Annotated in this window: 46 protein-coding genes and 5 pseudogenes; 19 read left to right on the top strand and 32 right to left on the bottom strand. The window is 70.6% G+C overall.

The window, feature by feature from the left end; genetic code table 11:
* The first annotated feature begins 307 nt into the window (after positions 1–307).
* Genes ACFWW8_RS26255 through ACFWW8_RS26245 form a run of 3 tightly spaced genes read left to right on the top strand, consistent with a single transcriptional unit; the run spans position 308 to position 3,620 of the window.
* Positions 308–1,414: a Mu transposase C-terminal domain-containing protein gene (locus ACFWW8_RS26255; protein WP_386531862.1), complete on the top strand. Its 1,107-nt coding sequence runs from the start codon at positions 308–310 to the stop codon at positions 1,412–1,414.
* On the top strand, positions 1,411–2,493 hold the full coding sequence (locus ACFWW8_RS26250; protein WP_386531860.1) for a TniB family NTP-binding protein: 1,083 nt from the start codon (positions 1,411–1,413) through the stop codon (positions 2,491–2,493). The genes ACFWW8_RS26255 and ACFWW8_RS26250 overlap by 4 nt, the downstream gene beginning before the upstream one ends.
* A complete protein-coding gene (locus tag ACFWW8_RS26245) occupies positions 2,493–3,620 on the top strand; it encodes a hypothetical protein (protein WP_386531858.1) in 1,128 nt (375 codons plus the stop codon). The genes ACFWW8_RS26250 and ACFWW8_RS26245 overlap by 1 nt, the downstream gene beginning before the upstream one ends.
* A gap of 72 nt (positions 3,621–3,692) precedes the next feature.
* Here ACFWW8_RS26245 and ACFWW8_RS26240 read toward each other — a convergent pair whose 3' ends face one another.
* The 4 genes from ACFWW8_RS26240 to ACFWW8_RS26225 all read right to left on the bottom strand — a co-directional run bounded on the left by ACFWW8_RS26240 (position 3,693) and on the right by ACFWW8_RS26225 (position 8,906).
* Entirely contained in the window at positions 3,693–4,340 is a 648-nt protein-coding gene (locus tag ACFWW8_RS26240) for a response regulator (RefSeq protein ID WP_386531856.1), read from the bottom strand.
* Positions 4,328–5,566 (bottom strand): sensor histidine kinase, encoded by a 1,239-nt coding sequence (locus tag ACFWW8_RS26235; protein ID WP_386531855.1) that lies wholly within the window; start codon positions 5,564–5,566, stop codon positions 4,328–4,330. The genes ACFWW8_RS26240 and ACFWW8_RS26235 overlap by 13 nt, the downstream gene beginning before the upstream one ends.
* A gap of 71 nt (positions 5,567–5,637) precedes the next feature.
* Positions 5,638–8,163, bottom strand: coding sequence for an FtsX-like permease family protein (locus ACFWW8_RS26230; protein WP_386531853.1), 2,526 nt, complete (start codon positions 8,161–8,163; stop codon positions 5,638–5,640).
* On the bottom strand, positions 8,160–8,906 hold the full coding sequence (locus ACFWW8_RS26225) for an ABC transporter ATP-binding protein (protein ID WP_386531851.1): 747 nt from the start codon (positions 8,904–8,906) through the stop codon (positions 8,160–8,162). The genes ACFWW8_RS26230 and ACFWW8_RS26225 overlap by 4 nt, the downstream gene beginning before the upstream one ends.
* A 239-nt stretch (positions 8,907–9,145) precedes the next feature.
* Here ACFWW8_RS26225 and ACFWW8_RS26220 point away from each other — a divergent pair, with 239 nt between their 5' ends.
* A complete protein-coding gene (locus ACFWW8_RS26220) occupies positions 9,146–9,304 on the top strand; it encodes a hypothetical protein (RefSeq protein WP_386531849.1) in 159 nt (52 codons plus the stop codon).
* An 88-nt stretch (positions 9,305–9,392) separates the two neighbouring features.
* Here ACFWW8_RS26220 and ACFWW8_RS26215 read toward each other — a convergent pair whose 3' ends face one another.
* From ACFWW8_RS26215 to ACFWW8_RS26185, 7 genes are all read right to left on the bottom strand, one after another.
* Positions 9,393–9,695 (bottom strand): hypothetical protein, encoded by a 303-nt coding sequence (locus ACFWW8_RS26215; protein WP_386531847.1) that lies wholly within the window; start codon positions 9,693–9,695, stop codon positions 9,393–9,395.
* Positions 9,692–10,066, bottom strand: coding sequence for a hypothetical protein (locus tag ACFWW8_RS26210; RefSeq protein ID WP_386531846.1), 375 nt, complete (start codon positions 10,064–10,066; stop codon positions 9,692–9,694). The genes ACFWW8_RS26215 and ACFWW8_RS26210 overlap by 4 nt, the downstream gene beginning before the upstream one ends.
* Before the next feature lie 15 nt (positions 10,067–10,081).
* Positions 10,082–10,306 (bottom strand): hypothetical protein, encoded by a 225-nt coding sequence (locus ACFWW8_RS26205; protein WP_386531844.1) that lies wholly within the window; start codon positions 10,304–10,306, stop codon positions 10,082–10,084.
* A 31-nt stretch (positions 10,307–10,337) separates the two neighbouring features.
* Positions 10,338–11,237, bottom strand: a complete 900-nt coding sequence (locus ACFWW8_RS26200) for a hypothetical protein (RefSeq protein WP_386531842.1) — start codon at positions 11,235–11,237, stop codon at positions 10,338–10,340.
* 110 nt (positions 11,238–11,347) lie between these two features.
* On the bottom strand, positions 11,348–12,220 hold the full coding sequence (locus ACFWW8_RS26195) for a hypothetical protein (RefSeq protein ID WP_386531840.1): 873 nt from the start codon (positions 12,218–12,220) through the stop codon (positions 11,348–11,350).
* A 35-nt stretch (positions 12,221–12,255) separates the two neighbouring features.
* Positions 12,256–12,513, bottom strand: a complete 258-nt coding sequence (locus ACFWW8_RS26190; protein ID WP_386531838.1) for a hypothetical protein — start codon at positions 12,511–12,513, stop codon at positions 12,256–12,258.
* Positions 12,435–13,097 (bottom strand): hypothetical protein, encoded by a 663-nt coding sequence (locus ACFWW8_RS26185; RefSeq protein ID WP_386531837.1) that lies wholly within the window; start codon positions 13,095–13,097, stop codon positions 12,435–12,437. Before ACFWW8_RS26185 ends, ACFWW8_RS26190 begins: the two co-directional genes overlap by 79 nt.
* A 394-nt stretch (positions 13,098–13,491) precedes the next feature.
* Here ACFWW8_RS26185 and ACFWW8_RS26180 point away from each other — a divergent pair, with 394 nt between their 5' ends.
* Genes ACFWW8_RS26180 through ACFWW8_RS26170 form a run of 3 tightly spaced genes read left to right on the top strand, consistent with a single transcriptional unit; the run spans position 13,492 to position 17,241 of the window.
* On the top strand, positions 13,492–16,443 hold the full coding sequence (locus ACFWW8_RS26180; RefSeq protein ID WP_386531835.1) for an RHS repeat domain-containing protein: 2,952 nt from the start codon (positions 13,492–13,494) through the stop codon (positions 16,441–16,443).
* Positions 16,422–16,913, top strand: coding sequence for a nucleotidyltransferase domain-containing protein (locus ACFWW8_RS26175; protein ID WP_386531834.1), 492 nt, complete (start codon positions 16,422–16,424; stop codon positions 16,911–16,913). Before ACFWW8_RS26180 ends, ACFWW8_RS26175 begins: the two co-directional genes overlap by 22 nt.
* Complete coding sequence (locus ACFWW8_RS26170; protein ID WP_386531832.1) at positions 16,903–17,241, top strand: hypothetical protein; 339 nt, start codon at positions 16,903–16,905, stop codon at positions 17,239–17,241. Before ACFWW8_RS26175 ends, ACFWW8_RS26170 begins: the two co-directional genes overlap by 11 nt.
* A gap of 155 nt (positions 17,242–17,396) precedes the next feature.
* Here the strand turns inward: ACFWW8_RS26170 and ACFWW8_RS26165 are convergent, their stop codons facing one another.
* Positions 17,397–22,097, bottom strand: a complete 4,701-nt coding sequence (locus ACFWW8_RS26165; RefSeq protein ID WP_386531830.1) for a sacsin N-terminal ATP-binding-like domain-containing protein — start codon at positions 22,095–22,097, stop codon at positions 17,397–17,399.
* 557 nt (positions 22,098–22,654) lie between these two features.
* On the opposite strand from ACFWW8_RS26165, the pseudogene ACFWW8_RS26160 reads away from it, so the two are divergent.
* The 3 genes and pseudogenes from ACFWW8_RS26160 to ACFWW8_RS26150 all read left to right on the top strand — a co-directional run.
* A pseudogene (locus tag ACFWW8_RS26160) lies at positions 22,655–23,476 on the top strand (IS3 family transposase); the annotation flags it as partial.
* Between the two features lie 149 nt (positions 23,477–23,625).
* Entirely contained in the window at positions 23,626–23,784 is a 159-nt protein-coding gene (locus ACFWW8_RS26155) for a hypothetical protein (RefSeq protein WP_386531828.1), read from the top strand.
* Positions 23,785–24,959: 1,175 nt separating this feature from the next.
* A complete protein-coding gene (locus tag ACFWW8_RS26150; protein WP_386531826.1) occupies positions 24,960–25,202 on the top strand; it encodes a DUF6411 family protein in 243 nt (80 codons plus the stop codon).
* Positions 25,203–25,746: 544 nt separating this feature from the next.
* Here the strand turns inward: ACFWW8_RS26150 and ACFWW8_RS26145 are convergent.
* The 3 genes from ACFWW8_RS26145 to ACFWW8_RS26135 all read right to left on the bottom strand — a co-directional run bounded on the left by ACFWW8_RS26145 (position 25,747) and on the right by ACFWW8_RS26135 (position 27,593).
* A complete protein-coding gene (locus ACFWW8_RS26145) occupies positions 25,747–26,160 on the bottom strand; it encodes a hypothetical protein (RefSeq protein ID WP_386531825.1) in 414 nt (137 codons plus the stop codon).
* Between the two features lie 104 nt (positions 26,161–26,264).
* Positions 26,265–26,417, bottom strand: a complete 153-nt coding sequence (locus ACFWW8_RS26140) for a hypothetical protein (protein WP_386531823.1) — start codon at positions 26,415–26,417, stop codon at positions 26,265–26,267.
* A 672-nt stretch (positions 26,418–27,089) separates the two neighbouring features.
* Positions 27,090–27,593, bottom strand: a complete 504-nt coding sequence (locus ACFWW8_RS26135) for a hypothetical protein (RefSeq protein ID WP_386531821.1) — start codon at positions 27,591–27,593, stop codon at positions 27,090–27,092.
* A gap of 972 nt (positions 27,594–28,565) precedes the next feature.
* Between ACFWW8_RS26135 and ACFWW8_RS26130 the strand changes: the two are divergent.
* Together ACFWW8_RS26130 and ACFWW8_RS26125 are read left to right on the top strand one after the other, a co-directional pair.
* Positions 28,566–29,340: pseudogene (locus tag ACFWW8_RS26130) on the top strand (transposase); the annotation flags it as partial.
* Between the two features lie 54 nt (positions 29,341–29,394).
* Complete coding sequence (locus ACFWW8_RS26125) at positions 29,395–29,832, top strand: DUF4259 domain-containing protein (RefSeq protein ID WP_386531819.1); 438 nt, start codon at positions 29,395–29,397, stop codon at positions 29,830–29,832.
* A 187-nt stretch (positions 29,833–30,019) separates the two neighbouring features.
* On the opposite strand, the gene ACFWW8_RS26120 is transcribed toward ACFWW8_RS26125, so the two are convergent.
* Together ACFWW8_RS26120 and ACFWW8_RS26115 are read right to left on the bottom strand one after the other, a co-directional pair.
* Positions 30,020–31,237: a hypothetical protein gene (locus ACFWW8_RS26120; protein ID WP_386531818.1), complete on the bottom strand. Its 1,218-nt coding sequence runs from the start codon at positions 31,235–31,237 to the stop codon at positions 30,020–30,022.
* A gap of 250 nt (positions 31,238–31,487) precedes the next feature.
* Positions 31,488–32,174 carry a hypothetical protein gene (locus ACFWW8_RS26115; protein ID WP_386531816.1) on the bottom strand — a complete coding sequence of 229 codons (687 nt, stop codon included), beginning with the start codon at positions 32,172–32,174 and terminating at the stop codon, positions 31,488–31,490.
* A 307-nt stretch (positions 32,175–32,481) separates the two neighbouring features.
* On the opposite strand from ACFWW8_RS26115, the gene ACFWW8_RS26110 reads away from it, so the two are divergent.
* Positions 32,482–33,317 (top strand): IS5 family transposase gene (locus tag ACFWW8_RS26110; RefSeq protein WP_386531814.1). Its coding sequence is split into 2 segments (ribosomal slippage): positions 32,482–32,860 and positions 32,860–33,317, totalling 837 coding nucleotides; the frame shifts between segments, so codons are not numbered across the junction.
* Here the strand turns inward: ACFWW8_RS26110 and ACFWW8_RS26105 are convergent.
* The 13 genes and pseudogenes from ACFWW8_RS26105 to ACFWW8_RS26045 form a co-directional block, all read right to left on the bottom strand.
* Positions 33,219–33,524, bottom strand: a complete 306-nt coding sequence (locus ACFWW8_RS26105) for a hypothetical protein (RefSeq protein ID WP_386531903.1) — start codon at positions 33,522–33,524, stop codon at positions 33,219–33,221. The genes ACFWW8_RS26110 and ACFWW8_RS26105 overlap by 99 nt on opposite strands.
* A gap of 849 nt (positions 33,525–34,373) precedes the next feature.
* Positions 34,374–34,928: pseudogene (locus tag ACFWW8_RS26100) on the bottom strand (sigma factor-like helix-turn-helix DNA-binding protein); the annotation flags it as partial.
* Positions 34,915–35,358, bottom strand: a pseudogene (locus ACFWW8_RS26095) (FAD-dependent oxidoreductase); the annotation flags it as partial. The pseudogenes ACFWW8_RS26100 and ACFWW8_RS26095, both read right to left, overlap by 14 nt.
* A gap of 725 nt (positions 35,359–36,083) precedes the next feature.
* The gene (locus ACFWW8_RS26090; protein ID WP_386531812.1) at positions 36,084–36,779 is read right to left on the bottom strand and encodes a DUF4328 domain-containing protein; all 696 of its coding nucleotides are present in this window, start codon (positions 36,777–36,779) and stop codon (positions 36,084–36,086) included.
* Positions 36,780–37,317: 538 nt separating this feature from the next.
* The gene (locus tag ACFWW8_RS26085) at positions 37,318–38,523 is read right to left on the bottom strand and encodes a tetratricopeptide repeat protein (protein ID WP_386531810.1); all 1,206 of its coding nucleotides are present in this window, start codon (positions 38,521–38,523) and stop codon (positions 37,318–37,320) included.
* A 28-nt stretch (positions 38,524–38,551) separates the two neighbouring features.
* Positions 38,552–42,379 (bottom strand): hypothetical protein, encoded by a 3,828-nt coding sequence (locus ACFWW8_RS26080; RefSeq protein ID WP_386531808.1) that lies wholly within the window; start codon positions 42,377–42,379, stop codon positions 38,552–38,554.
* A 2-nt stretch (positions 42,380–42,381) separates the two neighbouring features.
* The gene (locus ACFWW8_RS26075) at positions 42,382–42,855 is read right to left on the bottom strand and encodes a hypothetical protein (protein ID WP_386531806.1); all 474 of its coding nucleotides are present in this window, start codon (positions 42,853–42,855) and stop codon (positions 42,382–42,384) included.
* 396 nt (positions 42,856–43,251) lie between these two features.
* Positions 43,252–45,642 carry a UvrD-helicase domain-containing protein gene (locus tag ACFWW8_RS26070; protein ID WP_386531805.1) on the bottom strand — a complete coding sequence of 797 codons (2,391 nt, stop codon included), beginning with the start codon at positions 45,640–45,642 and terminating at the stop codon, positions 43,252–43,254.
* Between the two features lie 522 nt (positions 45,643–46,164).
* The gene (locus ACFWW8_RS26065) at positions 46,165–46,365 is read right to left on the bottom strand and encodes a hypothetical protein (protein WP_386531803.1); all 201 of its coding nucleotides are present in this window, start codon (positions 46,363–46,365) and stop codon (positions 46,165–46,167) included.
* A 109-nt stretch (positions 46,366–46,474) separates the two neighbouring features.
* Entirely contained in the window at positions 46,475–46,738 is a 264-nt protein-coding gene (locus ACFWW8_RS26060) for a hypothetical protein (RefSeq protein ID WP_386531801.1), read from the bottom strand.
* Between the two features lie 479 nt (positions 46,739–47,217).
* Positions 47,218–47,344, bottom strand: a pseudogene (locus ACFWW8_RS26055) (ClpX C4-type zinc finger protein); the annotation flags it as partial.
* 432 nt (positions 47,345–47,776) lie between these two features.
* Positions 47,777–48,283, bottom strand: a complete 507-nt coding sequence (locus ACFWW8_RS26050; protein WP_386531800.1) for a hypothetical protein — start codon at positions 48,281–48,283, stop codon at positions 47,777–47,779.
* Positions 48,284–48,691: 408 nt separating this feature from the next.
* Positions 48,692–49,255, bottom strand: a complete 564-nt coding sequence (locus ACFWW8_RS26045) for a hypothetical protein (RefSeq protein WP_386531798.1) — start codon at positions 49,253–49,255, stop codon at positions 48,692–48,694.
* A 335-nt stretch (positions 49,256–49,590) separates the two neighbouring features.
* Between ACFWW8_RS26045 and ACFWW8_RS26040 the strand changes: the two genes are divergently transcribed.
* From ACFWW8_RS26040 to ACFWW8_RS26025, 4 genes are all read left to right on the top strand, one after another.
* The gene (locus tag ACFWW8_RS26040; protein ID WP_386531797.1) at positions 49,591–51,864 is read left to right on the top strand and encodes a catalase; all 2,274 of its coding nucleotides are present in this window, start codon (positions 49,591–49,593) and stop codon (positions 51,862–51,864) included.
* Positions 51,865–52,292: 428 nt separating this feature from the next.
* Positions 52,293–52,931 (top strand): HemK2/MTQ2 family protein methyltransferase, encoded by a 639-nt coding sequence (locus ACFWW8_RS26035; protein ID WP_386531901.1) that lies wholly within the window; start codon positions 52,293–52,295, stop codon positions 52,929–52,931.
* A 248-nt stretch (positions 52,932–53,179) separates the two neighbouring features.
* Positions 53,180–53,410, top strand: coding sequence for a DUF6480 family protein (locus ACFWW8_RS26030; protein ID WP_386531795.1), 231 nt, complete (start codon positions 53,180–53,182; stop codon positions 53,408–53,410).
* 168 nt (positions 53,411–53,578) lie between these two features.
* On the top strand, positions 53,579–54,805 hold the full coding sequence (locus tag ACFWW8_RS26025; RefSeq protein WP_386531793.1) for a PP2C family protein-serine/threonine phosphatase: 1,227 nt from the start codon (positions 53,579–53,581) through the stop codon (positions 54,803–54,805).
* Positions 54,806–54,872: 67 nt separating this feature from the next.
* On the opposite strand, the gene ACFWW8_RS26020 is transcribed toward ACFWW8_RS26025, so the two are convergent.
* Positions 54,873–55,181, bottom strand: coding sequence for a hypothetical protein (locus ACFWW8_RS26020; protein WP_386531792.1), 309 nt, complete (start codon positions 55,179–55,181; stop codon positions 54,873–54,875).
* Positions 55,182–55,502: 321 nt separating this feature from the next.
* On the opposite strand from ACFWW8_RS26020, the gene ACFWW8_RS26015 reads away from it, so the two are divergent.
* Positions 55,503–55,898, top strand: a complete 396-nt coding sequence (locus ACFWW8_RS26015; RefSeq protein WP_386531791.1) for an ATP-binding protein — start codon at positions 55,503–55,505, stop codon at positions 55,896–55,898.
* A 113-nt stretch (positions 55,899–56,011) separates the two neighbouring features.
* On the opposite strand, the gene ACFWW8_RS26010 is transcribed toward ACFWW8_RS26015, so the two are convergent.
* Positions 56,012–56,449, bottom strand: a complete 438-nt coding sequence (locus tag ACFWW8_RS26010) for a hypothetical protein (RefSeq protein WP_386531789.1) — start codon at positions 56,447–56,449, stop codon at positions 56,012–56,014.
* Positions 56,450–56,707: 258 nt separating this feature from the next.
* Between ACFWW8_RS26010 and ACFWW8_RS26005 the strand changes: the two genes are divergently transcribed.
* The coding region (locus ACFWW8_RS26005; protein ID WP_386531787.1) for a cbb3-type cytochrome c oxidase subunit I at positions 56,708–57,355 on the top strand (648 nt) is incomplete at its 3' end.

Genomic DNA, 57,355 nt, shown 5'->3' with positions numbered 1-57,355 from the left:
CCGGGCGGATGCCCGGCTGGTGGCGGCGATCCGCGAAGTGCTCGACGGCGAGACGAACGTCTCGACCGGCACGCGGTCCCGGCTGATCCGCCGCGTGATCAAAACGGTGGAGGCCGCGCACGGTGAGGGGGTGGTGCCGTTGCCCAGTTCACCATCACATCCAGGGGGGTGGAGTCGATCTGCACCTGTTCCCCGGGCCGGTCGGCCTGGACTCGGGGGTGACCGCGCGGGCGGATCTGACGATCGCGGTCGATGTCGCCACCCGCACGATCTGCGCGGCGACGCTGCGGCCAGTGGGCACCATGCGGTGGACGCCTCGCTCCTCCTGGTGCGCATGCTGGTCCCCGAGCCGATGTGGCCGGGCTGGTCCGCGTCGCTGCGGATGGCGGCCTCGCGGTTGCCGCACCGGCAGATGCTCGGCATCGACGCGCGGATGGAGCAGGTCGCCGCGAAGCCAGTGATCGTGCCGGACACCGTGGTCATGGACGGCGGGAAGGTGTTCATCTCCGACACCTTCCTGCGGGCCTGCGAACGCCTCGGCATCTCCGTCCAGCGGGCGCGTCCGCGCACGCCGACGGACAAGGCGATCGTGGAGGCGACGTTCTCCGCGATCAACACCCTGTTCGCCCAGCACCTGGCCGGATACACCGGCCGGGACGTAACCCGCCGCGGCGAGAGAGTCGAGCAGGCCGCCGTCTGGACGATCCCCGAACTCCAGGACCTGCTGGAGGAATGGCTTCTGGCCGGGTGGCAGATGCGACCGCACGACGCCCTGCGCGACCCGTTCCGCCCGGGGAAGGCGATGTCGCCGAACGACAAGTACGCCTCTCTGGTCGCGGCGGCCGGCTACCTGCCGCTGGTGCTGCGCGGCCAGGACTACCTGGAGCTGCTGCCGGTGGCCTGGCGGGCGATCAACGACTACGGCATCCGCATCGGCCACCGCACCTACGACGCGCCCGAGCTGGGGCCGTGGCGGCGCCAGCACTCCGGCCACACGGCCAAGAAGGGCCTCTGGGAGGTGCACTACGACCCCTATGACCTCGCCCGCGTCTTCGTCCGCACCACCGGCGGCTGGATCACCACGCCCTGGGTCCACCTGCCGCTGGTGAATGCCCCCTTCGCGGACTTCACCTGGGACCACGCCCGGCGCCTGGCCGCCGCGGCGGGTCTGGACGACGCGAACGAGGCCGACGTCGCGCGCGTCTTGGACGCCCTGCTGACCCGGGCCGAGAACGGACCGGACATCCGCACCGCGCGAGTCATCGGCCGCACCCGCACCGCCGCAGCCCTCCCGGCACCCGCAGTGGCACCCGAGATCGAGAACACGCCCGACCCCGAGCCCGACTCCGCGCCCTCGGAGGTGGTGCCCTTCGGGGTCTTCGACGCCCACGCCGAAGCTGAAAGGTGGCTATGAGCACGCCCGCGACCGCACCGCCGCAGACGGACACCGACGAACAGGCGCCGCCGGACTCCCCGCTGACGACCAAGGAAGGCTGGCGCCGCTACGTCGAACACGAGACCATCCCGCCCAAGCTGCTGCCCGCCGCCGAGCGGGCCGCGCTGACCGGACGGGAGCGGGCCCGGGCGGAGGACCGGCGGCGGGAGTATCACGCGGACCTGCCGCTGGTGAACACCCCGACGATCCGGAAGGTGATCTCCACCGCCCGGCTGCTGATCCAGCTCAACCGCCACCAGGTCTCCGCCCGCCGCGGCGTGATCCTCTCCGGCGCCTCCGGCACGGGCAAGACGACCGCTCTCACCCAGCTGGGCCGCGCGCACGAGCTGGCCACCCGCAAGCGCCACCCGCACGACCGGTCCCGGCTGCCGGTCGTCTATGTCACCGTTCCGCCGGCGGCCACCCCGAAAATGCTCGCGATGGAGTTCGCCCGGTTCTTCGGGCTGACCTTCCCGGCCCGGGCCACCCACACCGACGTCGTCGACGCCGTCTGCGCCACCGCCGCGCACGTCCACGTCGACCTGGTCCTGGTGGACGAGCTGCACAACCTCAACCTCGGCTCCCGCTCCGGGGCGGAAGCATCCGATCAGCTGAAGTACTTCGCCGAGCGGCTGCCGGCCACGTTCGCCTACGCGGGCATCGACATCGAGAGCCAGGGCCTGTTCGCCGGCACGCGCGGCCGGCAGATCGCCGGACGGTTCGTCGTCATCCCCGCCGCCCCGTTCTCCTACGCCACCACCGGCGACAAGGACGCCTGGCGGGGCCTGATCGGCACGCTGGAATCCATGCTCCGCCTCCACCAGCACGCGCCGGGCGCGCTCAGTGCGATGAGCGACTACCTCTTCCACCGCACCGGCGGCATGATCGGCAGCCTGTCGCAGCTCATCCGCGGCGCCGCCGTGCTGGCCATCGAGGACGGCAGCGAGGCCATCACCGAGGAGCTGCTGGAGATCGTCCCGATCGACTTCGCCGCCGCGCAGTCCGAACGGCTCACCGCTCAGGCCAAGGCGACCGGGCGGCGGAGGCGCGCGGCCTGATGCTCCGCACGCTCCCCGACCCCGTCCCGCCCGCCCGGCACGAGATCCCCCCGTCCTACATCAGCCGCCTGGCCACCCTGCACGGCCTGGACATCAACGGCCTGTGGTTACAGGTCACCCAGCCCGCCTATCCCGGAGCCGGCCGCCGCGTCGTCGTCTCCGAACGGCTCGCCGCGCTGACCGGCCGCAGCGTCCACGCCCTGTCCGGGGCCATGCCGGAACTGCGCGACCCGCCGCCGAACTGGGAGATGTTCCGCCACCAGCCGCAGACCGGCTGCCACCTCTGCGACGCCCGCCACCCCGGCGGCCGGGTGGTGCGGCTCCTGCCCCACCACACCTACGTCTGCCTGCGGCACGGTACCTGGATCGGCCCACCCGACATCGACCATCCCGCCGTCGATCTCACCCGGCTCCCGAGCATCCTCGATGCACAGCGGCGCCACCTGCTCGCGCTGCGGCGCTACGGCTGGGCCGCCACCTACGACGCGGTGCTGACCGGCCTCATGCTCTGCGCACACATCTGGTCTCCGGAGGGGCGCCCGTCGCCCTTCGGCCGCTGGAACGTCTGGGACGACCGCCTCGATGTCCTGATCCCCTTCGACCGGGAGAAGCAGGACTACGTCGGCTTCAGCACCTCGCGGCTGTTCGCCGCGGTCTATCCCGAAGCCGTCGCCCTCGCACCGCTGATCGCCTCGCCCTACTGGCGTCGACTGGCCGGCGGCACCGAAGCCGAGCAGGCCCGGTTCTTCGCGGAGGTCGCGGGTCGCGTCACCTACCCCTACCTCCCGCCCGACCGCGGCGACGACGCCGTCGCGCACTGGGCCCTCGCAGACTCCTGGCGGCCGCCCAGCCGGCCCTTGACGACCTACACACCCGGCCGCGTCCGCGGCATCCCTCCCGGCGTCGCCGCGAACCGTCTTGCCCGGCATGAGAAGAGCGCGTTGTGGTTCAGCCGGCTCCGCCGGAACCAGGGCCGCACGCTTCTCTTCCACGGCCACCTCAAGCCGGTCCTCCTGCGTGAGGGCGAACCGCAGTACGTGAAGTGGGAAGGCACCGTCTGGCACAGCACGCGCACCGACGACCAGATGAAGGAACAGGTCGCGAAAATGCGCCGCGTAGCTGGGTGAGATGGGCAGAGAAGTCAGGCAGGTCGAGGCGGTGGCTTCCCTCGCAGGGGCGGCGGTGAGGGGGCAGGTGGATCAGGCGTTGAGGTAGGTGAGGACGGCCTGTACGCGTCGGTGGGTGTCGTTGGTGAGGGGGAGGTCGAGTTTGGCGAGGATGTTGGAGATGTGTTTTTCGACGGAGACGGGGGCGAGGACGAGGCGTTCGGCGATGGCGGAGTTGGACAGGCCCTGGGCCATGAGGGCGAGGACTTCGTGTTCGCGGGGAGTCAGGCGGGCGAGGCCGGTGTCCTGGCTGTTGCGGGCGAAGATCTGGGCGACGACTTCGGGATCGAGGGCGGTGCCACCGGTGGCGACGCGGTCGAGGGCGTCGAGGAAGGCGTCGATGTCGGTGACGCGGTCCTTGAGGAGGTAGCCGACGGCGCCGTGGCCGTCGGCCAGCAGTTCGGCGGCGTAGGTGCGCTCGACGTACTGCGACAGAATGATCACGGGCAGGGTGGGGGTGTGGCGGGCGCGGAGCTCGATGGCGGCGCGCAGTCCTTCGTCACGGAAGCCGGGCGGAAGGCGGACGTCGATCAGGGCGAGGTCGGGCCGGTGGGTGTCCACGGCGGTGATCAGGTCGGGCCCGGAGGCGACGGCGGCCAGGACCTCGTGGCCGGTGGCGGTGAGCAGGCGGATGAGCCCTTCGCGCAGCAGGAGCAGGTCTTCGGCGATTACAAGGCGCATGGGATCTCCGCGTGCATGGTGGTGGGACCTCCGCTGGGGCTGGTGAGGGTGAAGGTGCCGTCGAGTGCTTCGATGCGGCGGCGCAGTCCCGTCAGGCCCGAGCCGTCCGGGTCGGCTCCGCCCTGTCCGTCGTCGGTGACCGTGACGGCCAGCGTGCCGTCGGGGCGGGTGTCGACGGTGACGGTGACGGTGGTGGCGTGGGCGTGTTTGGTGATGTTGGTGAGGGCTTCGGCGATCAGGAAGTAGGCGGCGGCCTCCAGCGCGGGTGCCAGGCGGTGGGGCAGGCGGATGTCGGCGGTGACGGGCAGGGGGTGGTCGGCGAAGAGGGCGGTCAGGGCACCGTCCAGGCCGCGGTCGGTGAGGATCGGGGGGTGGATGCCTCGTACGAGGTGGCGTAGTTCGTCCAGGGCGGTGTTGACGTCGGCGCGTGCTGCGGCGAGGTCGGTGCGGGCCTGGTCGGCGGCGGGTCCTAGGGCTTTGAGGCGCCGTTCGGCCAGGGCCAGGGTCATGCCGAGGGCGACGATGCGGGCCTGGGCGCCGTCGTGGAGGTCGCGTTCGATGCGGCGCAGTTCGGCGGCCTGGGCGTCGATGGCGCGGCTGCGGGTGCGGGCCAGGTGGTCGGTGCGTTCGCTCAGTCGCTGGGTGCGGCCGGGCTTGAGCAGTCCGGCCGCCAGGCGGGCCTGGCCGGCGGCCAGGGCGCGTACGAGCCACGCAGCGGCGGGCAGCAGGATCAGCGCGGCCAGCGCCGTAACCGCCTGCCTTCCCGGAGTCGTGAGCGTCATGAATCCTGGGTCGCCGCGGCGTTCCGGCGGGAGGGCCCAGGCCCAAGCCGGCGAGGTGAGGGCCGCGAGGTCCACGGCGAGGACGACCACGGCGAGGACGGCACAGACCAGGGTCAGCGGGAAGAGGATCGTCATCCAGGCCGTGTCGCGCCAGGTGGCGGGGTGGGCGGCCCGTTGCCGGGCACGTCCGGCGACGGTGGCGGGCTCGGCGCCCGGGTAGGGAGTGGGGATTGGGGCGGGCAGGATGAGGGCGGCGCGGCGTCGTTCGAGTCCGGCGAGCCGGCGCACCGCGGTGGTCGCGGCGAGGAAGGCGGGGGCGCCCAGGTGAGTGACGACCAGGACCGCGCAGCCGGTGGCCCCGGCCACGACGGTCACCAGGGCCCCGCTACCTGCGGCCAGGCCCAGCAGCAGGTATTGCAGAGACCGGACGGTGCGCTGGAGCATGTCCCGCACTTTACGAACCCCTGGCTTCGTCCGAGCGGCATGGGGGTCGGCCGCCGTCTGGTGTGTTGGCTTCACTGCGCGCTCCGTCCGCCGTGGGCCGTCGCGGTGCGCAGGACCAGGCGGGTGGGCAGGGCTGCGGCGGCCAGACCGAGCGCGCCGGTACCGGCGAGGAGCCCGGTGTACCAGAGGGGGTCGACGATGATGCGCCAGTGGCCGTCCTGGGAGCTGCTGAACGTTCCCACGACTACTGCGGCGATCCCCGCACCGATCACGAGGCCGACGGTGGTTGTGAGTACCGCTTCGCGTGCGGCCATCGCCCGTACCTGGCGGGCGGTGGCGCCCAGCAGTCGCAGAGCGGCGTACTCGCCGCGGCGGCCGAGGGCGGCCATGGCGAAGGTGTTGAGGACGGCGACGGCGGTGAAGATGAGGGAGATACCGGTCAGCAGGCGCAGCGCTGCCTGCTGGGAGGCGGTTTCGGCGTCCTGCCGACTGGTTGCTGCCTCGTCACCGCGCGCGGACAGCTGCGGAAACTGCGCCCGCAACTCCTTCACGGCCGCCGGACTAGGGTTCTGGCCGAGGTGCACGGCCGACACAAGGGGCCGGGGGGTGTGCGCGGCGGCGAGTGAGCCGGGCAGCAGCATGTCGCCGAACCCGGCGGACCGGCCGTACAGGGCCACCACCGGCCGCGAGAGGTGGGTGCCGTCCGGCAACCACAGCCCGACCGTGTCGCCCACCCGCCAGTGCTGGCTGCCGGCCAGGTCCGTACTGACCGCCACCCCCTCGGCGAGCCCGTCCAGGGAACCGCTGGTGACCTTCAGATCCAGCACACCGCCGCCGGTGCGGTATAGGCCCTGGGCGGGGTAATGCTGCGGCTTGCCGCCCTTGCGGACCATGACCTCGCTCGGCACGGTCGCATCCACATCCCGTACCCCCGGCATCCTGGCCGCCTCTTCGTAGGCGCCCAGCGGCAGGCCGGGGCCGCCGGCCGCGGTCAAGCTCTGGCGGGCGGAGGCGACCCGGGCGTGGGCGGCCTGGTCGGTGATGTTGCTGAGCAGAGTGGAGTTGAGCAGCATGGTGGCGTTGAGAGCGAACAGCAGCGCCAGCGGCATCGCCGCCCCCGCGACTCGCAGCGGGAAGCGCCGGGTGTTGGCCGCGGCCAGACGGCCGGTCGCCCCTGGCAGGACACCGCCCAGCGCCGCACCCACCGCACGGACCAGCCATGGTCCCAGGGCGGCGGCGGCACAGACCAGCAGCGCGCAGCCGATGAAGCCCATGCCCACACCGATCCCGCCGCGCATCGGCGTGAACACCAGCACGGCCACCGCACCGGCGACCAGTACCGCACCGGTCACCACGCGCCAGATGCCGCCGCTGGCCGGAGCCGCAGCCGCCTCCCGCATCGCCTCAGTCGGAGCGATCCGCGCCACCCGCCGACCGGCGAAGTACGCCGCCAGCCGCGCCACCCCCACCCCGCAACCGGCCGCGATCAGCAGCGGCATTGCGCTGCCATGCACGTCAAGAGATGCGGGAACCGCGCCGGTGGCCACGAACCGCTCACCCATCCAGCCCGCCAGCCACGACCCGAGCGGAGTCCCCACCACGGCGGCGGCCACGCCCACCGCCCATGCCTCCAGGCCCATCAGCCGGCGCACCTGGCGCGGCGTGGCACCGAGCGTGCGCAGCAGCGCCAGCTCGCGCAGTCGCTGCCGGGCGGCGAAAGCTATGGTCCCGGCGATGACGAACAGGGCCGCGAACACGGTGATGCCGGCCATCGAGCCGAACACCCCGACCGCCCCGGTGTAGCTGACCAGCACAGCCGGTGCGTCGGCCTGTACCCGTTCGTCTCCGGTGAGCACTCGCACGTCCGGCCCGGCCGCCGACCGCACCTTGTCCAGCACTGTGCGGCTGTCGGCGTCCGGAGCAAAGCGCAGGGCGAGCGCGGTCGCATCGCCCGGCTGGGACAGCCGTTCCGCGTCCGAGGCGGAGAAGAACACCGCGCCTTGCGAGGAAAGCTGCGGCCCTCCGGGGGCGGCGACGGTGCCGGCGAGTCGGAACGAGGCGACCTTGTGCGGCAGGGCCATGTGCACGCGGCCCCCCACATGCACATCGGCATGCCGGGCCAGGCCCGCGTCGAGCACCACCTCGCCGTCCTGGGGTACGCGCCCGGCAAGAAGCCGGAAGGGGGTCAGGGAGGCGGAGGACCAGGCATGGCCCATCACCGGCGCGGTCGCGTCCGAGCCGCCACCGACCGGTTTTCCGCGGGGTGTGAGCGGCTGGGCGTAGAACGACGTGTCCTCGGTGACCTGCGTGACTCCGGGCACGGTGGCCAGGCGGCCGGCCAGGCCATCGGGGAGCGCGGGCGCACCGGACAGCGGGCGGGTCTCGGTGTCGTCCCCGTCTTGCACGGACACCTGACGCGCGGCGCTGACCACGGCGTCAGCGGCGGTGTACCTGTCGGCTCCGGCCGGGGAGGACAGAGCGGAGAACAGCAGCGTGCCGCAGGCGGCGACCAGCGCCACCGCCAGGGCTGTGCCGAGAAAGGTCCCGGCGAATGACCACCAGCGGTGGCGCACGGTGGCAAGAGCGAGACGGATCATCGGGCACTCAGCTCCGTCATCACCGCGGCCACCTGCGCGGCCGAAACGTCGCTCATGGAGGAGTGGACCTGACCGTCGGCAAGGAACAGGACCTGGTCCGCCCAGGCAGCGGCAGCCGGGTCATGCGTGACCATCACCACCGTCTGCCCCAGCTCGTCCACCGCCTCCCGCAGCAGCGCCAATACCTCATGCCCGGCAGCCAGATCCAGCGCTCCGGTCGGTTCATCGGCGAACAGCACCTGCGGGCGTCCGGCCAGCGCCCGCGCGACCGCAACCCGCTGCTGCTGGCCGCCCGAGAGCTGATCCGGGCGAGCACTCTTGCGCCCGGACAACCCCACGCGTGCCAGCACTTCATCCGCCCAGCGCCGGTCCGGCCGCACCCCGGCCAGCCGCTGCGGCAGCAGCACGTTCTGCCACACCGACAACGCCGGAACCAGGTTGAACGACTGGAACACGAAACCCGCCTGGCGACGGCGCGCCCGCGTCAGGGCCGGCTCCCGCAGCGCACCGATGTCCTCCCCGGCCAGCCGGACACGCCCGGCACTGGGCCGTTCCAGACCAGCCGCGCAGTTCAGCAGCGTGGATTTCCCGGACCCGGAAGGACCCATCACCGCCGAGAACGTGCCCGCCGCCAACCGTGCGCTCACCCCCCGCAGCGCGGGCGTCCCGCCATCGCCGGGGTAGGTCTTCGACACGTCTTCCAGCTCGACCGCAGCGGCCACCGGATCACTCGCGAGGTACATGCTTTCAAGCCTCGCGAAAACGCAGCCGCACGCCCACATGGCCCACTCGTAACCTCAAGGTAGGGATAGCCCTACCTTGCAAGCAGGGCGGCTACGGACAGCGAACAAATGACCAGATGACCGCTGACGTCCGCGCGCCCGTGTTGTCAGGCACCGACACGGGAACCGCAAGATCGAATTTCACACGCCGTCCTTACCGCCTGCACTCCCCAGTTTCGTCCCGCAGGTAGTCGCTGTGCATGCCCGTAAGGGGCGCGGACCTCCGCAGGTTCAACCAGGCCGACCTGGACGCCATCGCCCACGAGCTCAACCACCGCCCGCGCAAGATCCATGGCTACCGTACTCCGGCAGAGGTCTACGCTGACCTCCTGAACAGCGGTGATGCGCTGACCGCTTGAGCTCGCCGTTGGAAAGTGCGGGCCCGATGGCACCATTCACGCGGAAGGGGCGGCGCGCCGTACGGCACACCGCCCCTTCCGCGTGAGCTCAGATCTTGTTCCAGGTCCCGCTGTGCCAGAGCGCGCCGCCCTTGCCGGGGCCGCCGTCCGCCTTGTAGAGGACGAAGTTGCCGTCGTCCTGGAGCAGGGCGTAGGCACCGGGGTTGCCGGCGGTACCGGTGCGCCAGGCCACCTTGTCCATGTCGAACCAGTCGCGCAGGGTCATGTCGCCGTCAACGCCGACGCGCAGATCGATCGTGTGGTAATCCGTGGTGTACGTCGCGCTGTTCCAGATGGCCTTGCCGTCGCTCTTGCGGTAGATGACGACGTTGTTGTCCGGCTGGATGATCATCCACACGGCGGCGCTCTGGGCCCAGTCGCCGTCGAACCAGTAGCGGTACTGGTGCGCCGTGTCTTCCGCGCACAGCTTCGTGGTTTCTCCCGCCTCAGGGGCGACCAGTGCGTCCCCCAGCGGTCGTCCTTGCAGCCGATGACCTTGAAGTTGCCGTTCGACTCCAGCTTCGCCACGGGCTTGAGGTCGTTGTGGTCACCGTAGGACGCGGTCTGCCAGATGGCCCCGCCCGTCTGCGGGCCGCCGCCCTGCTTGTAGATGACGAAGTTGCCGTCCTCCTGCATGGTGGCGTACGCGCCCGCGTTGCCGTACGTGCCGCTGTTCCACAGCGGGAGCTTGTAGCCGCCGGGGTTGCCCAGGGCGTAGAGCACCAGGTTGCCGTCGGCCTACATGACCAGCTCGGTGTTCTCCGTCGGGCTGGTCATCTTCTCGCCCGGGGCGAGCCGCTGGCCGATGTTCAGGACCGTTTCGCGAGCGTCGTAGGGCTCGTCGCACTCGGCCATCCCGGGGCGGGTGGCCGGCGCGGCACCGGCCGTGCCCGGGACCAGGCCGGTCAGGGCCGAGGCGGCGAGCAGGGATATGAACGCACTGCGGGGCAAGCGGTCGTGCATGAGCGGTTCCCCCCGTGATTCGTTTCGTCGGTCAGATCTTGTTGTAGGTGCCGCTGCTCCAGAGGGCGCCGCCCTTGCCGGGGCCGCCGTCCTTCGCATAGACGACGAAGTTGCCGTCGTCCTGGAGCAGGGCGTACGCGCCCCGGTTGTTCTCAGTACCGGTGTGCCACGCCCACGCGTACGTGTAGTACTGGCGCAGGCCCACGTCGCCGCCCGCTTCCACCTGCAGGATCACGGGCTTGTCCGAGCCGTACGACGCGCTGTTCCAGATGGCCGCGCCGTCCCGCTTGCGGTACATGACGAGGTTGCGGTCCTCCTGGAGCACGAGGGAGACGGAGGCCGACTGCGCGAAGGAGCCCTCAAGCCAGTCCCGGTACGGTGCCCCGGGGCCGGGCGCGCACAGCATCGGGGACTCCTCGTGGGTCATGGAGGACCATTTCACCCAGGCCCCTTCGTTGCCCCACACGGTGAACTCGCCGTCGGCCTCCAGACGCGCCTTCGCCTGCGCGGTCCCCCAGGTCTTGGTGGCCCACAGGGCGCCGCCCTTGTCGGGGCCGCCGTCCTTCGTGTAGACGACGAAGTTGCCGTCTTCCTGCATCAGGGCGTACGCGCCCGGGTTGCTGTACGTACCGCTGTTCCACAGCGGGTGGCGGGTGCCCGTGCCCGAGGGGTCCTGGACGTAGAGCACCAGGTTCCCGTCGGCCTGCATCACCAGGGCGGTGGTCTTGCGGCTGCTGACCAGGCTCTGGCCGGACTCCAGACGCTTGCCGGTGTCCAGGTAGCGGACGCTGAGCGCGTCGTTGTACGGAAGGTCGCACGCGACCGGCTCGGCGGCCGGGGCGGCGGTCGCGGCCGGAGCCACGGCCCCCGCCATGGCGGCTGCGGCGAGCAGAGTGGTCAGGGCTGCGCGGCCGGTAAGGCGTTTGTGCATGGTGCTGTTCCCCCTTGAACGGCCCCGGAACGCGGGGCCGGTGAGCGCGGTGGGGGGTACGGACGGGTCGTCCCGCCCGTACCCCCACCAGGACGGTTCTCGTCCGTCGGTCACATCTTGTTGTAGGTGCCGCTGTTCCAGAGGGCGCCGCCCTTGCCGGGGCCGCCGCTCTTCTTGTAGACGACGAAGTTGCCGTCGTCCTGGAGCAGGCCGTAGGCGTCCGAGTTACCCCCGGTGCCGGTGCGCCAGCGGACCGTCTGGTTCGGGCCGTTCTCGTGCAGGGTCAGGTCGCCGTTGTCGCCCATCTCCAGGTTCAGGCCGTTGCGGTTGCCCCAGGTGCCGCTGCTCCAGATGGCCTTGCCGTCCCGCTTGCGGTACATGACGAGGTTGTTGTCGTGCTGGAGCACCAGCCAGGCGTTCGCGGACTGAGCCCAGTTGCCCCGGATCCAGGAGGCGTCGGTCGAGCACACCTTGTTGGGCTGCTCGCTGGTCTGGGTCGACCAGTACCAGTCCTCGCTGCGGCCGCTGACGCTGAACTCGCCGTCGTCCCTGATGGAGGCACGGATGTAGGAGTTGGCCCGGTCGCCGTAGGTCGCGGTGTGCCAGACGCCGCCGCCCGTCTGGGGGCCGCCGCCCTGCTTGTAGATGACGAAGTTGCCGTCCTCCTGCATCAGGGCGTAGGCCCCGGGGTTGCCGTAGGTGCCGCTGTACCACAGGGGGAGCTTGGGCCCGCCGGGGTAGGTGGTCGCGTACACGACGAGGTTGCCGTCGGACTGCATGACCAGCTCGGGCTTGCCGGGCGTGGGGACCAGGCTCTGGCCGGACTCGAGGCGCTGGCCGGGCCGCAGGTCCGAGGTGTAGCCGCCCTCGCTGGACCGGCACTGGCCGGGTACGACGGCCGACGCCGTGGCCGGGGCCAGGGCGGTGGCGGCGCAGGCGGCGAGTACGGGCACGAGTGCTCTGCGGAGTGCGTGGATGCGCATGTGGTGGTTCCCCCCATGGTGGTGCGTCATGTCGGTCAGATCTTGTTGTAGGTGCCGCTGTTCCAGAGGGCGCCGCCCTTGCCGGGGCCGCCGGTCTTCTTGTAGACGACGAAGTTGCCGTCGTCCTGGAGCAGGGCCCAGGCGTCCGGGTTCCCGCCCGTGTAGGTGCGCCAGCGGACCGCGCCGTCGTTGTTGGGGCTGGCGTTGGCGATCGTCAGGTCGCCGCGGTGATGGCCTTGCCGTCGCGCTTGCGGTACATGACGAGGTTGTTGTCGTTCTGGAGCACCAGCCACACGGAGGCGGACTCGGCCCAGCCGCCCTGGTCCCAGTGCGGCTGCTGACCGCTCGGCGGGTTCGCGCACAGCTTCGCGTGCCGCTTCTTGGTGCCGCTGTCCCACGAGATGCGGTTGTTGCCGGTGCCGCGGCCGGTCACCCACAGCTCGCCGGAGTCGGAGAACCAGGCGCGGACGCTCGTGTCGGTCCGGTCACCGTAGGTGCCGCTGTTCCAGAGGGCGCCGCCCTTGTCGGGGCCGCCGTCCTTCTTGTAGACGACGAAGTTGCCGTCCTCCTGCATCAGGGCGTACGCGCCCGGGTTGCCGTACGTGCCGGTGCTCCACAGCGCGAGGTCGGGCCCACCGGGGAGGCCGACCGCGTAGATGACGAGGTTGCCGTCCTCCTGCATGACGAACTCGGGCTTGAGCGGCGTGGGGACCACGCGGGTGCCCGGGGCGAGGCGCTGGCCGGGGGCGAGGAACGTGCTGTTGCCGGCGGTGAAGTTGTCGCATTCGGTGGGGTCGGAGGCCGACGCCGTCGCCGGGACCAGGGCGGTCAGGGCGGAGGCGGCGAGCAGGGGCGACGACCGTTCTGCGGAGCGCATGGGTGCGCATGGTGTGGTTCCCCCCAGGGAGCGAGCGCCTGGCCGGAAACGGCCGGGCATGCGTGATCCCTTTCTACCCTGCCGCCCCGGGACCGGTTCAACCGGTATATGCCTTGCCCCGCCGCATCCGGGCATGCGTGAGGGGCGGGGCTCCTCGCGGAGCCCCGCCCCTCACGTGCGGTTCGACCGGTGGCCTACAGGAACGAGTTGATCTCGATCGTCTCGGTACGGCCAGGGCCGACGCCGATCGCGGAGATCGGGGCGCCCGACATCTCCTCGAGGGCCTTCACGTACGTCGCGGTCGAAGCGGCGCAGGTTCAGGGACATCCGGGCTCACAGCCACTACCCAAGATCGCCCATCTACACCCGGCGCCCCAGCTCGTCCAGCTCGGCCTTGAGACGGAGGCACTCCGGGAGCGCCCTGCCTAAAAAGATCAACGGCGACGGCGTCGGCTACAGCCCGGTCAACACGGTCCCCAGCACGTGCGGACCGGCCAAGAACGAGCTGTGCTACGACGCGTACGGCCGGCCGAGCGCCGGAGCCGACGCCCTGGGCAAGGTCACTCAGACCGTGTTCACCCCCGCGTCAGGTGAGGTGCCCACGAAGACGGTGCTGACCAACTCGCTCGGGCATACGGTGACCACGGCGCTGGAACCCCTCCGCGCGCAGCCGGTGCAGACCACCGACGCCAACGGCAAGGTGACCGCCACGGCCTACGACCCGCTCGGCCGCGTGACCAAGGTGTGGCTGCCGACGCGTTCGGCCGTCACCTACCCGGACAGCCCGAACTTCGCGTTCGACTACCTGATCCGCAACGACGGTCCGAACGTCATCACCACCAAGACCTTCAACCACGAGTCGGAGTACCGGACGAGCTACACCTTCTACGACGGCCTGCTGCGCCAGCGCCAGACCCAGGAGACGTCGCCCGACCTCTCGGGCCGGCTCGTCTCGGAGAACTTCTTTGACACGCGCGGGTTCCAGTGGCGTTCGTCCAACAGCTACTACACGCAGGGAGCGGCGGAGCCGGTACTGGTCAAGGGCCAGGAGCTCAAGTACCCGGCCTCCATCGACACCGAGTACGACGGCGCGGGCCGCGTCACCGCGGTCATCTCCAGGAAGTTCGGCGACGAGACCAAGCGCACGTCGACGAGCTACAGCGGTGACACCACGACCGTCGTCCCCCCGACGGGCGGGACCGCGGTGAGCACCGTGGTGGACGCTCTGGGCCGGACGACCGCGCGGACCGAGTACACGAAGAAGGATCTGACGGCCGGGGAGACGACCCTCTTCGGTTTCGACCGGCTGGGCCGACTGGACAATGTCACGGACCCGTCCGGGGCCAAGTGGACCTACGGCTACGACGTCCGGGGGCGCAAGACCCGGGTCGAGGATCCCGACAAGGGGGCGTCGACCACCACGTACGACGTGGCGGACCGTCCCGTCGACACCACGGACGCGCGTGGCATCACGCTCCGCACCGAATACGACGAGCTGGGCCGGCGCACCGCCCTGAAGAAGGACGGCACGACGCTGTCGGCATGGCTCTACGACACGGTCGCCAAGGGCCAGCTCTCCAAGTCCACGCGCTACGTGGGCGGCAAGGCCTACGAGACGGCCATAACCACCTATAACGGGCTCTACCAGCCCGTGAACACCCAGGTCACGATCCCCGACTCCGAGGGTGCACTGGCCAACACATACAAGTGGACCACCTCGTACAACGCGAACACCGGGCAACCGCTGTGGACGAAGCACCCCGCCATCGGCGGGCTGCCGCAGGAGACCGTCACGACGGGCTACACCCACGGCAGCGGGCTCACGGCCTTCATGGGCGCCGGCACCGATCCCATCATCTCCGACGTCACGTACGACCACTACGGCCGGAGCCTCATCGAGTCCTACGGCGACTTCGGGCAGAAGGTGAGCGTCTCCAACGCCTACGACGAACACACCGGGGCGCTGACGGACACGTACCTCGACAGGGAGAAGGCCCCGCAGCGCGTCGAGGACACGCATTACACGCAGGACCCGGCCGGCAACGTGACGGCCATCTCGACCTCCTCCGGGCAGGACGCGAGCCGGACCACTGACACCCAGTGTTTCCGCCTCGATCCGCTCAGGCGCGTCACCGAGGCGTGGACCAGCACCGCACCGCAGTGCAGCGCCGCTCCCTCGGCCGCCGTAGTCGGCGGACCCGACGCGTACTGGACCAGCTACACCTACGATGCCGTCGGCAACCGCAAGGCGGAGACCCGGCACAAGACGGCCTCCGGGCCCGCGATGGACACCGTCCGCACATATCAGGCCCCGAAGACGGGGACGCACCAGCTGCCGGGGGTCAAACAGACCGGCACGGACGCGCACGACGAGTCCTTCACCTACGACCAGGTCGGCAACACCCGCAGTCGCACCATCGGTTCCATCGCCCAGGACCTGTCCTGGGACGAGGAGGGACGGCTGAAGTCGGTGAAGGAGGGGGCGAACACCTCCCAGTACCTGTACGACCCGGCGGGCCAGCGCCTGGTGAGCCGCGATTCCACGGGCACCACGCTCTACCTGCCGGCGGGCAACGAGCTGCGGCTGGACAAGACGGGGAACGTGGTGGGTACGCGCTACTACGGTCCCGGCACCACCACCGTGGCGATCCGGACCCAGTCGAAGCTGGTCTTCCACTTCAACGACCACCACGGCACCGGAACCACCCAGATCACCGCCGATGCCGCTCAGACCGTGACCCGCCGAAAGAGCACGATATTCGGCGGCGTGCGAGGCACGTCCTCGTCGGGCTGGACGGGCAACAAGGGATTCGTCGGCGGCACGAAGGACGCCGACAGCAAGCTCACCCACCTCGGTGCCCGTGAGTACGACCCCCTCCTCGGCCGCTTCATATCTGTGGACCCGCTTCTCGAATTCGATAAGTCTCAGTCTCTGAGCGGATACAGCTACGCGGAGAACAACCCGACATCGTCCTCGGACCCGACGGGGCGCGCCTCCATGATCAGGATGGACTGCTCGAACGGGTGCGGGGAGCAGATCGACTTCATCGAATCCCATGTGTCGCCGAACTTCATCTCGGGCGAGACCTGGGAATCCAAGTACCCGGTGTATAAGACGCTCAAGTCGAAGACCACCGTCGTTCTTGCCGAGGTCCCCCCCCCAAGCCTCGCAAATACCAGTACGAGGCTCCCAATGGCGTGTGCGTCTGGGCCGCGGCCAGCAGCTGCGCTTCCTACGAAGCGCCGGGCCAGTCGTCACAAGACATTCCCGATCTGCCGCGCCCGGAGGGCGACGCCGCATGGGTGTCCAACGCTCGTAGCGAGATGTACAAGTTCGGCATCATGACGGATATGACCGGCGGCTCACTGGGCATGTTCGCCCTTCGCCCGGGCACCCGGTGGAACCAGCTGGTGCGTCTGCCCGAGGGGCTGACCAAGTCGCAGTTCTCGGAGGTCGGTTCCGTCTTCAAGTCGCAGCTGAAGACGGAAGGGAACGTCGTCGTCCAGGGGAGCCGGGTGACAGGGAACATCACCGGCGGATCAGACATCGACTTCGCGGTACGGGTGACGCCCGAAACGTTCGACCGGCTGATCGCGGCGCGCTGGAAGAACCCGAATCCCGGTTCCCAAAACGAAGCCACCCGGGACCATGCGATGAAGACGGGTAAGATCACGGCCGGTGACGCGCGGCCGAAGCTGAGCCCCATCAGCGAGCAGATCTCCAAAATCCTCGGAGACAACGTGGATCACGTCGACGTCTCCATCATCAAGATAGGAGGCGAATTCGACAATGGACCGTTCATCAATGTCAAGTGAAGACACCAGCGCGTACGAATACAGCACCATCTACGTGAAGTATCCGTTCGTGCCGTCGGCTTCGGAACTCGCTCCCGCGAGGGGTCCCGCGCTTTCGGTGGTCGCCGCCCACAACGATTACGAGGACGGGCCTCCCGCCGCTGCGGAATTCCTCCAGTGGCCGACGGTGCTCGAATGCGAGGCCGTCCCGGGTGCCTCTGCTCGGGAGATCGTCTCGGCCGTGAGGGATGTCCTGCAGGGCATGTGGAGCCGAAGTATCCGCGCGGTGGCCGTCTGCGATTTCGAGGATGAGCTCCCGGACCCTCCCGAGGACCTCGCGATCAGGTAATCAGCTGTCCGTAACCGCCCACCGGGGTATCAGGTGGGCCGTTACGGCTGTCAGGGCATGAGCGCCGCGGTGAGACGAGAGCCGGCCGTCCTTCGGTTTCTGTTTCTTGCCCGCACCGTCGGCCGCCACGACCGGGCGCGTGTCGCCCCCGCGGTTCACTGGTCGCGGATCCCGTTGCCCCTATCGTGATCACCTTGGCTGGACCCCTCCCCCGGCTCCAGGGTGTAGCGCAGACTCTGGCAGGCCGCCCGGATGCCGCTCAGGACGATGTTCGGGCTGGGGCGGGCCGTGAGTTGCTCGTACGGGTCGAGGATGAAGCGCGCCACGGTCTGCTCCGCCTGCGAGTCCAGGCCCGAGACGACCACCAGGAAGAAGTCCTTCTCCGTCCTGGCGCGCTCCCACTCGTGCGGCGTCACCGTGACGGAGTCGCGCTCCTTCTTGCGGACGGACTTCACCTCGTAGAACCGGCCCAGTTCGTCCACCGCGTCCGCGCCCAGACCCCGTTGCGTCCGCAGGTCGCGCAGGCGTGCGTCGTCCCCGGCCAGGATCTTGCGTACGACGGTCATGGCGGCGTCCTCCTGGTCCACCGGCGTGTACGAGACCGGCGCGCTCCGCTGGCGCGGCGGCGCCGTGTTCGCGCGTGGCTCGGAAAGCGTGGGGCGGGCCGGTGCGGTCGTCGGCGGCTGGGCGGGGCGCGGAGCACGGGGCGGGGTGAGCTGCACCCGGTCCCGTACGACCTTCAGTCCGTCCGTGTTGACCAGACGCCCCACGGCGCGGTTCATCGTGCCGGGGGCGGCAGGCGGCCGGCTCGCCGTCGCGCCGCCGGCCTGAGGCGGCTTGGGCTGCTTGTCCGCGGCCGCGGCCGTCTCCTGTCGGAACGCCGCGAGGCGCTGTGCCCGTACCTCCTGGGCGGCCGCCTCCTCCGCGCGGGCCAGATCCTCGGCCCGGACGATCTGCGTCGTGTCCATGCCCGCGGTGGCCTTCTCCCATGCCTCGCACCATGCCTGGGCGACCGCCCTGCGGTGTCCGCGGAAGCCCGCGGCCAGGGCTCGCCCGGTACCCGGCCGTGCGAGGTGGGCGAGGTCACGGGTGTAGAGGGTGGCCGTCTGCCAGTCGACCGCCAGGTCCATGGGCACCTCTGCCGGAGCGGGAACCGCCACTCCGGCCCGCGGTGCGGGGAACGTGACCGTGCAGGTCAGCTCGGGGGCCACCCGTACGGCCAGGCCGGCCAGTTCGTCCCAGGAGCCCAGGATCTCGCGGGCCGCCCCGGGGTCGTTGCGCTGCAGGTCCTCGTGGAGATGGCCGACGGCGGCCGCGACCAGGGCCGCGGCCCGGGGTGCGGGCTCACCGCCGTCCCCCGGCACGAGCGGCCGTACCTCGTCCCTCCCCAGGCAGGCGACGCGCAGGCGGGGCAGCAACTCGCGGAAGTGCTCGAGTTCCGCGCCCGGACGCCAGATGGCGACGTCGTGAGCCAGGACCGCGGCGAGGCCTGCGACCACGGACTCGTCCTCGACCGCGTAGACCGGGCGCTGGGTCACCCACCCCCGGCCGGTCCACAGCGGAAGCCGATCGAGCCGTAGCCCTGCCAGTTGGTTGGGGTCGTGCGCCGCGAGGTTCTGGAGGAACTGAAGTGACTGCAGCAACACGGTCTGATCGGCGGCGGAGGGCTCGACCGACCGTTCGGCGGTCGTTGCGGGAGCCAGTTCCTTGATGACGCCGACGGCGTCGTCGGCGTCGGGCTCCCGCACTCCCACCGCCCTCCAGAGCGCCTCGCCGCACCGAACGGTGGGCGCGAAGGCCCGCAGGCGGCCGAAGAGCGGCGTCCCGCGCAGGCACTGAGCGGGCCTGCGCCAGCCGACGGCGGTGAGGACGAGGCCGTCCCCCGCGGCGAAGGCGGCCACGAGTTCCCGCGGCACGACGCCGTCCGGCGACGCAGGGGTGGTCGTGGTGGCGGAGGCGGTGGACCCGGCCGCGGCCGGCGCGGCCATCCGTTCCGCCAGGGCTTCGTAGAGGATCCGCGCCCCGGCCACGTCCCGCGCACCTCCCGCCCGCTCCGCCTCACGGTTCTTGCGCAGGTGCGCCAGGATGTCGCCGACGGTCGGCTCGCCGCCGATGCCCAGGGCGCGCAGGACGTCCGCGCGGCGCCCGACGGCCTGCTGGACGTCACGGTGGAGAAAGCCCGCGGGGTCGGCGCCGTAGACGGCGGTGGTGCCCGTCGTCCGCAGGCGCAGGCCGTCACCCGGCGCCGTGGCCTCGCCCAGGTCGTTGTCCAGCCAGGGGATCTCCCGCAGCTGCCAGAGCCAGAAGGCCGGAATGCTCGGCTTCAGGTACCACCTGCGGTTGGCGTCTCCGTGCTCCACCCGCTCATGGCCGGCGAACCTGCTTCCCCAGGTCCGGGCCAGGACGCGGATCAGTGCGATCGCCCGCTGCCTGCGCGCGACGGGATCCGGGTCGGCGGCGATGCTGCGGGCGACCGCGGCCAGGTCCGGGCTCGTCAGGTCATCGAGCGTGAACTCGCTCCCGGCCATGGCCCGGGTGCGGCCGGCGGGCGTGCCGAGGACGTTCGGCGCCAGCCCGTTCCGGTGGAGGCGCCAGACCTGTTGCGCATGCTCGCGGAGCCGTGGTGCGCCCTCGGCTCCGAGGAGGCGCAGGAAGGCCTGCGGGCTCAGTCCGCCGGCCGCTCCGCCGGAGCGCAGCACCTGGTGGTAGCGGGGACGGATCCACCACAGGCCCGGGGTGGTTCCCGCCGCATGGGCGAAGCTCTCCAGGCGGTCGGTGCCCTCGATGCCCGTGGGGAGGTAGGCCTGCGCCGGCGGGGCGACGCCCTCCTGCGGGGTGCCGGCGTCGTCGTACTGGCGGGCCTTGAGTAGTACGGCCATACCCACTCCGGGGCCGAGGTTGCGCCGGTCGCCGTCCGGGACCCGGTCGAAGGCGTCCTTGAGCTGGACGAGTTGCTCGTCGGTGAGCGCGAGGGCCGAGCTGCCGAATCGCCTGCGTCCGTACGCGGACAGTCGGCGCAGGACGGCGGCCGGGTCGTCCTCCGTCAGCAGGGCGGCCATTGCTCGCAGCCAGTTGCGGACCGCGGTGGCGGCAGGGGTGTCGGCGAGGAAGACGGGATGCAGGACGTGCGCGAAGCCGAGTCCGGCCGCCAGGCCGCCGCGGCCGGACGTGAACATCCGCAGGTCGGACTGGCCCGGTGGCCGGTGGTACACGCCGACGTCATCGACCAGCCAGGCGTAGGTGGCGAGGCGGTGGGCCGACGCGCCGTCGGCGACGCCCACGGCGGCCAGTTCCACGGCCGCCTCCAGCGGGCGGTCCTGGTCTCGCAGGAGCACCATCGCGTCCCAGACGTCGACCGTCCGCGGTGCGGGAGGACTGCCGTCGGCGCCGGCGCCGTGCGTCTTCCAATCGGCGAGGACCTCGCGGTAGCGGCCGGCGTCGTCACGCGCGGCGACCGGCAGGGCGGGGCGGTCGGCGACCCGTTCGACGTCGGCTTCCGTGAGCACGCCGGTCAGTGCCGCTACCTCGAGAGCCAGCTCCCCCGGGCTCATCGGGCCCCTGCCGGGAACCTCGACAGTCATCCGTGCGCACACCTGCGCGCGCGAGCGAGCCAGCACCGCCTGCTCCAGCGCGGTCACCACGGCCGCGCTTTCGCGGTCGCCGCCCTCCCGCACCTCTCCGGAGGTCGGCAGGGGCAGCACGGGCCACGCCGTGGCCGGGTCCCGGTGGAACCGGTCCACCAGCGCCGCGGCCCAGAGATCGGCGACCCGGGCGACGAGGGCGTCGTTCCAGTCGGTCTGCGACAGGCCCTGGCGGTTGGGCAGCGGATCGAACGGCGCGTGCAGGCGCAGGGGAAGTGCGAGTCCCGTCACGGGGAGACCCACGTGGACGTGCCCGACGGACCCCTTCGCCCCGCCCACCGGCACCGCGACGCCGAGGTCGACGGTCTCGGCCGCGGCCTTGCGCATGGGGGCGACGCCGGGCGGTGTCGCCACGGTGGCGCGGCAGACCTGCCAGTGGAGACCGTCGGGGTCGCGTACCTGCGCCACGTCCACCTCGACGCCCTGGCCGGCTACTTCAGCGGTGAAACCACCGTCCGGGACCCGCTCCAGACCGAGACTCGGACGTACCCGGCCCTTCGGGTCCAGGTGGGTGACCCGGGAGACGCTGCGGAGGAAGAGGAGGGCCGCGTGGCCCCAGGTCCGCAGCCATGCGTCCACATCGGACGGGGCCAGGCGCCGGGTCCGCAGGGGGATCCGGAAGACGGTCCAGGTCCGGTCGGGGCGGTCCGCGCGGTCGCCGTCCCCCTCGACCACCAACGCGCGTGGGAACTCCCTGGGCGGGGCCCAGCTCAGCCCCGATTCCGCGATCCGCAGCCCGTAGTGCCCGCTGTGCACCTCGATCCATGGAGAGAACACGTAGAGCGTCATCAGGCCGATGCCGAAGCGGCCGGTGGCTCGGGCGTCCGCGGCCTTGCTGGTCACCCAGGGCATGGAGAGCGGCATGACGTCGCGCAGGCGCACGGGATCGCCGTCGTGGGCGAGCAGCAGCTCCCCACCGCTGATCATGATCCGGACCTCGCGGGCTCCGAGGTCCTCGGCGTTCTGAACGACCTCGGACAGGCCCTGAAGGGGGTCGCTGGACAGCTGCTTCGCCGCGGCGCGCGCTCCCTCGAGGGATTCCTGGACGACCCCCTCGATGTCGGCGTACAGCTCGCCGAACCGCTCGACGGCCTTGCGCGTGGCCGCCGCCCCTCGCGGCTCGGGCACGTCCAGCTCCGGCTTGACCTTCTTACGGAACAGCCGCTCGGCCCACTGGACCGCGCCCGCCTCTCCGACCTCACGCTGCGCTGCCACGCTCTCCCACCCCTGGTTTGCACGTCATCCGATGGCCCAACGAACCGGCGACGATGCGGCTTCGGGCACGTCCCCACGGGCGCGGGGAGCAGCTCGCCAGGCAGACGCAGCCGGTGACCGGCTGGGGTTCATCCCGCGTGCGCGGGGAGCACTAGCCGTTGACCGGCCCCGTCAGGTTCGCCCCGGGGCCATCCCCGCGCGTACGGGGAAGGAGGCTCTGAGCTGGGACTCTATTCGGGCCACCCACTGCTGTGGAGCACTTTCGCCGAATCCGGCGATCTACCCGCAGCCTCCCTCTCAGGCCGCGAGAGGGGCAGAACACACGCCCTGGCCGTCCGCCGTCGGCCCGGTCACCGCACCGCCGAGAGCCCCGGGCTAGGGACACGTGTTGGACGACGCTCTGAATGAGCACGTACGTGAAGGCTCGCGACGTTCCTGGTGGACATGAGCGTTGATCCCGGTATGCCGTCTGATCCTGCTTCGTGTGCGACGACACGTTGAGCACGAAGGTCGTCGTACTCGTTGAAGTGGTCAGACGTGCTCGGTGACCTGGCTGCAGCTCTTCTGGCTACTGGCGCCGCACCGCAGCCGCGAGAGCGGCCCGGCAGACCGTCGAAGCCGGGATCGTGGCCCGGATACGCAAGGTCCACCAGGACTGCGACGGCACCTACGGAGCCCCCAGGATCACCGCCGAACTCCGCGACCAGGGCGGCCCGGCGGTCAACCACAAGCGCGTCGCCAGGATCATGCGGACCATCGGACTCGAGGGAGTCCGTCTGCGCCGCCGGCACCGCACCACGCTCGCGGACCAGGCCGCAGCGAAGGCGCCGGACCTGATAGGCCGTGACTTCACCGCGGCCGCGGTCAACAGAAAGTACGTCGGCGACATCACATACCTGCCGGTCAGCGGCGCGAAGCCGCTCTACCTCGCGACCGTCATCGACCTCGCCTCACGCAGGCTGGCCGGATGGGCCATCGCCAATCACATGCGAACCGAGCTCGTCATCGAGGCCCTGGCGGCCGCCGAGCGGACCCGCGGAAACTTGACCGGAGCGATCATGCACACGGACCACGGATCGCAATACACGAGCAGGGCCTTCGCGGAAATCTGCAGGTCAGTAGGGGTCCGGCAGAGCATGGGCGCGGTCGGATCCAGCGCCGACAACGCCGCCGCGGAAAGCTTCAACGCCGCCTTCAAACGGGAGACACTCAAAGGCCAGAAGGCCTGGTCGAGCGAGCGCCAGGCGCGGCTCGACGCCTTCCGCTGGCTGACCCGATACAACACCCGCCGCCGGCACTCCCGCCTCGGCCAGCGGTCCCCGATCGCCTACGAGAACGACCTCCAACCAGCAACAACTACCCTGACCCAAGCCGCATAGACGTGTTCAACATCTGGGGTCAAGGCCCGTGGCGGCATGGCCCTGGACACTGCACCCGCACCGGCGGCGGGTCAGACAGCCGGCCTCGCCGCCGAGCTGCGCGTGCCCGGCTGGCGCGCGCTCACCAACCGCGCCAACACGCTGCCCGCGTGGAGCAGGCCAACGGCGGCACCGAGCCGGCGCCCGCCGAGGAGCCGCCCGGCGCGCAGGAGGGCCCGTCCGCGTCCCGTGGCTCGTTCATCGCCCTCACGGCGGAGCGGGTGGAGCTGCTCGTCGCCGCGGTGGCGGACGGAGCGAACCGACCGTAGCGGGAGACCTGGTCATCTGAGATGAAATCAACTGGCATGAACCGGAACGCAGGCCCGCTGAACTGGCCATATAAGCGCAGTCACCGAACCGGTATCGAGATCACCGATCTACCGCCAAATCCCGGTCGAATCCTCCTACCGACGCCAGAGGCCCGCGGGTTCAGGAAAACGGCCAGTACACCGGCCAACACGCAGAAAACCCCAGTTCACAGACACGTTGACGGCATACCGTTGAACCGTCACAACCAACCAGCAACGCAGACCACCCCCGCCGATCCAAGCAGAAGATTGGAACAGGCAGGGGCAGAGCGGGCGGGCAGGGCGCGGGGGCGGGTCAGCCGCAGTACGCCCTCACCACGCGTGTGAGGAAGTCTTCCTCGTCGTACACCAGCGTCAGCCGGGACCGGTCCGTGCCGTCCCCGCCGGGGGGGGGGAGGTCGTCTTCCTCAACGAGCCGATGGCGGCCGGTGAGGCGACCGTCACCGTGCCGACGGGAGCGATCCACCCGAGGCGCACGACGTGGTCCCCGTCGGTGCGGCGCACGCCGAGGCAGCGGGCGGCCTGGTCGGGGCCGAGGGGGACGTGGCGGTCCAGGAGCGGGGGCAGGTCCCGGCGGCGCGCCTTGGCGGCGGCCTGGTCCGGGTGGACGTCGGGGAAGACCGGCTCACCGCCGAGGTAGGCGAACAGGCCGGCGCGGACGAGGTGGCCGACCGCGGAGGGCGGTCACGCGCGGACGGCCGTACGGCAGCGGCTGCCCGAGCGCCTCGGTCAGTCGCTCCGCCGCCCAGGACTCCCCCGCCGGGCCCCGCAGCGCCGCTCGGATCCCTTCCGCGTGGGCGGCCTGGACCACCGCACGCGACCACTCCCCCGGCCGCGCGCCGACCGCGGGGACCAGGCTCGAGGCGAGGGTCCACCGCCAGGCCGCCGCCGACACCTTTAGCCGGCCCGCCCGCCCCGTACTCGTCGCATGACTCACGCATCTCCCGTTCTCGCGCTCCGAAGCAGCGAGGCCGAGAAACGGGGAGCAGGGCCAGGAGTATGAGGAATGAGGCACGCCCGGGGACGCCGCCTGCGCCGTACAGCACGTGGCAGCCGGGGCGTGAACGAAGGTTCGCCGGGTATGCGCGGTCACACGACGAAGCATCACCGCACCATCGAAGAAGTGGGGTCCAACCATGATGATCGCTGGAATCATCGCCGTCTGCGTGGTACTCGCCGTTCTGGCGTTCTTCCTACCCCGCCTCTCCAAGCACCCCGAGCGCGGCACCCAGAAGACCCTCGGCCTGGGCTCCCGCGCGGGAGGCAAGGCGCCCGGCCCGCTGGGCCGCCTCTTCAGCAAGCCGTTCCGCAGCGGTTCGAAGGCGGTCGGCAAGAGTGGCTCCGCTGGCCGCCGCATTCGGGGCCACATGCCCTTCTGACCTCGCGCCCCTATCGGCCCGGCTCCCGACCCCCGTCGGCGGCCGGGCCGCGGTGTGTCTGGGGTGGGCCCGACTCTCCTCACAGATTCGTGGTCCGCCGGCGGAACCGGCCGCGGCTCCTGTCCGACGCTTGGTCGTCCTCCGGCTCCGGCCCCGCGACGGCCTGGAGGCGAGCAGCTTCGGCGGCGGCTTCCTCGCGGGCGACGTCGTCGGCACGGCAGGTGTCGCACAGGGACACGTCCCCGGCGTTCCAGGCCGTCCGGTGCGCGATGGTCTCCTCCCAGCGCTGGTCGGTGAACTTCCTTCCGCACTGCTTACAACGGGGCGCTGTGCCTCCCGCTCAGCAGCGTGCGGGTGTCGCTCCGCAGGGCGGGTGCATGTGAGAGGTGGAGTCCGGCGGCGGCAGCATCGGCCGGACGTTGGCACGCCGCCGGGGAGCCAGTGTCGCCTACTCACGGGCCGAGCCACAGGGGGGAGCATGGGGAAGGTGACCAGGGTTCCGCGGCGGTGTGCGGAGCGCTCAGGACAGGGCCTGTACCGGTGTTCAGGGCACCAGGAGCCAGAAGGCCTCGTCGTGGTAGTTGCCGTCCTGGGCCGTGACGACGGTGAGGGTGTCGTCACGGTCGCCGCGCTGAGAGGTTGCCGCGTAGGCCGCGTAGACGTCGACATGCCAGCCAGAGCCGGAGACGGGCGTCGTCTGCGGCGTGATGTTGGTGACCTTCAGGCGCGGATCGGTGAAGCGGATGCAGTAGATGCCGGTGCCGCCTTTCTCCACCGACTTGATACCGGTTCCACGGTCAACCTGCCCATCGGCGTAGATCAGGCCGGACGCCTGGGCGTGCGGGGCCCTGACAGGGTTGCCGATGCCGTCGGCCACAGCGATGCCGCCGACGGTCACGGCTGCGACGGCAACGGTCGCGATCAGCGCGGTACGGCGGGCCTTCTTGGACTTGAACACAGAGAGCCTCTCTGGAGAGCCGGAGGCCGGCTCAGAAGCCACGCCGCAGGGTGGGGGTAGGGGTGACGCAGCGCTCGGCGGGCGCCTTACGGCAGGCCGGACTGCTACACGACGGCGAGGTTGAACCCGGCGTCGGCGGCGGCACCATTGGAGTCGCGCACGTAGACCAGGATGGTGTTCGCGTCGCTGCCACAGGTCGGGTTCGCAGTCGTGTAGGTGTGGACACTGCCGCCCGCCGGGCCGTTGCTGGACAGCACCAGGCTCTCGCTGAGTCGACGGCGTCCGGGCCCACGGTGACGCAGAACGCGCCGAACCGGCGTTCCAACTCCTGACCACGTTCTTGGTCTTCAGCAGGTCTCCGTTCGAGCCGACCTCGGCAGCCGCCCGAGTGTGGGGCGCGTACAGGGGCACGGGATCCGCGAGAGCCGGAGCTGCGAGGACACCCGTCAGGGCGACGGCCCCGACCACAGGGACGGCGAATCGACGCATGGTGAACTCTCCTTCGATGGGACGCCTCACGACACGGTCCTTCAACGCGAGGACAACACCTCGTCCCCGCCGAGCATGTTCAGAAGCAGGTACTAACCGCCGTCCGGCCCGCGCCCGACCGGCCGGGGCGCCGCTGCTACGGAGAGGCGGTCAGGGCCGCCCCTTCCCGGGCCTGTGTCAGCTCCGCGCAGCGGATGCCCCGTCCGGGGTGCCACTCCATCACCGGCGACGCGCTCGCCCCGTGATCCTCGCACCAGGAAGCGGGGACAATCCCGCCGCACGCGTGCCGCGCACACGGACACCACGACAGCTCGATGTACACCCGCCCGCCGAGGCGGCCCGGTCACTCACCCGCACGTCACCCGTCACCGCCACCGCTCCGGCGCCCGGGACGGCCAGCCGCCGCACGCTCATCCCCCACGCCGCACCTGAGGCACCCGTCAGGGCGTCCGCGTCGGCCGGCTCCACCCACCCGGACACCCGGTCCGTCCCTGCGACGTCGTCGGCCGGCACAACTCCGGGTCGGCCAGGCGGAACTCGGCTCCCGGTCCGGTCACGGACAGGACGGCGGTGGGGAGCGTGTGGGGGATGGTGAGCTTGTGGTGGGCAAGGAGCCAGGCGGCAATCGCGCGCCGGTCGAAGCAGGGGTGCACGTCGGTGCCTGCGACCGGTTCGGGGAAGCCGGGCAGGGTCCGGCGCCAGGCGACGACGACGGCGCGGCCCACCCGAGCGATCCGCGCGACCTCTGCCAGGAACGCCGTGTCGTCAGCGGGCGCGGCCCGCTCCAGCGCGGCAAGTGGGGAGCGGTGGCCGGGGCCGGTCCGGCGGACCTGCCGCCAGTCGACGTGGGGGCGGGTCTGCGGCAGCAGCGCGACGGCGGCCGCCGAGTACAACGGGACCTGCACCACTCCCCCGGCCGCCCGCCCATAGTCGACGGCGGCCATGCCCCACCGACGACACCCACCCGAGACGTACCACGTGGTCGAAGTCGGTGCGGCGGACGCCGAGGCGCACGGCGGCCTGGTCCGGGCCCAGGGGCACGTGGTGGTCTAGGAGGGCGGGCAGGTCCCGGCGGCGGGCCAGTGCCTCCACCTGGTCCGGGTGGACTTCCGGGAACTGGATGTCGCCGCCGAGGCGAACCAAGAGGCCGGCGCGCACGAGGTGGCCGACCGCGGCCGCGGTCACCCGCGGCCTCCGCCACGGGAGCGGTACACCGAGCGCGCCCGTCAGGCGGTCTGCGGCCCATCCCGCGCCGACCGGGCCACGCAGGGCGGCGCATACCGCTTTCGTGCCGGCGGCCTCCACCACCGCCCGCGACCACTCCCCCGGGCCCGCGTCGGCCGGCGGCACCAGCCCGGTCCCGGCAGCCCAGCGCCACGCCGCCAGCGGCACCCGCAGGCGTCCCGCGGCCTGGCTCTCGCCGTACGCTGCACACCCATCACGCTCTCGGGGGTGGCATACGAGCAGAAGCTGGACGGTCGCCGCTCTCCGAGTGCTGGAGTGATCAGGTAAAGACACCCCACCAATCCTGACTCTCAGTCCGCGACGAAGGGTGCGTATCCGACCGGCACCTCGCTCACCTCAAGGTCTGAGAAGACCAAGGTCAGATCATGAGCGTTGGTCTCAATGTGAACCTCATGGAAGTCGATCCCGACAGCCTTCGACCAGCGGAGGGCAGCCTCCAACTTGAGACGAAGCTCGGCTCCGTACAACTCGTGGTGGTTCGCGCCCCAGACATAACCGTCGAGGTCGATGGCGGTTTCGTGGTCGAGGAGCCGCTCGTCCAAGGAATCCCGCCAGGTATCCGTGGACAGGAACGTCTCGCATCGGGTCTCGACGCAGTACCGGAAGAGATACCGCAGGTAGTTACGGCCGCCCCCCATCCCGATCCCGATCCGGAGCCTGCGCCGGAGAACGATTCCTCTGGCTCGCCATGGCCGACCGGCCATCGTTTCGCCGACCGCACCAGGGCTCGGCACGCCCACGTACACGCACTGCTGGAAGCCGGGCACAGTCGTCGCTCGGTCCAGCGGCAGCTCGGCATGACCTGGCGGACCGTCAAGCAGCTCGCCGAGGCCAAGGCTCCGGAGGAGCTGTTCACCGGCCAGTGGCAGAACCGGCCCTCGGTCCTCGATGACTACAAGCCCTACCTGGACGACCGGTGGAACGAGGGCTGCACCAACGCCTGGAAGCTGTGGGAAGAGATCGTGCCGCTCGGCTACAAGGGTCGCTACCAGCGCGTCCGCGCCTACCTGCACAAGAAGCGCACTTCCCCACGACCGGTAGTCGCCCTGCCGCCCTCACCCCGAACGGGTCGCCGGATGGATGCTCCGGCGACCGGAAACCCTTCCCGAGCCCGAACAACTGCTGCTCAAAACCGTGCGCACCCACTGCCCCGAGATCGACGCGCTCACCCGACACGTCCGCGCCTTCGCCGTCATGCTGACCGAGCGCCAGGGCGAACGTCTTCCGGACTGGCTCGTCGCCGTCCGGCAGGACGATCTGCCCAGTCTCCATACCCTTGCCGCCGGCATCGACCGCGACCGCGATGCCGTCATCGCCGGTCTCACCCTGCCCTGGAGCTCGGGCGCAGTCGAAGGCCATGTCAACCACATCAAAATGATCAAGCGGCAGATGTATGGACGCGCTGGCTTCAACCTCCTGCGCAAGCGGGTGCTGCTTGCCTCCTGAGCGCACTGTCAGTGGCCAGTGCGACGATCCCCAGACGACCGCGCGAGGAGAGACATGGGCACCTGGGACATCGGCCCCTTCGACAACGACACCGCCGCCGACTTCGCCGGTGACCTGGACGAGGCAGCACTGGAAGAGCGCGAAGCCATGATCCGGGGCGTGCTCAAGCGTGCCGCCGGGCCCGCGGACTTCCTGGGTATCTACGACGGCGAGCGAGCCGTGGGCGCGGCGGCTCTGGTCGTTGCCCAGCATTCTGACTGCGATCGGCTGTGCTCGAACTATGGCCCTTCAGAGCCGCTACCGGAGTTGCCCGCAGACCTTCGAATGCTCGCCGTCGACGCCCTGGATCAAGTGGTCTCCAACCAGTCTGAACTCGCAGAGCTGTGGGCCGAAGCCGCGAACTGGCCGAAGTGGCGCCAGGACATCACCCGCCTCCGCGACGTCCTTGACCCTCCGATCCCGCCACAAGAGGAAGCCCTGTTTGAGATCTAATCGGTGACCCACAGTCACGGACCACAGAACGAGCCAGAACCGCTGAACATGAACAACGCCAGCCCAGATCGGCCCCTTCGCAAAGTGCCGTCTTCTCTGCACTAATCGAGGTGAGCCGGTCAACGGCACCAGTCACGAGTCGGCGCGCGGAGACCGATCGTGTTCATGAGGAGGAGCTCATGGCCGGTCATGGGGCCAACCGTGCTCCGGCGGCGGCCCGTACTTCTGGTGTTTCCATCGGGTCGTCGCGGAGCTCGGCAATGCGTTGCAGGGTCTGCGGGTTGTGGGTTGCCGAGGCGATGGCCAGGAGCCGCGCCCGTTCCTCGCAGTCCCAGAGCGACTCGAAGTATGCATCGTCCAGGGCGGACGGGTCGATCGCGGCGAGAGCCATCAGGTAGTCGGTGCGCTCGTAGGAGTGCGGGGTGTGCCGCCAATAGCGCCACAGAACGGGCACCGCGTCGGCGGCCTCGGGTCCGAAGCGGGCCAGTCTCCTCGCTGTGGTGTCGGGTCCGCACCAGGTGCGGGCGGTCCACTGTTCGGCGAGTTCGGCCACTAGCCCCGGTAGTGCCTCAGGCCCGGGGTGGTCGGCCAGGACGTCCGCGCCCAACCCGGCCAGCCACTCCCGCCCGTCCACGGCCCACCCGCGCGCCGCCGGCAAGGCGAGGGCTCCGAGTCGGTCGACCGCCCGCCGGAGCGCGGGCAGGGGGCGGCTGCCGTCCCGGGGCCCGAGCGAGGGTACGAGCGGGATCAGCCCCTCGGCCGGCTCGCGCCCGGCCAGTGCACGCAGCGCATCGATCTTCGTGTTGAACTCTGTGCCGGCGGCGGCCAGCAGGGCGAGCAGTTCCTCGTTGCTGAGCCCGCCGAGGGACGGCCGCGGACGGAACGTGCGGCCAGGCGTCTCGATCCCGAACCGGCTCCACGGCTCGGCGGACCATGGAAGCTCTTCCTCCTCGCCGATCCGGGCACGTGCGACGTCGCCCAGGTCCTCCCACCATTCGGTCGGCCAGCTGTCCGCGACCGACTGCAGTACCACCACCCAGTGTTTGCCCATCCGGATGTATGCCCGGAGCCCCTCCCTGGCCTCGTCCGAACCGGCGAGGGCGAGCAGCTCCAGCACATCGGCGGCCCGCGGACACTCCTCCTCATCCCTCGCCAGGTGGTCGACGGCCAGCGCCGACGACAGCTTCAGGTCCCGGATCAGCCGAGCCTGATAGACGCCTCGGTCGTCGCACTGGGAATCCCACGTCCAGTCCTGGCGGATCCCGTCGTACACGAACGGCGCGGCGGCCTTCGGGGCACACCGTGCGCGCTGCGCACCCAGCCCCCGGCCGCGCTGCAGCAGCCCTTCCAGCGTGTCGTGGCGGGCGTAGGACACGGTGCGGGACGTCTCGTCGTAATAACTCATCACGCCACACCTTGCCCGGCCGGGGGCGTAGCCGCCATGCGTTATCGGCCCGCCCCCTGGTGCAGTCAACGCGTCAGCCGTATTGCCGCTACGGCGTCGGAGCGTACTCACTCTGCCAGGAGCAATCCGGGTTCCCGGCAATGAGGGCCGTGGCCGCTAGGTGTATTGACCGACTCGGAACGCGCAGTTCGAACAGGCGCCTGCCGATGATCAGCTCGCCGGGCACCCTCGTGGCCGCCGTCTTTCGGTGTCAGCACGCATCCGGATGGGGAGGCGACACGTAGATCGCGGACAGCACCCCGTCGCCGTCCACCTCAACCGGGACGGGGGCGGTGGCGTCGACCAGTTTCAGGTCGTACGGCAGAGCCCGCAGCGGGAGGTCCTCGCCGAGGTAGGTCACAGAGACCGTGCCACGACAGGCCGAGGGCCCCGGCGGCGCGGTGTCAGGCACCCGGCCGTCCTGCGGGCCAGCCGCGTGCGAGGCGATGCCGATCAGGGTGTACGAGTATTCGTAGCGGGCGCCGCTGATGACGTCGGCCTCACGCGTCTTCTTCAACTCGACCCAGTAGTGAGCGAGCTTCACCGAGACCGCCTCGCACGGGCGTTTGATGTCCTCCGGGGTGAAGTTCAGGCCGGAGGAGTCCAGCGCCAGGCCCTTGGTCTGGTAGTTCCCGCTGGTGCTGCGGAGTTCCTTCAGGTAGCCGGTCAGCTGCTCGACGCTCATTCCGGCGGTCTGCACGCACTCCTTGGGCACGGTGGGCGGCGGGCTCGCCGCCGGGGCGGCGGAGCCGGTGGCGGGCGTGTAGTGCACGAGCCCGGAGGGCGAGGGAGACGGGACCTGCGCGGCGGGCTCGCCGCCCCCTGAACATCCCGAGACGGCCAGCAGCGCGGCCACGAGGGTGGCGGCCAGTGCAGATAACGCACGCGCGTGGTGCATGGATCCCTCCAGGTGCGAATCGAGACGGCTTCCCCGGTCGGATCTTCTCAAGCACGGAAGGACCCGCGCAGGCGTTCGGATCAGGAACCGCATTGGGGCTTGAGGAACATCCGTGTCATCTCCCTCACCCCGACCGAGACCATGCCCGACCAGCAACTGCAGCCCCGACAACCTGCTCGGCGTTACCGGGTAAAACGCCGGGCGGCGAGGAGGCGGGCGGGCACCGGCCGGGGAGTACGTTCGGCCGGCTGGGGTGCGGCCTTAGAGGCACTAACAGAAGCCGGTTGTGGTGTGACTGTCGGCTTGGATGCTCGTTGGTCTCATCGTGGGGAAGAGGGAGTCTCGTCCGTGGATTGTCTCGGATGAACTGTGGTCGTTGATCGAGCCGTTGCTGCCGATTCCGGGGCCGAAACTGAAGCCGGGCCGGCCCAGAGTGCCGGACCGCCAGGCCTTGTGTGGGATCTTGTTCGTGCTGCATACCGGCATCCAGTGGGAGTACCTGCCCCAGGAGCTGGGGTTCGGTTCGGGCATGACCTGCTGGCGCCGCCTCAAGGCCTGGAACGAGGCCGGGGTCTGGGACCGGCTCCACGTGATCCTGCTCGAGAGGCTGCGGGCGGCCAAGCAGCTCGACTGGTCCAGGGCGGTGATCGACTCCAGCCATGTCCGGGCCGCTCGACGAGGCCCAAAAGCGGGCCCAGCCCGGTCGACCGCGCACGTCCGGGCAGCAAGCACCACCTCATCGTCGACGGCCAGGGCATCCCACTCGCCGTCTCGCTGACCGGCGGAAATCGCAACGACGTCACCCAGCTGATACCGCTGCTGAAGAAGATCCCCTCGGTCGCCGGCCTGGTCGGACGGCCACGGAAACGGCCCGACACGCTGTTGGGCGACCACGGCTACGACCACGACAAGTACCGCCGCCTGGTCTGGGCGATGGGCGTCAAACCGGTGATCGCACGCCGCGGTGTCCCGCACGGATCCGGCCTCGGAATCCACCGGTGGGTGGTCGAGCGGACGATCGCCTGGCTCCACGGCTTCCGCCGCCTACGCATCCGATGGGAACGACGGGATGACATCCACGAAGCCTTCCTCGGCCTCGCCACCTGCCTCATCACCCACCGACACGTCCAACGCCTTTGTTAGGACCTCTAAGAAGCGGTCGTACACCTGGCTCGCGTGAGTACGCCCCAGAGGCGCGTGCCGCCGCCGGTGTCCAAGTGGCGGCGCCGCGAACAACGGCCCGCTCGCGAGCGCGACGTGTGCCTGATGCAACAGCTGGCCCGGGTGGGCGTCGTCGTGTCCGTTGCCGTACTGCCGCCGCAGCAGCGGCTGCTCATCACGGTCGTTCACCCGACCAGCCTTACAGCGGCCGCCGACAGCGCGGGTCTGAATGGGCAGCGGACCGGACCTCTGGGCTCGGGTTCTAGCGTTCGCCGGCTCGCCCGGCGCTCCGGATCTTGGCGTGACTGCTGTGGTGGCGTCGCTTTCATGGCTTGAGCAGGCGACGCCCGGAAGGGGATCCGGATCTGGCGGCCAGCCCTTTGGTACGCCTTGTCGCTTCCGCAGCGACGAGCGCGTCGACGATCCATGACTCCGAGCGGCCGCCGCCAGGTCATGGGTGGAGCCCGGCATGGCGGCCGAGGCTGGAGCAGTCGGCCGACGGGCCAGTGAGGACCTGCACATTTTCCCTGAGTAGCACGGCATGTCCGCGGCGATCGGGTCGCCCCGCAGCAGGATGCCGTCCAGGGTCACGGACGCCTTCATCGGGACCGTCTCCATCGCCTCGTCCAGGGCAGGGATGGTGCGAGGACGCGCAGGATTTCGATCGCCCCGCGTACGTACCAGTAGACGGTCGCGATGCTGAACCATGCGGCGAGCTAGGCGTAGGTGTCACCGCACCTCAGAGGACCAGGGCCAGTAAAGCCTGGCGGCCGGTGGGGAGGCATCGCCACCGCGTGCCGTTCTCCCGCCGCCTCGCAGTGAGCTGCCCAGGCAGGTGCTGCAGCGGGCGGCTGGACAGATCGATCAACGACGGGTAGACAAGCATGGAACCGGGTGATCTTGGTCGAGAACCCGTCTACCAGGAGCTCGTCCCGGCGGGCTCTTTCCCGCTCCCGCCGCACCGGCTGACCTGCGCGGTCACGTCCTGCCGAGGTAGCGGCAGGGTACGTACGACCGGGGCATGGTCAGCCGGTCCGGTCACCACGCGGCGATGACCGGCGCGTCCGGTTCGTGCTGCCGCCACCCTTCGTTGAGGCGCGCGAGTCGGCCAGCTGCGCCTATGCCACGCAGGGACGCGACCTTCCCGTCACGGACTTCGAACGCCACGGCGCCCACGACCCGGTGCTCGACCACGGCGAGGACGGCCGGGGAGCCGTTGACCAGTGCGAAATGGAACGTGGGCGAGCCGCCTGCCAGCCGCCGCTTCGCCGGCGTCGGCTTGAAGCCGGCCCGTACGTACGAGGCAACCTGCTTGGGCGTCGTGTACTGCAAGAGCCGCTTGGCCAGCCCGGCGCCGTCCGAGAGTGCCATCACGTCGTCGGTGAGCAGCGCCACGAGCCGTTCAGTGCGCCCCGACGCGGCGGCGGCGAGGAACTCCTCGACGACCCGGCGCGCGGACGCGGGGTCGGTCTCAGCGCCTCGGCGGCGCTCGTCGGCGACCCGGGTCCGGGCCCGGTGGACGTGCTGCTGGCTCGCGGACTCGGTGATGTCGAGGATCTGGGCCGTCTCGGCGTGGCTGTACCTTCCCGCCTTCCCGCAGGTTGTCCAGACGCTCGCGCAGGCGCAGCGCCGAGGGCCGGGCGGCGACATCGAAGGCGTGCTCGGCCACACCGGGGATGCTCCGGTCGTCACCGTGGCTGCCCAGCGCGTAGAGGAGCGTGTCGTAGCCGAGTTCCCCGACGCCGTCGGAGCCGGCCACGGCGACGACCTGGCGTTCGGGGTCGACGGCGCTGGCACGGGCCAGGCACAGCCGTATCGCCGTGCCCGCGAAGATGTCGGCGAGCTTCTGAATTTCGATCTCCTGGCCGGCCGCGACCTGGTGGAGCCGCATCCGCTCGACGAAGTCCGGCACAGCGTTGACCACAGTGATCTCGGTGTCGGCCGGGGACAGTCAGCGGGCCAGGTTCCCCGCCACGTAGGTCCCGGCATAGCCGGCGCCAAGGACGACGATGCGGTGCTTCATGTGATGCTCCTGTCGGTTCGCTCCGCTGGGCTTTCGGTGACTTGAGCGGGACAGGGAGCCGAATCCTGACAGGAACTGGATGTGACGTAGGCCACGGGGGTAGACCGGGGACCGGCGGATGACTTTCCGGGTGCTCGGCCGCCATGCCGTGGTCGGCCTGAGCTCCGGCGCCCCCGGGGAGGCACCTATGACGCGCTCGCCCGTACCCAGGCCGGGGCAGGCACCGCCGTGCTCCGGCGGCGCCTGATCGTGCTGCCCTGCCGGCTATACGGCCATCCGTACCGGGCGGCGCCGGGCGGCTCCCGGGCGGGCAGGGCGGAGCTGTGCCAGCAGGTTCGCACCGGGTGATCGCCTGCTCCAGGCGAGGGGCAGCTCGACGCCATCGAAAGCGTGACGGTGCCGCTGGACGGCAGTGCGCAGCGGTGGACAAGGTGGTCGAACCCGCTGTTGGCGGCTCCGATATATCCCGATCAAGGGACACCCCACGCCTCTCACCTGCGGTGGGGAGAAATGGGTCTGATGCAGGTTCGGGTGACAGGCTTGGTCGCGCCGGTTTGGCCGCGACGGATCGCGTCCAGGAGGAACGAGAGCGCGCCGGTTCCGAACATGGCAGCGAACCACAGCGGGTCGTTGCCGATGTAGATCGCGAGGGCGATCAGGAGGCAGCCGGCGGTTATTTCAGCGGCGAGGGGCCGCCTTGCTGGCGGTCACAGAAGCAGGCGTATTTACCATCCTCCTCGGGGCCAGACGATCGGTGCGGCGACGTGCGGATGGGGGAAGTGGCTGTAGTGGGTGAAGATGACGACTTCCTTACCTCGCTTCCAGGCGTATGTGCTCACGTCTGCGATGTACCACCTGCAGTGCCTCAGCGCCTTGATGAGGAGCTTGAGCTTGCCAGGCAGTTGGTTCTCGAGCACGTGCTCGCATGCGCCGCAGTGGAGCACTTGGACGTACCGGGGCCTGCGTGGGCCTGTGTCGTGTTGCCTTCTGCGTTGCCGGAGGTCTTCCGCTACGCCAATGCGACCACGGGCCCCTGCCCAGCCCTGGCGTGCTGCATCCGTCAGTTTACGAACGAAGAGGACGACGAGGACAGCGGCCACGAGATCGAGGACGTCACCGACGAGCATCGTCGTGGCTGCGTCACGCCCCGCGTCGGCGCTCTCGGCACGGGTGTAGGACATACCTCCGTACCAGCCCAGGAGTCGGGCCAGCACGAAGGTGCCCCACCACAGGTTGACCAGGGTCAATGGGAACCGGCTGTAGCCTCCGCCAGCTGCGAGGGGCGTGCTCGACCCCCAGGTGGTCACGGCAATCCGGTACGGCAGAAAGGGGTTGGCCAACGGTACGAACCAGGCACCGATCGCCCAGCCGCACCCGAGCCTTTTCGCACCCCGCGCGAAGACCTCGGCGTTCGTGCGCACGCGGTGGAACCCGATGCCCAGCGCCGGAACCGGCGTCTGCCCCTGGGAATCGGTGCAGGTCAAGCAGGTCAGAACGCTGGCCTGCGGGCCGTGTGGTGGGCGCTCGCGGTCGCTGCAGTCAGTTTCGGTGGGCGCGTGTTGGCGGGTCTGAGTCGCGACACCGAGCCCTAGCTCTTCGTCGGAGTCAGGCAGAGCCGACGTGCTGGCAGGCACCGGGGCCGTTCGCTCGGGAGCAGGCCGAAGGAACACCCTGTACGCCTCAGCGGATTCGCGGACAGAAGCATCCGGGTCCTGCTGGCGGCCGCGGGCCTTGACTTCCAGCTCGTACCACCCTGGGCCAGGTGAGTCCGACCGGCTGCAACCACCGGCTGACCGCGCTCTGCCTCGCCGCCACTGCCGGCTTCGGCCAGGCACTGGGCGAACGAACGCTGGGATCCGCCGGTCACCCCGGGGGCGCCTGGTCAGTGTGCTGGCCGACGGCTCCAGCACGCGTCGGCCAGGCCGTCTGCTTGAGGGGCCTGCGGGAGCGGAGGGTCTCCTAGTCGGCCGACCGGTCCTCGGCGAGGGCCTGCCTCAGCCGGTCGAGGTAGGTGCGCACTTCGGGGAGCTTGGGGTGCGCGGGGCCGCCGATGCGCAGCAGGTCGGTGATCAACCGCTGGGTGGCCGCGATCGCCTCGTCGATCCGCCTGGCCTGGTCGTAGCCCGAGATGAGGCCGATCAGCGCGTCCAGCGTCCCCGCGTGGTCCGGTCCCAGGGCGTGCTCGCGTGCGGCGAGGGCAGCTTTCAGGTACGGCAGGGCCCGCTCCGGACGGCCGGCTTCCAGGTGGGCGATGGCGAGGTTGTGGTAGCGGTAGGCGATCTCTTCGCTGTGGGGGCCGTGGATGTTCTCGAAGCCGTCGATGGCCCGTTCGTAGCAGGTGACGGCCGCGTCGAGATCCCTGGCGTCGTGGTGGACGTGTGCCAGGTTGTCCAGCCAGATGCAGGTGTCGAGGTGGCCGGGGCCGTAGAACCGCTCCTTGTCGGCGACGATCTCCCGGCCCAGTGCGATGGCCTCGGGCAGCCGGCCCGCCGCACGGTAGGCCATGAACAGTTTCTGCTTGCGGGCCTCCAGCCGCTCCCCGCCCGGCGGCAGGAGGCGCCTGCTGCCGGCCACGGTCTCCTCCAGCAGGGCGATCGCGCGGTCGGCGCTGCCTGCCCGCGCGTAGGCGTCCGATAGCTTCTCGCGCCAGGTGAGGCTCTCCTCCGTGTCGCGGTCGGGGCTCAGTCCGGTGCCCTCCAGGGCTTGTGCGAGGTACGGGACGGCCTCGGCGGGACGGCCCGCCGACAGGTGGGCGGATCCGATGCCGTGGAGGGTGAGCAGGGTGTCGCGGGCGTGCGGGCCCAGGGTCGCCGACTGGTGGGTCAGGTTCTCCAGCAGCAGGGGGATCGCCCGGTCCAGCATGTACGTGTTCCCGGGCGGGGCCGCGGCGGACCAGATGCACAGGAGGAACGCGTAGTTGTGGCGCAGCCGCAGGACGTCCTCGTGGGCCGGCCCCAACCGCCGCTCCGCCTGCGCGAGTTCCTCACCCATCCGCAGGGTGGCGTCCATGCTGAGGTGGACCGGTGCGTCGTCGGGCTCGTGCAGCCGCAGGTCGAGCGGATCCGCGGGAGCCGCGGGTTCCGGCGGGGGGTTCTCCGGGTGCTGCGGGATCTCCGCCTTCTCCGGATTCTCGGGGGTGCCCTTGGCCCGCTTCCGTCGGAACATCGCGGTCACTCTCCTCGGTCGGTGGCGGTCACATGGAGGACCCGAGGTCCCGTACGAGCTCGAGCAGTTCCCGGATCGCGGCGTACGGCGCCCGCCCGTTGTCGAGGTAGGCGCTCAGGGCCGCCCGGTCGGCCGCGGTCAGCGAGGCGAGCGGGCGGGCGGCGAAGGACAGCGGGGCGCCCACGTCGTGCACGGCGGAGCCGTGGACGACGTAGCGGCCGCCGGGTGAGGCGGTCACCACGTGCGGGGCGCCGCGGGACGGCCCGGCGAGCGGGCGGGGCGGCGGGACCGGGGAGAGGTCCACGGCATCGTGGAAGTACGGCGTCTCCTCGCCCCGGGCCCACCCGCCGACGACGCGCCACCCCGGGACCGCGAACAGGTGCTTCAGGCGGCGTCCGGAGGAGTTCCAGGCGGTCACCATGGTCTGGTCGGACTCCTGCTGGAAGAAGTAGACGCCGTCGGTCGACGCGGCGGTCACGAACTCGTCGGGCGAGAGGAAGGCGGCGGCCTCCACCGTGCCGTGCTGCTCGGGCACCTTCCACCAGCCGCGGGCGGTCAGCGGTTTCAGGCCCGCGTCGGTGAGGATCACGCGGCGGTCGCCGGCCAGCAGGAGGCGCTCCCCGGAGGGGTCGACTGCGTGGACGGTGCAGCGTTCCAGCCCCAGGTCCCGCAGGTCGATCCGCTCCAGCGGTCGCCCCAGCGCGCCGAGCAGGGCGACGGGCTCGCTCCGCAGGAGGACGACGAACCCGCGGGCGGTGGCGAAGGTCCGGGCTCCCAGAAGGAGCTCCGGGCCGCCGGCCAGGACCTCCGCCCGGCCCGGCCGGTACATGACGAGCTCGGGAGCCGGCCACAGCTCCGTGCGGAGGGCGAGGACCGCGTCGGGCCCCAGGCAGGTCACGGCTTCGGTGCCGACCCTGACGTGTTCGGCGGACCAGAGGCGGGAGCGGGAGACGAGGTCGTACACGTCGATGCGGGTGGCGCATGTGTAGCGGGACCGCCCCCGGCTCGGCGGCAGGTACGTCTCCCTCGTCATGACCGGCGCGCCGGGAGCGAAGGAGACCCGGTCCGGTGCCACGGGGTCGCCGCGGCGGGGCAGTTGCCACACCGCCCGCCCGGCGGCGGCCCGGGCGGCGCGCTCGGCGGCCTGCGGCCGGTGGCGCCGCGAGGCCATCCGGGCGGCCAGGCGGTGGCCGGGGTCGCCGTCGGGCGGGGCCCAGTACTCGGGCGGGTGGCGGTGGGCGATCCGGATCGCGTCGGTGACCGGGATGCTGCGCATGAGGTCCCACAGCCTCGCGGGGTCGGCTGCCTGGACGAGCTGTGCGGCCGCCTCGTCGATTTCCGCCGGTGTGCCCCAGGGCAGGCGGTCGGCGCCGCGCCGCTCCCGCAGGTAGAGCAGCGCACGGCCGATGGCACGGCCTTCGGCTTCGGCGGTTGCGGCGGTGTCCGGATCGAGGGCGAGACGCTCCCGGTGCAGGGCGAGGCTCTCCTCGACGATCGCGACGGCCTCGGTGTGCCGGCCCAGCGCGATGAGCTTGGCCGCCGCGTCGTCGAGCCGGGCGGCGAGGACGTCCCGGTAGTCGGCGCGGACGTCGGCGAGCTGGCGGTAGAGGTGGAGCGCCTGCAGGAGCGCGTCGACGGATTCGGCGTGCCGCCCCGCATTCCACAGGTGCACGCTGTGGATGCCCAGGCCGGCGGCCAGGTCGTCGCCGAACCGCGCGGGATCGAGGTCCGCCATCTGGCGTACGTGCGCCACCACCGCCCCGGCGCCCTCGGCCGCCTCCTCCGGGCGTCCGGACTTCGCCAGCAGGAAGCCGTTCACCATCTCCAGGCGGTTCACCTCCGAGGAGAGGGACCACCAGAGGAGGGAGTCGCGGTCCAGTACCTCATCGAAGAGGCGTTCCGCCTCTGCCACGGCCGCGTGCGCCTGCTCCGGGGCCCCGGTCTCCCAGAGCGCGAAGGCCAGCCGGGTGTGCGCCTGGGCCAGCGCGGCGAGGGCGGTCGGCTCGGGGCCGCCGTTGTCGCCCCGCGCTGTGCCGTCCCTCTTCAGCCCGATCACCTCCTGAAGGAGGTCGATCCGGTCCTCGGCGGCGATCTCCTCCATGAAGAGGCCGCCGAGGTTGAGGAGGGCGTCGCCGTACGCGGACCGGTGCGCCGGATCCTCCTCGGCGGCTTCCCGGGTGAGTCGTACGGCCTCCTCCATGTGGGCGAGCGCCTCGCTGCGGCGGCCCGTCGTGAGATGGGCGAACACGAGCTTCATGGAGAGCCGGGCCCGTTCCATGCCGTCCACCGTGTGTCCGAGGTGGTGGGTGGTGAGCCGCAGGGCCAGCTCCGCGGCCCCGCCCTCCACCCGTACGTCGCCCGCGGGCAGCAGGGGTTCGATGGCCTCCAGCACGTCGAGGTCCACGGAGTCGAGGGTGGCGATCGAGGTCAGCACCGCGTCGCCGCCCCGGACGGCGAGGGCGGGGTCGCGGCGCAGCAGCGGGAAGAGCACGGCGGGGCCGATGTGCGGCCAGCGTTCGGCCGCGGCGATGAGGAAGGTCAGGGCGCGCGGGGTCCAGGCGGGTGCGGCCCCTCCGTCGCGCCGCAGGATGCGGGTGGTCGCGGTGACGGACCACAGGTCGGTCGGGTAGCCGGTGACGGGGCTGCCGGGGAGGGTGAGGGCCAGGTAGTCCTCGGCCAGACGGTCGGGGAGCAGCGGTTCGAGTACGTGGGCGGCCGCGGGGTCGGTGGGCGGGTAGTGGACGGCGTGGGCAGTCAGGGCCCGGTCCGCGGGGGTGCGCAGCAGGAGCCGGTCCAAGAGCGGGCGGGCGGTGTCACGGCGCATCGGGCCGGTGAGGACGGCGGTGAAGACGGTGCGCGCGAGGTCGAGGGTGCGGCGGTCGTCGCCCGCGGCGCCCGCGCCGCCGTCGTTCCCGGTGCCGCCGCCGTCGTGCTCGCCCGCCCGGCGCCAGTTCTCGTGTTCGCGGTCCAGCAGGTACGCGGTCATCCCGACGAGGTCGCCGGGCGGCTCCCGGCCGCCGGCCCGGGCGTCGACGGCGGTGAGCGCGGCCATGTGGACGGCGAGGGTGAGCCCGAAGTCGGGCCGGGCCAGGTCCCCGTACGGCGGGCGCAGGTCGTCGAGGGCGGCGGGGTCCTGGTAGTGGGCGGCGAAGCCGCGGCGGGCGGCCTCGAACATCGCGCTGCGCTCGCCCTGTTGGCCGGAGAGCGGTTCCACCGGCTGGTCGGACAGGTCGGTGGCGCGCCGCAGGCGGCTCAGCTGTGCCCGCAGGGCGGGCCAGGGCCGCACCGAGCGGGCGATGAGGAGGATCCGCGCGGGGAGGTCTCCGAGGAGCAGGCCGTTGTGGAACAGCCATCGCAGGTGGGCGTCCGGCCAGCGGTCGGCGTAGTCGACGAGTACCAGCACCCCGGCGCGGTGGTCGGTGCGCAGGTCCTGGCTGCCCCGGGCGGGCGGGTAGGTGTCGGTGCCGTGTACGGCGTCGACCACGAGCCAGCCGGCGTCGGCGCATTCGGCGGCGAAGCGGGCGGTGAGGCGGGACTTGCCCGCGCCGCCGGGTCCGTGCAGCCAGCGTGCGGCCGACCGTGCGGGCTGCTCGCGCCACTCCCGCAGCCGGGCCAGCTCGGCTTCGCGACCGGTGAACTCCACGACCTCGCTGCGGGCGTCGAGCATCCGGCTGGGCTGGGCGCGCAGCCAGGCGGAGTCCCGGCGCAGGGCGTCCGCGGCGCCGTGGGTGTCGCGCGCGTACAGCAGGTAGACGGGGGTGCCGTTGCCGAAGACGTGAATGTCCGCGCCGACCGCGCCGTAGGCGAAACCGGCGACGGCGCGCACTTCTTGGTGGACCTCGTCGGGGAGGTCCACGGTCAGCCGGTCCCGTCCGCGCCGTCCTCGTCGGGGGGTGGTGGCACCTGCCCTCCGGTCGCCTGGTGGTAGTGGAGGCTGCCGCCCTGGACGGCGAAGAGGGTGCCGTGGTCGCGGGCGGTGTTCGACTGCGTCCACACCTGCCGCCCGGTCGGCATGCCGTTCTGCACGCGGGCGACCAGTTCGCGCAGTTCGCCCTCGGAGTCGGGGTGTTCTTCCAGCAGCAGGAGCAGCCGCCGGCGCCACACCGGCAGCAGCTCCGCCCGGATCTCGTCCGCCCCGGCCGGTTCGGCGCGGACGACGAGGTCGGCGTCCTCGTCGAGCTGCGCGCCGATCGCCGTCCCGCGGGCCTCGCCGCCCCGCCCGAAGAGCTGGACGACCCCGCCGCGGGCCCCCTGCCACACGTCGGTGGCCATGGCTCCGATCAGCGCGGTGGCGCCCGCGCCGGCGAGCGCCGTCAGTGACTCGGCCAGCATCCGTCCTCCTCAGTCCCGTGCTCAGTCCCGTGCCGCGGGCGGCCCCCGTGATGCCGAACTACCCTGTCCTGTAACCAGGTTAGCCGGGCGGGCAGTGCACGTGCTCAGCCGTGGAAGGCCGCCGGGCGTTCCGGGGAGGCCTCGGTCAGGGCCTTCGTGACGCCGTCGCCCGCGTTCCTGTCGATGTGCTCCGGACGTCGATGTGTTCCGGACTGGGGAACGGCTCCTTCGCGCCGGGCGTCAACGGCGGCGGGAATGAGACGTTCCCGGGGCAGCAGACCCTGCCGGTGGCGACTGGACTGGACGAGAGACGGCTACGACGACCTCGTCGCCTTCGGCGACGACTGGAACTCTGTGCTTTCCCGCCGACGTGCCGAGAGCAGCCTGCCGTGGCTTTCAGTGGCGGGCTGCCTCGTGCAGGTGCCGGCGCAGGTGTGTGCGCAGTTGCGGCAGAGGGGCGCTCGCACCGAGCCGCCGCAGGAAGTCGGCGGCGTCCCAGGTGATCAGGCCGCCCTGGCGGGAGAGGTACAGGCCCACCTGGTCGATGCCGAACTGGTCGCCGTAGTCCAGCAGGAGATATCCGGCGAGCTGGTAGATCTCCTCGCGGCCCAGGCGGCGGGGGTCCTTGGTGGCCTTGCAGTCCAGCAGCAGGCCGCCGAGGATGTAGTCGGCGTCCGCGCCGCCGATGTCGCCGCTGCCGGCGAAGACCGGACCGCACACGCGGGCCCTTTGCGGTAGAGCCCGGAAAGCATCGAACGGACCGTCGGCGAGCCGCATCTGCTGGTCGATGTCGCACGCGACGTACTCGGGGACCGCCGCGGTGAGGTCGTCCAGGACCGTGGCGGGGGTGGCAGAGCTGAGCATGCTGAAGCGGCGGATCTCACCGGTGCGGGCGATGTCCTCGAAAAAGCCGGCAACGAAGCACAGCCGGATGAGTGCGTTCTCGTCCAGGCTGCCGGGGTCGGCGAGGTAGGTGTCGACGGTGGCCAGCAGCTCCCGGCCCGCCGTGTGCAGGGCCGTGCGGGCTCCACGCGCCGGTGCGCCGCGCAGCGGTCCGGTCTCGTCAAGGAGCATCACGCCCCCGGCGACGGCCGGTCCGAGCCGCCCGCCGAGGCTGAGGCGGAGACGGTAGTCGACGGCGTGCCCGAGGGCCGACCAGTTCGGGTACTGCACGTCGATCGGCTGCACCGGGTGCGGGAGGCCGGCAATGCGCGCCTGATAGTCGCGGACCAGGTTGTGGCTGTAGGGGAGGTGGGCGGCCATGAACTGCGAGATCGGTGAGGAGTCGTACTTCAGCTGCCCCGTCAGGCTCAGCTCGATCATCGGCCGCCCGGCCACTGTGCCGTCCCGGCCGGCGCCGGCCATGGTTTTCTCGTACGCGTCGATCCAGGTGATGCCCTCGGTGTCCAGCAGATGACGGGCGCGGGTGACCGCAACGTAGATCAGGCGGGCCTCGCTCGCATTCAGTGCGCGCTGTAGACCGTGGTCGTCGACCGACGGGGCCATGAAGCCTTTGCCGATGCGTACCGACGGCCACTCCCGTCCCTTGGCCTTGTGCGCGGTGGAGACGGTGACCTGTGCCTTCTCCTCCGGGGAGAGGCGGTCCACCGCGGCGATGATCTGGTCGGGGCCGTAGGTGTCGACCAGTTGCACGATCGCTTTGAGGTCCTGGCCTGCCTTGTCCTGCTCGGCGTACTCCTGTACCTCGCCCCAGGAGGAGAACAGGAACAGCTCGGGGTGGCTGGTGCGCTGCCCCGCCTTGAGTTCGACCGCGGCCTTGGCGATGCGCTGCAGCGCGCTGCCTCCGCCGGTCAGCGCCACCGGGGTGCCGAGCTCCAGGTAGGACAGGACTTCGCTCATCGCGTCCACGTTGCCCCGGCACAGCACTGCCTCGGGCTGCGCCACCGCGCCGACGCGGGAGCCGGGACCGTGGCCGGTCAGCTGCATCTCCGACTCGGCGTGTCCCAGCCACCGGTTGGCCACTTCCGCAATCGCCGGGCCGAAGCGGAAGGACTGGGTCAGGCGCAGCTGCCGGGCGGGGAAGCCGGTCATCACGTCGCGCGCGTTGCGCCAGCCGTAGATCTGTTGGGCCGGGTCCCCGACACACACCCGCTGCGCGTCCTGGGCGAGGAAGACCTCCTCCAGCACCGGGTTGGTGTCCTGGGCCTCGTCCAGCAGTACGAAGTCCGCCCCGAGCTGCGGGGAGGTCATCGCCCACAGCTTCATGTAGTGGTCGTGCTCGAACCGCAGCCGGCCCGCGGGCGAGCAGATGTCCTCCCACGCGCGGTGTGCGTAGGGCAGCAGGGTGCGGGCGAGATAGTCCTGGCCGTGGCCGTCGAGGCCGTTGACCGGCTCCATGTGGCGGGCCATGACCTGGCGGTCGGTGGTGTAGCAGAACTTGCGGACCATGCCCATCACGAGACGTGCGGCATGAGTGACCTTGATCTGGCGGGAGTTGACGTCAAGGTTGCGGGTGATGCCGAGCAGGTGGGCGGTGTGCTTGGCGGGGATTCTTGCCGAGGCGTCCAGACGCCCACGGTAGTGGTGGCCGACCGCGCGAAAGGCCAGGGAGTGCGCGGTACGGCACTCCACATGGGAGCCGAAGCGCCCGCGGGCGTCATCGGCGATCGCCCGGTTGAACGCCACGTACAGCCCGCGTTTGCGGGTCGCGGCGCCCATCAGGATCAGTGTGGAGGTCTTGCCCGTCCCGGCACCTGCGACCAGGGCCAAGTCCCGGCCGGAGGCGAACACCTCACGGGCAGCCTGCTGTTCCTTCGTCGGCTCCATGGCCATGGATTCCTCTCTGGGAAGCGCGGCTTCATGTACCGCAACCCCAGAGACTGAGCCAGTTGGTGACGAACCGTCAAGAGTGTCATGCGTTCGGTAGTCAGTTCCGGCCGCATCGCCGGCGGGGGACGCAAGGAAGCGCCACGGACCTGTGCGCTGTCGGTTCTCCCTCCCCATCCCGTGGGCGGTGCACCTCCGTCGCCCCTCGATGCCGGGATCGCCGCCCTCGACTGGTGACCGCAGCGGGACGCATCCGCGGGGCCTCGACCGGGCCGGCATCCAACACTGGTCCAACCGCCCTTGAGCAGAACGAATACACCCACACGTCACTGACATACAGCGCCGAACATCCCAGCGGCATCATGGCCGAACCCCACACTGGCGCCCGTCGGGGCGGCCTGCGCTGCGCTCCAGGCGGGCCCGGTCCGCTGCGGTCCCCGGACCTGAGCCCGCTTCGCGGGCGGCCGGCTACGGAGAAGGGCTTGGGGTGCGGGGTGTGCGGGGGCCGGCCAGGGGTGGGGGTCAGACGAAGAAACCGACTACTCCCACCAGTGCGATGAGGCAGCCGATCCCGATGACAGTCCGCCGGCTCATGTCCCTCAACGGGATACCCCCTGCGGCCATGCCCCAGGGCTCGCCTTGGTAGGAGTCCTTGTAGCGGGACCCCACCACGGCGAAGAACAACCCGAACACGATGAACAGCACGCTCACTACCACCGGCATCGAACGCTCCTCCTTCGATGGGCCTCCAGACGGCCGCTCCCCGGTCTGTGCCATGCAGGCTCTGACCCCGTTGGCATGGCACAGCACCGCGGAGTGGCTCGCGGGAAGGTCATGCTTCCTGCGGGTGGCCGCCGTCTCCTTCGACCACCAGGCGGTCGCTTCCGGGCTCTTCATCGCGTTCGGCGATGGTGACGTCAATCCGGCCGTCACCGGTGGTGTCGAACTGGTAGAGGTCGGCCTTTCCGTCACCAGTGGTGTCGATCATCCACACGTCGGGCTTCCCGTCACCATTCGCGTCAGCACTGAGGACGACATGATGCTCATCGCCTTGAGTCTCGATCACTTCTTCACCGATGCCTGTTGTGGTGTCCATGACGGCCGGATGCCCCAGGACGAGAAGGCGAAACGAGCAGGGTCCGGACCGGGTGAGAAGGCTCCGCGCTCGGTTGAGCCGAAAGGCGGAGCGGCTGGAGGCTGATCGATACTGCACTCCCTGAGCAGACCGGCTGAAAGCATCGTCATCACGCTCACCCGGCTCGATCCCGACCGGGAACGGCCCCAGCGATGTACACCGGTGGACGACGGCGCGTTCATGGCGAACGGTCCGTCACTCCTCGCCGGAGAAGCGCTCCCACGCGGACTGGCGAGTGATGCCGAAGGTCTCGCCGATCCGGGTCCAGGTCACTCCGCGTCGCCGCAGTTCCTGAACCCAAAGCCGCAGGTCAGCCTCAGCTCGGTCAATATGCGCGGCAACTTGAGGGAGATGGCTCAGGAGCTCCTCGTCCGTCATGGAGGCCCATGCGTGGGCGCGCGGCGTGGAGGGCTGCCCCATCGCCTCGGCGACGATCCGTTCCGCCAGTGCGACGCACTCGTCGCAGATGTAGACACCCGGTCCCGCGACCAGCTTGCCGACCTGGGAACTCGGCTTCCCGCAGAAGGAACACTGCGTGGGGTCGGTGGACTGAGCCGTGGCCGCCATAGCTACTACCTCTCGGAGCGTGTCAGGGTTACCCTGACACGCTATGCCGTCAGGAGAGCCCTGACAAGCGGTCTGCACGGCGCACGGCAGCCCCTCCGGGCTGACTGAGTGCAAGGAAGACGTGGCCCCCGATTCGACGAAACCAGGAGCGGGACGTCCACGGCTGTGGGGTGATGAGCGGTGGCAGGGCGGACGGGACGAGCTGCGGGCGGAACGGTGGCTGTCCGCGGGCCCCGGCCGGCCGATCCGGGCGGCAGCCACTCGGGCCGGGATGTGGCCCGTCGGGGTCCTGGGGCAGCTCGCCGAGCGGGTCGTGGTGGGCGAGGCAGCCCTGACCCGCCGTCGGCTTGCCGATGCCGAAGGGCACGAACTCCTCGAAACCCGGCCGCGCCTCGCAGGCGCCCTCACCGCCCGGGAACGGCTGGCGCCTGCTCAGACGCCGAGAGTTCGGACAGTCGCCTTCACCAGGCGTTTGCCCTTGGGCGCGTACCACGAGGTGTACGACGACAGCGCGGTGACCGCCGAGCCCAGCCATTGGGGATCGCCGAGCCTGTCCAGCGCCTTCGCGTCGCTGAGCTGGTCGAACAGTGCCTCGAGGACGATGACGTGGCCGACACCGTACCGGCGTTCGTGATGCGTGTACCGCGCGGACCAGTGCTCGTACGGGCGACGCAGGTTGCCCTGCAAGGAGCAACCGTCACGGCCCCAGTAGTGGCCGCTCTGGTTGGCGACGGCCGCTGCGGGACTGGCATGCCAGCTTCGGTAGGCGGCACGCACCCCGAGGTTCACGCATTGCCCCCACTCCACGGTGACCAGGGGCGCCGCCTCCCCGCGCCGGCGGTGCTCCAGGCCCTCAGGCGTGAGCGCGATGGACAGGCCCGACTTCCGTGTCGGGTCCCCGATCACCCACAGGCCCCCCACCACCTCCAGCGGCCCCAAGTGCTGCGTTATGACAGTCCCCCTCGTTCCGACGGTGATCCACCAGGAACGTATCCAATCCGGGAAAGGGACCTACGGGCAGAAGGGGCATGGCCTGCTCAGGAGCTCCTTCACGGGAAGGGTTGCCACCCACGTCACTCCCCCGGCGCCGCACTTGGCCCGTACATGGTGGTCTTCTTGGTCGACGCCGTCGGTATCGGTGCCGCCCTCATATCCGCCGAGGCCGCCAAGCACCGGCTCTGAAGGCCAGGAGGTACGGCTGTCCGGCCAACAGGTCGTCACAGCCCTCGTGGTGGGACTGGCTGTGACCGTGGGCGGATGGCTCGTGTCACGGAAGGATCAGCTGGTCGAACGGCTGCGCCGGGTCGGCTGACGTGGACGGGCCGGCCGGCGAGAGCGCGCTCCTCGCTAGCAGACCCGGTCGAAGCCGCGGGCGGCTCCGGCGGTGTAGCCGTTCCAGTAGGCGGCGCTGTGGTCCGAGCTCTTGTCGACCTGCGGTCGCACGTCGCAGTTGGCCCGGCCCGCTTCCTGACCCGCGCGGAAGCCGGCTTGGAAGCCCTGCTGGTAGTCGCGCCTGTTGTTCTGCGGGGTGGCGTTCGGCGTGGGTTGGGGTGTGGTGGTGCCGGGCGCGGCCACGCGCTTGCAGTTGACGAAGACGAACGGCTGGTCCTCGTTGACCGCGAGGACGGTGTAGTCGACGTTCTTCTGGAAGCGGGTCAGCTTGAAGTTGCCGCTCGCGTCGACGTTCAGGTCTTGCGTGCTCTCACCGTCGTTGAGCTTGCGCGGGGCGGTGAAACCCTCGCCGGTGATGGTGACGGACATGCCGTTGGCCGCGGGTGTGACGGTGCAGCTGGCGGCGGGCACCGCGGCGGCGGCCGTCGGCGCGAGGAAAGCCGCCCCGCCGAGGGCGACGGAGGACGCGAGGAGCGAGGTGATCAGGGTGCGTCGCGTGCGTTGCGTGCGTCGGTGCATGAGGTGACTCCCGTGAGACTGGGGGCAGCCGTGCGGCCGCCGGTCCCCCTTTTTTCATCCTGCGCCGACCGCCGCGGGGTGTCGACCGGGCGGGTCACGGTGCGGTGCGGGCGGGCGCACCCGGGAGGTCTCGGGCCTGCTGTGGACGTGCTGGTCACAGCCACTCTTCGTTCGGCAGGCCGTGGGGGTGCCGACGGCGGGTTGTGACGGGAAGCGTGTGAGCGAGGGCCGGTGGTTTAGCTCGCGGGCCGGACAGGCTAGTCCAGGTTTCGGACATATCGCTTTCGGGTCACACGTGTAGGGCCCGGGGGCCGCCGTTTGCGTCTGGAGATGAGATGTCCGAGAAGAACCCGGTGAAGGCTGTCGCCGAGAAGGTCGCCGACGTCATGCATGCCGGTCCGGCAGAGGGTCCGGAAGAGGGGGTCCCGGGCAAGCCGGCTCCCGTCTCACCGCAGGTCGTCGAACCGACGACGCCGGTCGAGCCGCTTCCGCCGAAGGCGGATCAGAGCGGTCCGGAGACGGTCGGTCCGACCGGGCAGCCGACCGGGGCGGAGCAGGCCAGGATGGCGCAGAGCGGCGCGTATCTGACCACCGCGCAGGGCGTTCGCCTGCCGGATACGGATCACTCGCTGAAGGCGGGTCCGCGGGGGCCGGTGCTGTTGCAGGACCATCACCTGCGCGAGAAGATCATGCACTTCGACCACGAGCGGATCCCGGAGCGCGTGGTCCACGCCCGCGGCTCGGCCGCCCACGGCGTCTTCCAGTCGTACGGTACGGCGCAGACGGTCTCGAAGGCGGCGTTCCTGGCCCGGGACGTGGAGACGCCGGTGTTCGTGCGGTTCTCGACCGTCCTCGGCTCGCGGGGCTCGGCGGACACCGTGCGCGACACCCGCGGGTTCGCGACGAAGTTCTACACCGAGGAGGGCGTGTTCGACCTGGTCGGGAACAACATCCCGGTGTTCTTCATCCAGGACGCCATCAAGTTCCCCGACGTCATCCACGCCGCCAAGCCGCACCCCGACCGGGAGATCCCCCAGGCGCAGTCCGCGCACGACACCTTCTGGGACTTCGTCTCCCTCCACACCGAGGCCACCCACCACACCCTGTGGAACATGTCCGACCGCGGGATCCCCCGGTCCTACCGGATGATGGAGGGCTTCGGCGTCCACACGTTCCGCCTCGTGAACGCCGAAGGCGCAACGACGCTGGTGAAGTTCCACTGGAAGCCCAAGCTCGGTGTCCACTCCCTCGTCTGGGAGGAGGCGCAGATCCTGGCCGGGGTGGACCCCGACTTCCACCGCCGGGACCTCTTCGACGCCATCGAATCCGGTGCCTTCCCGCAGTGGGAGCTCGGCATCCAGACCTTCCCCGACACCGACGACCAGATGTTCGAGGGCATCGACCTGCTCGACTCCACGAAGATCGTGCCGGAGGAGCTCGCGCCGGTGAAGCCGGTGGGGCTGCTGACGCTGAACGCGAACCCGTCGAACTTCTTCGCCGAGGTCGAGCAGGTCGCCTTCCACACCGGCCACCTGGTCCCCGGCATCGACGCCACCGACGACCCGCTCCTGGCAGGACGGAACTTCTCGTACCTGGACACCCAGCTGACCCGGCTGGGCGGCCCCAACTTCCCGCAGATTCCGATCAACCGCACGCACGCGCCCGTCAACGACATGCTCCGCGACGGCTTCCACCAGACGGCCGTGCACCGCGGGGTGGCCCCCTACAAGCCCAACAGCCTCGATGGCGGCTGCCCCTTCTTCGCCGGCGCCGACATGGGCGCGTTCATCGAGGTGCCGGTCGAGGAACCGGCCGGGCGCAAGGTCCGCGAGGCACCCGCCTCCTACAGCGACCACTTCTCGCAGCCCCGCCTGTTCTGGCTCAGCATGAGCCCGGTCGAGCGCGAGCACATCATCGCCGCCTACACCTTCGAGCTGAACAAGTGCTACGAGCAGGCCATCAAGGAACGCGCCCTGGCCGTACTCGCCAACATCGACGGCGAACTGTGCGCGCAGGTGGCGGTGGGTCTCGGGCTGCCGGTGCCGGCCGCCACCGAACCCCTCACCGACGCCCGGCCCAGCCCGGCTCTGTCGCAGGTCGGCGCGACCTGGCCGCTGGACGGGCGGGTCATCGGCATCGTCACCGACCAGGCCATCGACACGGCCGGCGTGCGCGCGGCCCGCGAGGCCGTTCTGGATGCCGGTATGGTGCCCCTGATCGTCGCCCCGGCCGGTGGGGTCCTGGGCACAGGCGGAGACCCGATCACCGTCCAGCGCACCTTCGCCACCGCCCGTTCCGTCGAATTCGACGCCCTGGTCTTCGCCGGCGCTCCGCAAGCAGGAGCCGACGCCTATGGCGCCCGCGACGCCAAGGCCGGCTCCCCCGGCCCCGCCGTCGGTGACCCGCGCGTTCTCACACTGCTGACCGAGGCATACCGGCACGGCAAGGCCCTCGCCGGCTGGGGCGGCGCCGAAGCCCTCTTCGAAGCCGCGGGCATCTCCGCCGGCGAACCCGGCGTCATCCTGTCGGACGGAGCGCAGGCACTGCCCCAGCTGCTGGAACTCCTCGCGGCCCACCGCGTCTGGGAACGCTTCCCCGCCGCCGTGTGACCCGACCGTACGCATCCCCCCGGGGGGTCCCTGCGGGCCGCGGCGAGCCTCGGACCACCACGGTCCGGGGCTCGCCGCGTGTCGCGCGGCGTCGTCGTTCTTCTGGACCGGCTCGTTCTGTACGGCAGCCGATGCAGTGCCCGGCGCGGAGCCCACGGCGCAGCGGCGCGCGATCCCGGATGACCCCGGAGAATGATCCGCGTGGAGGAGTTCCCCGTCCGTGCGTCGGCGGCCGTATGCGGTCCTGGCGCGAGCCGTCCCGGGTGGGCTCGGCGAGATGATCGCTCGGGCACCGGATGAGCGGCTCGGCGGAGGGCAGTGGCAGGAAACGGCCGACGGCCGCCGGCCCGCGAGCGGGTCCCACCCATCACGGAGGTACCAGCGTGGCCAGTACGGCTTCGACGTCGGGCACCCTGCCCACCGGGCTGATGGCCCTGCCGGGCGTGTACCGGCCACAGGGCGACACCCGCCTCGTGGCGGAAGTACTCGCTGAGGAAGCCCTGACACCCGGAGCGCGTGTTCTGGAGATCGGGACAGGGACCGGTGCGCTGGCCCTCCAGGCCGCACGCCGGGGCGCCAGGGTCACGGCGGTCGACGTCTCCTGGCGCGCCGTGGCCACCGCCCGGCTCAACGCCATCCGGCACCGGTTGCCCCTGCGCGTCGTCCACGGCGACTTCGCCTCCGCGGTCACGGGCAGCCGGTACGACCTGGTCATCACCAATCCGCCCTATGTCCCCGCCCCGGGGGCAGAACTTCCCGTGCGGGGGCCGGCACGCGCGTGGGACGCCGGCCGCGACGGCCGGGCGGTCATCGACCGGATCTGCGCCAACGCCCCCTCCCTGCTGCGTCCGGGCGGCGTACTGCTCATGGTGCACTCCGGCATGTGCGGGGCCTCCGAAACCGTCGACAGGCTCGCTGCGACAGGGATGGCCGCTGAGGTCACCGCCCGCGCTGTCGTGCCCTGGGGGCCCGTGCTGCGCTCCCGCCGAGCCTGGCTGGAGCAGCAGGGCCTGACCAGCCAAGCCGACGAGCTCGAAGAACTGGTGGTGATCCGTGCCCGGTACTGACTCCTGGTGCGGGGCCGGCCGCGTTCTTGCTGTGGAATCCGCTGCGGGCATCGTCCGGCCCGCCGCTCCGGTACTCGGTTTCGGCGGGGTCGGCTGTCGCTTCTGAGGGGGCGGGTCGGCCTCGGTCCCGCTCGGCCGTCGCCCCGTCGCACGTGTGCGGCGTGGTCCGCACGACGCCGGGTAGGTGCTGGACAACCCGTGCGCCACAGAGCCACTGGCGGGTGTCGCCAAGGTCAGGAGGGCACGTCATGTCCGCACAGGATTCGGAACCGGGTCCGCGCCGTACGCCTTCACCCGGCGCAGGGACCGGGGTCCCGCCAGGCGAGACTCCGCCCGGTGAATCGAGCACTGGCACAGGAACCGGCCCGTACCGGCCCCTCACCCGCGGCTGGGGAAAGGGACCTCTGGTGCTGATCTGCCTCCTCGCCTTCGTCACCGCCCTGTTCTTCCTGGCCTACGCCATCACGCTGGACCTCTGAGGTGGGTTGATCGCGCCCACCGGCTGCTGGTGAAGGGGATGGTCCGCAGTTCCGCGTTCCCCCGTCTTCAAACGCCGGCCCCACAGGCTTCGCGCCGCGTCAGGGGGTCCGCCGCCCGGTGGCAGCGCATGCTGGGAGGGAACATCCACGGCTTGGGAGGATGAGGACGTGGACCGGCAACCGGACATGCTGGAGATGCTCACCCGGATCCTGGACGACGGGCACCTGTGCTCGTTCGATCAGTTGCCGGGTCTGGTCGCCGGCCATGCCGGTCTGGCCGGCATGGGCAACGTGCGGCTCTTCCTGGCCGACCTGCGCGAGCAGGTCCTGCGGGAAGCCACCGGCCGAGGACTCAACGCCGCCGAGGGCGGTGAGACGCTCCCCATCGAGGGCACACTGCCCGGCCGCGTATTCACCACCATCCGTCACCTGCCCGGCCCTGAAGCCACCCCCCGCAGATGGTGGGTGCCCATCCTCGACGGGACGGAACGCATCGGCGTCCTGGGCGCCGACCTCGCCGACGGGGTCGAGGTGGACCAGCTGAACACCCTGGCCTCCCTGGTCGGTCTGCTGGTGGTCGGCAAACGGCCCCACAGCGACGCCCACCCCCGCCTGGTACGCACCGAGGCGATGAACCTCGCCGCCGAGCTGCAGTGGAATCTGATGCCGCCCCGCTCGTTCGCCAACCCGAACGTGGTCGTCGCCGCGGCGATGGAACCCGCGTACGAGGTGGGCGGCGACGCTTTCGACTACGCGATCGCCGGCGATCAGGTGCATCTGGGCATCTTCGACGCCATGGGTCACGACAGCCACGCCGGACTGGCCGCCAACGTGGCCGTGACCGCGTGCCGCAACCAGCGTCGCCAGGACACCGGCCTCGTCACCACCAGTGAACGCATCGAGGAAAGCCTGATCGAACACTTCGGGCACACCACCTACGTCACCGCCGTACTCGGAGACGTCAACGCCGACACCGGACTCTTCAGCTGGATCAACCGCGGCCACCACCCGCCCGTCCTCATCCGCGCCGGCCGCTGGACCACCGCTCTGTCCTGCCCGCCTGCCCACCCGCTCGGCACCGACCTGGGACTCCCCGTCACCCTGCGCCGTGAGCAGTTGGAACCCGGTGACCGCATCCTGCTCTACACCGACGGCATCACCGAAGCCCGCGACCGCAACGGCCGTCCCTTCGGCATGGACCAGTTCACCGACTTCGTCATCCGCCACCACACCGACGGCCTGCCCGTCCCCGAAACACTGCGCCGGCTCATGCGGGCCGTCATGGACCACCACGACGGACGCCTGGCCGACGACGCCACCGTCCTGTGCCTGGAATGGCACGGCCCCAGCCGCAACAAACAACTGCGCCCCACCAACCTGGAACCCCCCGCGTGACAGACAGCGGGAAGGGGGCGGCCCGCTGTGCGGTGCGGGTGCCGCCCCGTGCACCTGCCGGCCGGTGCTAGGAGCCGTCGTAGTGGTCGCGGCTGCCGGACTTGGCCAGGCCTCGGCTGATCATGTAGCCGAAGGTGAGGATCACGATGTACAGCCAGGCCTTGTCGGCGCGGAAGTAGTCGAGGTGGCCGTCGCCGGTTCCCACCACCATGGAGGCGATCAGGACCGCGATCACGCAGGCGATGTAGACGAAGAACTCCGTCGTCTTCAGAGCGGACTTCGTCTCGGTCGACAGGCGGCGTGTTCCGTGTCCGGAAACGTCGCTACCGGCGGTGCGGCGGCTTGCGGGGGTGCCGCCCGGGTTCGCTGTGGTCATGGCAGTCGTCCAATCCGTCAGTGGGGCACGGAGTGCTCCACGGTTCGGGATCACGCCCGAGATCGACGCCTCCCACCCAGCGACTACCCGAAAATCCGGGAGTAAGCCCCACATAAGGTACAGATGGATCAATAGCGGCTCCGCGGCCCTCGGCGCCCTGCCCGGGTTGCCGCGGTCATGCCGCCGCGCGCGGGGGCTGTCGGGGGGCGCTCGTACCGCGGTGCCCCCCTGGCCGTGCGGCGGTGGCAGGCCGTGTCCTGGTTGCTGCTCACACAGCGGGGCATGTGCGACATAGAGCCGTGAAACGGAAAGGAGGACCGGGTGAACACAACCGTCCTGGATCACCCCCTGTCCCGCACCGCCCAGCCCTCTGCTTCAGCACGTGACGCCACGCGCGCCTTCCTGGCCCGCGCAGCCCGCCTGCGGGCCCCCGCCGGGGACGAGAGTCCCGACAACGTGCTCCTGGTGATGGCCGAGCTCGTCGCCAACGCGCTCCGGCACACCATCGGCCCCTGCGCTCTGCACCTGGAACTGCTGGAGCACTCCATCGACGTGTGCGTAGCCGACCGCAGCCCCCATCACCCCCGGCCCCGGACCCCCAGCACCGAGGGAGCGGGCGGGTGGGGATGGTTCCTGGTCAAGCGCCTCGCCACCCGCATCCGCATCCGGCCGGAGCCGGGAGGCGGCAAGACCATCTGCGCCGAGCTCCCCTGGTAGCGGCGTCCCCGCCCGCCGTCGGCAGCGAGGTGGGGGAAAGTGGCCAGCCTCGGACGGCAGGGTGCCGGTGAGGGCGGTGCCGTCGGGGCGCGGGGTCGGCCCGTGGATGCGGTTCAGGAACGGTGTGCCGCCTCGGCGTGTTCTGCTCGGCGGTCGGCCCGCATGATCAGCAACGAGATCAGCGAGGCTGCCACGAGCACGGAGCCGACGGCGATATCAAGAACCCGGCTGCCGTTGTCGACGGCTGTCTCCTGCAGCCCCAGAACATAAGGAGAGGCAATCAGCCACAGGCCCGCCAGGCCGACGATTGCGTCAGAGCGCCGGCTGCCGCCCCGATAGATCCTCAAGCCGACAACGAACATCAAAAACCCCCCGACCAGCGCCTCGTTGACCTGCGCGTCTTTCGCCCCGTCCTGGGTCGCCATCGGCACGATCCACAGGGCGGCTGAGGCGACGAGCATGACGAGCCCGATCACCTGGTCGTGAATGCCCTTCCGGTACGCGTGGGCTTGGGTCGACGGGACCGCGTGGTGGGAATGGTAGACAGCCATGGCGTCCTCCTGGCAGGCGCCTACCCGATCGCCGGACGAACACCCCCGTGGAGAGTCCCGTCCGCCGCTTTCGGCACATCGCGGTGCGTGACGCAGGCGGCTACGTCGCGTAAGCCAACCGGGTCACCTCAGGGTCTTCATATAGCTCATGGTCACTTTCCGTAGTACATGTGTAGGCCGCGCGTAAGTCTCGCCGTGTGGCGGGTACCGGCGTGCCCCCGTGTGACCGACCCTGTGATCTGACATAAGGAATCGCCCATGGCGACGTCGACCGAGCCCGTTACGCCCATCCCGGTACCGGGCCGCTCGTTCGGGAGCGTGCTGGTCTCCTGGCTGACCACCACCGATCACAAGAAGATCGGGCATCTGTACCTGATCGCGTCGTTCGGCTTCTTCGTCATCGGCGGAGTACTGGCGCTGCTGCTGCGGGCGGAGCTGGCCCGGCCCGGCATGCAAATCGTGTCCAACGAGCAGTACAACCAGATCTTCACCCTGCACGGCACGGTCATGCTGCTGTTCTTCGCGACCCCCACCTTCGCCGGTTTCGCCAACGCCATCATGCCGCTGCAGATCGGGGCCCCCGACGTGGCGTTCCCGCGGCTGAACATGCTGTCGTTCTGGCTGTTCCTCTTCGGCGGCCTCATCGTCGTGGGCAGTCTGCTCACTCCGAACGGCACCGCGGACTTCGGCTGGACCGCCTACACGCCACTCAGCAGCTCGACACGCACTCCGTCCATCGGCGGCGACATGTGGATCATGGGCCTGGCGCTCTCCGGGTTCGGCACGATCCTCGGCTCGGTCAACTTCGTCACGACGATCATCTGCATGCGGATGCCCGGCATGACCATGTTCCGGATGCCGATCTTCACCTGGAACATCCTGCTGACCTCGGTACTGGTGCTCTTC

The organism is Streptomyces sp. NPDC058701, assembly GCF_042715295.1.
In the GTDB taxonomy this organism is placed as follows: Bacteria; Actinomycetota; Actinomycetes; order Streptomycetales; family Streptomycetaceae; genus Streptomyces.
Note: the sequence above shows the minus strand (reverse complement) of the source record. Positions and strands in the feature narration are given on the sequence as shown.

Excerpts from the sequence above, each read along its gene's own strand:
- ACFWW8_RS26205 (WP_386531844.1), bottom strand. The coding sequence starts at position 10,306 with ATGCACGACCGCTTGCCCCGCAGTGCGTTCATATCCCTGCTCGCCGCC.
- ACFWW8_RS26010 (WP_386531789.1), bottom strand. The coding sequence starts at position 56,449 with ATGGCTGTCTACCATTCCCACCACGCGGTCCCGTCGACCCAAGCCCAC.
- ACFWW8_RS26235 (WP_386531855.1), bottom strand. The coding sequence starts at position 5,566 with ATGCTCCAGCGCACCGTCCGGTCTCTGCAATACCTGCTGCTGGGCCTG.
- ACFWW8_RS26245 (WP_386531858.1), top strand. The coding sequence starts at position 2,493 with ATGCTCCGCACGCTCCCCGACCCCGTCCCGCCCGCCCGGCACGAGATC.
- ACFWW8_RS26020 (WP_386531792.1), bottom strand. The coding sequence starts at position 55,181 with ATGACCACAGCGAACCCGGGCGGCACCCCCGCAAGCCGCCGCACCGCC.
- ACFWW8_RS26185 (WP_386531837.1), bottom strand. The coding sequence starts at position 13,097 with ATGCGCTCCGCAGAACGGTCGTCGCCCCTGCTCGCCGCCTCCGCCCTG.
- ACFWW8_RS26175 (WP_386531834.1), top strand. The coding sequence starts at position 16,422 with ATGTACAAGTTCGGCATCATGACGGATATGACCGGCGGCTCACTGGGC.
- ACFWW8_RS26200 (WP_386531842.1), bottom strand. The coding sequence starts at position 11,237 with ATGCACAAACGCCTTACCGGCCGCGCAGCCCTGACCACTCTGCTCGCC.
- ACFWW8_RS26135 (WP_386531821.1), bottom strand. The coding sequence starts at position 27,593 with ATGGCCGCCGTCGACTATGGGCGGGCGGCCGGGGGAGTGGTGCAGGTC.
- ACFWW8_RS26040 (WP_386531797.1), top strand. The coding sequence starts at position 49,591 with ATGTCCGAGAAGAACCCGGTGAAGGCTGTCGCCGAGAAGGTCGCCGAC.
- ACFWW8_RS26060 (WP_386531801.1), bottom strand. The coding sequence starts at position 46,738 with ATGGACACCACAACAGGCATCGGTGAAGAAGTGATCGAGACTCAAGGC.
- ACFWW8_RS26030 (WP_386531795.1), top strand. The coding sequence starts at position 53,180 with ATGTCCGCACAGGATTCGGAACCGGGTCCGCGCCGTACGCCTTCACCC.
- ACFWW8_RS26220 (WP_386531849.1), top strand. The coding sequence starts at position 9,146 with ATGCCCGTAAGGGGCGCGGACCTCCGCAGGTTCAACCAGGCCGACCTG.
- ACFWW8_RS26225 (WP_386531851.1), bottom strand. The coding sequence starts at position 8,906 with ATGTACCTCGCGAGTGATCCGGTGGCCGCTGCGGTCGAGCTGGAAGAC.
- ACFWW8_RS26125 (WP_386531819.1), top strand. The coding sequence starts at position 29,395 with ATGGGCACCTGGGACATCGGCCCCTTCGACAACGACACCGCCGCCGAC.
- ACFWW8_RS26070 (WP_386531805.1), bottom strand. The coding sequence starts at position 45,642 with ATGGAGCCGACGAAGGAACAGCAGGCTGCCCGTGAGGTGTTCGCCTCC.
- ACFWW8_RS26170 (WP_386531832.1), top strand. The coding sequence starts at position 16,903 with ATGTCAAGTGAAGACACCAGCGCGTACGAATACAGCACCATCTACGTG.
- ACFWW8_RS26120 (WP_386531818.1), bottom strand. The coding sequence starts at position 31,237 with ATGAGTTATTACGACGAGACGTCCCGCACCGTGTCCTACGCCCGCCAC.
- ACFWW8_RS26230 (WP_386531853.1), bottom strand. The coding sequence starts at position 8,163 with ATGATCCGTCTCGCTCTTGCCACCGTGCGCCACCGCTGGTGGTCATTC.
- ACFWW8_RS26195 (WP_386531840.1), bottom strand. The coding sequence starts at position 12,220 with ATGCGCATCCACGCACTCCGCAGAGCACTCGTGCCCGTACTCGCCGCC.
- ACFWW8_RS26150 (WP_386531826.1), top strand. The coding sequence starts at position 24,960 with ATGATGATCGCTGGAATCATCGCCGTCTGCGTGGTACTCGCCGTTCTG.
- ACFWW8_RS26045 (WP_386531798.1), bottom strand. The coding sequence starts at position 49,255 with ATGCACCGACGCACGCAACGCACGCGACGCACCCTGATCACCTCGCTC.
- ACFWW8_RS26115 (WP_386531816.1), bottom strand. The coding sequence starts at position 32,174 with ATGCACCACGCGCGTGCGTTATCTGCACTGGCCGCCACCCTCGTGGCC.
- ACFWW8_RS26075 (WP_386531806.1), bottom strand. The coding sequence starts at position 42,855 with ATGCTGGCCGAGTCACTGACGGCGCTCGCCGGCGCGGGCGCCACCGCG.
- ACFWW8_RS26065 (WP_386531803.1), bottom strand. The coding sequence starts at position 46,365 with ATGCCGGTGGTAGTGAGCGTGCTGTTCATCGTGTTCGGGTTGTTCTTC.
- ACFWW8_RS26240 (WP_386531856.1), bottom strand. The coding sequence starts at position 4,340 with ATGCGCCTTGTAATCGCCGAAGACCTGCTCCTGCTGCGCGAAGGGCTC.
- ACFWW8_RS26215 (WP_386531847.1), bottom strand. The coding sequence starts at position 9,695 with ATGATCATCCAGCCGGACAACAACGTCGTCATCTACCGCAAGAGCGAC.
- ACFWW8_RS26035 (WP_386531901.1), top strand. The coding sequence starts at position 52,293 with ATGGCCCTGCCGGGCGTGTACCGGCCACAGGGCGACACCCGCCTCGTG.
- ACFWW8_RS26250 (WP_386531860.1), top strand. The coding sequence starts at position 1,411 with ATGAGCACGCCCGCGACCGCACCGCCGCAGACGGACACCGACGAACAG.
- ACFWW8_RS26085 (WP_386531810.1), bottom strand. The coding sequence starts at position 38,523 with ATGTTCCGACGGAAGCGGGCCAAGGGCACCCCCGAGAATCCGGAGAAG.